The sequence below is a fragment of the Dolichospermum compactum NIES-806 genome, assembly GCF_002368115.1.
Lineage (GTDB): Bacteria > Cyanobacteriota > Cyanobacteriia > Cyanobacteriales > Nostocaceae > Dolichospermum > Dolichospermum compactum.
This window is the reverse complement of sequence record NZ_AP018316.1, coordinates 2901431-2959101: the sequence shown is the minus strand read 5'-3', so window position 1 is coordinate 2959101 and position 57671 is coordinate 2901431. Positions and strand designations below refer to the sequence as shown.

At 38.8% G+C, this 57671-nt stretch carries 54 protein-coding genes, 2 tRNA genes and 3 pseudogenes (2 of these 59 running past the window's edge); 26 read left to right on the top strand and 33 right to left on the bottom strand.

The genetic code is table 11. The features are described 5' to 3' along the window. Positions 1-44: the end of a signal peptidase I gene (gene lepB, locus CA730_RS14010; protein ID WP_096668151.1), read on the top strand. Its footprint begins 529 nt before the window's first position; 44 of the gene's 573 nt are visible here — the last part of the coding sequence; its start codon lies off the left edge, out of view; its stop codon occupies positions 42-44. A gap of 45 nt (positions 45-89) precedes the next feature. Here lepB (CA730_RS14010) and CA730_RS14005 read toward each other — a convergent pair whose 3' ends face one another. After that, entirely contained in the window at positions 90-623 is a 534-nt protein-coding gene (locus CA730_RS14005) for a ComEA family DNA-binding protein (RefSeq protein ID WP_096668149.1), read from the bottom strand. A 27-nt stretch (positions 624-650) separates the two neighbouring features. Continuing rightward, positions 651-1022, bottom strand: a complete 372-nt coding sequence (locus CA730_RS14000) for an NINE protein (RefSeq protein ID WP_096671532.1) — start codon at positions 1020-1022, stop codon at positions 651-653. Positions 1023-1681: 659 nt separating this feature from the next. Here CA730_RS14000 and CA730_RS13995 point away from each other — a divergent pair. Continuing rightward, complete coding sequence (locus tag CA730_RS13995; protein ID WP_096671530.1) at positions 1682-2005, top strand: DUF1825 family protein; 324 nt, start codon at positions 1682-1684, stop codon at positions 2003-2005. A gap of 82 nt (positions 2006-2087) precedes the next feature. On the opposite strand, the gene CA730_RS13990 is transcribed toward CA730_RS13995, so the two are convergent. Then, complete coding sequence (locus CA730_RS13990; protein ID WP_096668147.1) at positions 2088-4010, bottom strand: transglycosylase domain-containing protein; 1923 nt, start codon at positions 4008-4010, stop codon at positions 2088-2090. Positions 4011-4183: 173 nt separating this feature from the next. On the opposite strand from CA730_RS13990, the gene tyrS reads away from it, so the two are divergent. After that, positions 4184-5380: a tyrosine--tRNA ligase gene (gene tyrS, locus CA730_RS13985; protein ID WP_096668145.1), complete on the top strand. Its 1197-nt coding sequence runs from the start codon at positions 4184-4186 to the stop codon at positions 5378-5380. A 144-nt stretch (positions 5381-5524) separates the two neighbouring features. Here the strand turns inward: tyrS and CA730_RS26455 are convergent. After that, positions 5525-5749 (bottom strand): annotated as a pseudogene (locus tag CA730_RS26455) (GUN4 domain-containing protein); the annotation flags it as partial. A 991-nt stretch (positions 5750-6740) separates the two neighbouring features. Here CA730_RS26455 and pyrF point away from each other — a divergent pair. Further along, positions 6741-7454 (top strand): orotidine-5'-phosphate decarboxylase, encoded by a 714-nt coding sequence (pyrF, locus tag CA730_RS13975; RefSeq protein ID WP_096668141.1) that lies wholly within the window; start codon positions 6741-6743, stop codon positions 7452-7454. A gap of 189 nt (positions 7455-7643) precedes the next feature. Beyond that, on the top strand, positions 7644-8315 hold the full coding sequence (locus CA730_RS13970; protein WP_231939838.1) for a hypothetical protein: 672 nt from the start codon (positions 7644-7646) through the stop codon (positions 8313-8315). Between the two features lie 189 nt (positions 8316-8504). Here the strand turns inward: CA730_RS13970 and sir are convergent, their stop codons facing one another. After that, a complete protein-coding gene (gene sir, locus CA730_RS13965) occupies positions 8505-10418 on the bottom strand; it encodes a sulfite reductase, ferredoxin dependent (RefSeq protein ID WP_096668139.1) in 1914 nt (637 codons plus the stop codon). Between sir and CA730_RS13960 the strand changes: the two genes are divergently transcribed. After that, the gene (locus CA730_RS13960) at positions 10408-10626 is read left to right on the top strand and encodes a hypothetical protein (protein ID WP_096668137.1); all 219 of its coding nucleotides are present in this window, start codon (positions 10408-10410) and stop codon (positions 10624-10626) included. The two genes, sir and CA730_RS13960, sit on opposite strands and share 11 nt — an antisense overlap. On the opposite strand, the gene CA730_RS13955 is transcribed toward CA730_RS13960, so the two are convergent. From CA730_RS13955 to CA730_RS26580, 3 genes and pseudogenes are all read right to left on the bottom strand, one after another. After that, positions 10618-11649 (bottom strand): transposase, encoded by a 1032-nt coding sequence (locus CA730_RS13955; RefSeq protein ID WP_096668135.1) that lies wholly within the window; start codon positions 11647-11649, stop codon positions 10618-10620. The two genes, CA730_RS13960 and CA730_RS13955, sit on opposite strands and share 9 nt — an antisense overlap. 18 nt (positions 11650-11667) lie before the next feature. Then, complete coding sequence (locus CA730_RS13950) at positions 11668-12528, bottom strand: hypothetical protein (protein ID WP_096668133.1); 861 nt, start codon at positions 12526-12528, stop codon at positions 11668-11670. Between the two features lie 165 nt (positions 12529-12693). Further along, positions 12694-12828 (bottom strand): annotated as a pseudogene (locus CA730_RS26580) (Npun_F0813 family protein); the annotation flags it as partial. A 330-nt stretch (positions 12829-13158) separates the two neighbouring features. Here CA730_RS26580 and CA730_RS13945 point away from each other — a divergent pair. Continuing rightward, positions 13159-13232: transfer RNA gene (locus tag CA730_RS13945), tRNA-Arg, on the top strand. A gap of 350 nt (positions 13233-13582) precedes the next feature. On the opposite strand, the gene CA730_RS13940 is transcribed toward CA730_RS13945, so the two are convergent. Further along, entirely contained in the window at positions 13583-14605 is a 1023-nt protein-coding gene (locus CA730_RS13940) for a tRNA-dihydrouridine synthase family protein (RefSeq protein WP_096668131.1), read from the bottom strand. Positions 14606-14779: 174 nt separating this feature from the next. Continuing rightward, positions 14780-14917: pseudogene (locus CA730_RS25650) on the bottom strand (CRISPR-associated endoribonuclease Cas6); the annotation flags it as partial. Between the two features lie 388 nt (positions 14918-15305). On the opposite strand from CA730_RS25650, the gene tsaE reads away from it, so the two are divergent. Next, a complete protein-coding gene (tsaE, locus tag CA730_RS13935; protein ID WP_096668129.1) occupies positions 15306-15761 on the top strand; it encodes a tRNA (adenosine(37)-N6)-threonylcarbamoyltransferase complex ATPase subunit type 1 TsaE in 456 nt (151 codons plus the stop codon). Positions 15762-15870: 109 nt separating this feature from the next. Here tsaE and CA730_RS13930 read toward each other — a convergent pair whose 3' ends face one another. Further along, positions 15871-17190, bottom strand: coding sequence for a dihydroorotase (locus tag CA730_RS13930; protein ID WP_096668127.1), 1320 nt, complete (start codon positions 17188-17190; stop codon positions 15871-15873). Between the two features lie 341 nt (positions 17191-17531). Between CA730_RS13930 and lepB (CA730_RS13925) the strand changes: the two genes are divergently transcribed. From lepB (CA730_RS13925) to CA730_RS13910, 4 genes are all read left to right on the top strand, one after another. Beyond that, positions 17532-18188, top strand: coding sequence for a signal peptidase I (gene lepB, locus CA730_RS13925; protein WP_096668125.1), 657 nt, complete (start codon positions 17532-17534; stop codon positions 18186-18188). Positions 18189-18302: 114 nt separating this feature from the next. Then, complete coding sequence (locus CA730_RS13920) at positions 18303-19091, top strand: MOSC domain-containing protein (protein WP_096668123.1); 789 nt, start codon at positions 18303-18305, stop codon at positions 19089-19091. Positions 19092-19168: 77 nt separating this feature from the next. Further along, positions 19169-20323 (top strand): circadian clock protein LdpA, encoded by a 1155-nt coding sequence (ldpA, locus tag CA730_RS13915; protein WP_096668121.1) that lies wholly within the window; start codon positions 19169-19171, stop codon positions 20321-20323. Between the two features lie 45 nt (positions 20324-20368). Then, positions 20369-22120, top strand: a complete 1752-nt coding sequence (locus CA730_RS13910) for a R3H domain-containing nucleic acid-binding protein (RefSeq protein WP_096668119.1) — start codon at positions 20369-20371, stop codon at positions 22118-22120. A 556-nt stretch (positions 22121-22676) separates the two neighbouring features. On the opposite strand, the gene CA730_RS13905 is transcribed toward CA730_RS13910, so the two are convergent. From CA730_RS13905 to dxs, 3 genes are all read right to left on the bottom strand, one after another. Next, the gene (locus CA730_RS13905) at positions 22677-24542 is read right to left on the bottom strand and encodes a protein kinase domain-containing protein (protein ID WP_096668117.1); all 1866 of its coding nucleotides are present in this window, start codon (positions 24540-24542) and stop codon (positions 22677-22679) included. Positions 24543-24578: 36 nt separating this feature from the next. Further along, positions 24579-24704, bottom strand: coding sequence for a hypothetical protein (locus tag CA730_RS26070; protein WP_269076468.1), 126 nt, complete (start codon positions 24702-24704; stop codon positions 24579-24581). A gap of 232 nt (positions 24705-24936) precedes the next feature. Further along, the gene (gene dxs / locus CA730_RS13900; RefSeq protein ID WP_096668115.1) at positions 24937-26844 is read right to left on the bottom strand and encodes a 1-deoxy-D-xylulose-5-phosphate synthase; all 1908 of its coding nucleotides are present in this window, start codon (positions 26842-26844) and stop codon (positions 24937-24939) included. Between the two features lie 895 nt (positions 26845-27739). Here dxs and CA730_RS13895 point away from each other — a divergent pair. Next, positions 27740-28513 (top strand): Tic22 family protein, encoded by a 774-nt coding sequence (locus CA730_RS13895; RefSeq protein WP_096668113.1) that lies wholly within the window; start codon positions 27740-27742, stop codon positions 28511-28513. Positions 28514-28535: 22 nt separating this feature from the next. After that, entirely contained in the window at positions 28536-29441 is a 906-nt protein-coding gene (gene prmC, locus CA730_RS13890; protein ID WP_096668111.1) for a peptide chain release factor N(5)-glutamine methyltransferase, read from the top strand. 232 nt (positions 29442-29673) lie between these two features. Here prmC and CA730_RS13885 read toward each other — a convergent pair whose 3' ends face one another. From CA730_RS13885 to CA730_RS13865, 5 genes are all read right to left on the bottom strand, one after another. After that, positions 29674-30600 carry a carbohydrate ABC transporter permease gene (locus CA730_RS13885; RefSeq protein WP_096668109.1) on the bottom strand — a complete coding sequence of 309 codons (927 nt, stop codon included), beginning with the start codon at positions 30598-30600 and terminating at the stop codon, positions 29674-29676. An 84-nt stretch (positions 30601-30684) separates the two neighbouring features. After that, positions 30685-31194, bottom strand: a complete 510-nt coding sequence (locus tag CA730_RS13880) for a phosphate-starvation-inducible PsiE family protein (protein WP_096671528.1) — start codon at positions 31192-31194, stop codon at positions 30685-30687. 481 nt (positions 31195-31675) lie between these two features. Then, positions 31676-31747 (bottom strand) — tRNA-Asn (locus tag CA730_RS13875). A gap of 157 nt (positions 31748-31904) precedes the next feature. Then, complete coding sequence (locus CA730_RS13870) at positions 31905-32453, bottom strand: NYN domain-containing protein (RefSeq protein ID WP_096668107.1); 549 nt, start codon at positions 32451-32453, stop codon at positions 31905-31907. 357 nt (positions 32454-32810) lie between these two features. Then, complete coding sequence (locus tag CA730_RS13865) at positions 32811-35948, bottom strand: alpha-mannosidase (RefSeq protein ID WP_096668105.1); 3138 nt, start codon at positions 35946-35948, stop codon at positions 32811-32813. Between the two features lie 224 nt (positions 35949-36172). Here CA730_RS13865 and CA730_RS13860 point away from each other — a divergent pair, with 224 nt between their 5' ends. Together CA730_RS13860 and CA730_RS13855 are read left to right on the top strand one after the other, a co-directional pair. Beyond that, positions 36173-37465: a hypothetical protein gene (locus tag CA730_RS13860; protein WP_096668103.1), complete on the top strand. Its 1293-nt coding sequence runs from the start codon at positions 36173-36175 to the stop codon at positions 37463-37465. A gap of 15 nt (positions 37466-37480) precedes the next feature. Next, the gene (locus tag CA730_RS13855; protein ID WP_269076524.1) at positions 37481-37702 is read left to right on the top strand and encodes a response regulator; all 222 of its coding nucleotides are present in this window, start codon (positions 37481-37483) and stop codon (positions 37700-37702) included. Positions 37703-37785: 83 nt separating this feature from the next. Here the strand turns inward: CA730_RS13855 and xth are convergent, their stop codons facing one another. Beyond that, positions 37786-38568, bottom strand: coding sequence for an exodeoxyribonuclease III (xth, locus tag CA730_RS13850; RefSeq protein WP_096668099.1), 783 nt, complete (start codon positions 38566-38568; stop codon positions 37786-37788). A gap of 375 nt (positions 38569-38943) precedes the next feature. Between xth and CA730_RS13845 the strand changes: the two genes are divergently transcribed. The 3 genes from CA730_RS13845 (at position 38944) to CA730_RS24410 (ending at position 40533) form a co-directional block, all read left to right on the top strand. Further along, on the top strand, positions 38944-39141 hold the full coding sequence (locus tag CA730_RS13845; protein WP_096668097.1) for a hypothetical protein: 198 nt from the start codon (positions 38944-38946) through the stop codon (positions 39139-39141). Between the two features lie 173 nt (positions 39142-39314). Next, a complete protein-coding gene (locus tag CA730_RS13840; RefSeq protein ID WP_096668095.1) occupies positions 39315-40334 on the top strand; it encodes a zinc-dependent alcohol dehydrogenase in 1020 nt (339 codons plus the stop codon). A 37-nt stretch (positions 40335-40371) separates the two neighbouring features. After that, positions 40372-40533: a hypothetical protein gene (locus CA730_RS24410; RefSeq protein ID WP_157749976.1), complete on the top strand. Its 162-nt coding sequence runs from the start codon at positions 40372-40374 to the stop codon at positions 40531-40533. 145 nt (positions 40534-40678) lie between these two features. On the opposite strand, the gene CA730_RS13835 is transcribed toward CA730_RS24410, so the two are convergent. After that, positions 40679-41020, bottom strand: coding sequence for a Dethiobiotin synthetase (locus CA730_RS13835; RefSeq protein WP_096668093.1), 342 nt, complete (start codon positions 41018-41020; stop codon positions 40679-40681). Between the two features lie 163 nt (positions 41021-41183). Between CA730_RS13835 and CA730_RS13830 the strand changes: the two genes are divergently transcribed. Beyond that, entirely contained in the window at positions 41184-41381 is a 198-nt protein-coding gene (locus tag CA730_RS13830; RefSeq protein WP_096668091.1) for a hypothetical protein, read from the top strand. Positions 41382-41596: 215 nt separating this feature from the next. Here CA730_RS13830 and CA730_RS13825 read toward each other — a convergent pair whose 3' ends face one another. Together CA730_RS13825 and CA730_RS13820 are read right to left on the bottom strand one after the other, a co-directional pair. Beyond that, on the bottom strand, positions 41597-41947 hold the full coding sequence (locus tag CA730_RS13825; protein WP_096668089.1) for a type II toxin-antitoxin system PemK/MazF family toxin: 351 nt from the start codon (positions 41945-41947) through the stop codon (positions 41597-41599). Further along, positions 41944-42219 carry a ribbon-helix-helix domain-containing protein gene (locus CA730_RS13820; RefSeq protein ID WP_096668087.1) on the bottom strand — a complete coding sequence of 92 codons (276 nt, stop codon included), beginning with the start codon at positions 42217-42219 and terminating at the stop codon, positions 41944-41946. Before CA730_RS13820 ends, CA730_RS13825 begins: the two co-directional genes overlap by 4 nt. Positions 42220-42433: 214 nt before the next feature. On the opposite strand from CA730_RS13820, the gene ispG reads away from it, so the two are divergent. Beyond that, complete coding sequence (gene ispG, locus CA730_RS13815; RefSeq protein ID WP_096668085.1) at positions 42434-43660, top strand: (E)-4-hydroxy-3-methylbut-2-enyl-diphosphate synthase; 1227 nt, start codon at positions 42434-42436, stop codon at positions 43658-43660. A gap of 197 nt (positions 43661-43857) precedes the next feature. Here ispG and CA730_RS13810 read toward each other — a convergent pair whose 3' ends face one another. Both CA730_RS13810 and CA730_RS13805 read right to left on the bottom strand, forming a co-directional pair. Continuing rightward, positions 43858-44961 (bottom strand): aromatic ring-hydroxylating oxygenase subunit alpha, encoded by a 1104-nt coding sequence (locus tag CA730_RS13810; protein WP_096668083.1) that lies wholly within the window; start codon positions 44959-44961, stop codon positions 43858-43860. Positions 44962-45111: 150 nt separating this feature from the next. Then, the gene (locus CA730_RS13805) at positions 45112-47373 is read right to left on the bottom strand and encodes a heavy metal translocating P-type ATPase (protein WP_096668081.1); all 2262 of its coding nucleotides are present in this window, start codon (positions 47371-47373) and stop codon (positions 45112-45114) included. Positions 47374-47525: 152 nt separating this feature from the next. On the opposite strand from CA730_RS13805, the gene CA730_RS13800 reads away from it, so the two are divergent. Beyond that, the gene (locus tag CA730_RS13800; protein WP_096668079.1) at positions 47526-48446 is read left to right on the top strand and encodes a histone deacetylase family protein; all 921 of its coding nucleotides are present in this window, start codon (positions 47526-47528) and stop codon (positions 48444-48446) included. A 21-nt stretch (positions 48447-48467) separates the two neighbouring features. On the opposite strand, the gene CA730_RS13795 is transcribed toward CA730_RS13800, so the two are convergent. Further along, complete coding sequence (locus CA730_RS13795; protein ID WP_096668077.1) at positions 48468-49010, bottom strand: GNAT family N-acetyltransferase; 543 nt, start codon at positions 49008-49010, stop codon at positions 48468-48470. A 272-nt stretch (positions 49011-49282) separates the two neighbouring features. Between CA730_RS13795 and CA730_RS24905 the strand changes: the two genes are divergently transcribed. Continuing rightward, positions 49283-49420, top strand: a complete 138-nt coding sequence (locus CA730_RS24905) for a hypothetical protein (protein ID WP_027401062.1) — start codon at positions 49283-49285, stop codon at positions 49418-49420. Positions 49421-49540: 120 nt separating this feature from the next. Here CA730_RS24905 and CA730_RS13790 read toward each other — a convergent pair whose 3' ends face one another. The 4 genes from CA730_RS13790 to rpmI all read right to left on the bottom strand — a co-directional run bounded on the left by CA730_RS13790 (position 49541) and on the right by rpmI (position 51607). Beyond that, positions 49541-50065 carry a tetratricopeptide repeat protein gene (locus CA730_RS13790; protein ID WP_096668075.1) on the bottom strand — a complete coding sequence of 175 codons (525 nt, stop codon included), beginning with the start codon at positions 50063-50065 and terminating at the stop codon, positions 49541-49543. 74 nt (positions 50066-50139) lie between these two features. After that, entirely contained in the window at positions 50140-50922 is a 783-nt protein-coding gene (locus tag CA730_RS13785) for a transporter substrate-binding domain-containing protein (RefSeq protein WP_096668073.1), read from the bottom strand. Positions 50923-51032: 110 nt separating this feature from the next. Continuing rightward, positions 51033-51389, bottom strand: a complete 357-nt coding sequence (rplT, locus tag CA730_RS13780) for a 50S ribosomal protein L20 (RefSeq protein ID WP_015079973.1) — start codon at positions 51387-51389, stop codon at positions 51033-51035. 20 nt (positions 51390-51409) lie between these two features. Then, entirely contained in the window at positions 51410-51607 is a 198-nt protein-coding gene (gene rpmI, locus CA730_RS13775; RefSeq protein WP_028090710.1) for a 50S ribosomal protein L35, read from the bottom strand. Between the two features lie 548 nt (positions 51608-52155). Between rpmI and CA730_RS13770 the strand changes: the two genes are divergently transcribed. From CA730_RS13770 to CA730_RS13755, 3 genes are all read left to right on the top strand, one after another. Beyond that, positions 52156-52845, top strand: a complete 690-nt coding sequence (locus tag CA730_RS13770; protein WP_231939837.1) for a serine/threonine protein kinase — start codon at positions 52156-52158, stop codon at positions 52843-52845. Positions 52846-53011: 166 nt separating this feature from the next. Continuing rightward, positions 53012-54670, top strand: coding sequence for an IS1634 family transposase (locus CA730_RS13765; protein WP_096671324.1), 1659 nt, complete (start codon positions 53012-53014; stop codon positions 54668-54670). A gap of 342 nt (positions 54671-55012) precedes the next feature. Then, positions 55013-55216 carry a hypothetical protein gene (locus CA730_RS13755; protein ID WP_231939836.1) on the top strand — a complete coding sequence of 68 codons (204 nt, stop codon included), beginning with the start codon at positions 55013-55015 and terminating at the stop codon, positions 55214-55216. 3 nt (positions 55217-55219) lie between these two features. On the opposite strand, the gene CA730_RS13750 is transcribed toward CA730_RS13755, so the two are convergent. The 3 genes from CA730_RS13750 to CA730_RS13740 form a co-directional block, all read right to left on the bottom strand. Then, positions 55220-55915, bottom strand: coding sequence for a hypothetical protein (locus CA730_RS13750; RefSeq protein ID WP_231939835.1), 696 nt, complete (start codon positions 55913-55915; stop codon positions 55220-55222). Between the two features lie 270 nt (positions 55916-56185). Then, positions 56186-57484: an O-antigen ligase family protein gene (locus CA730_RS13745; protein WP_096668071.1), complete on the bottom strand. Its 1299-nt coding sequence runs from the start codon at positions 57482-57484 to the stop codon at positions 56186-56188. Next, positions 57466-57671, bottom strand: the final stretch of a protein-coding gene (locus CA730_RS13740; protein ID WP_096668069.1) for a YaaW family protein. The gene runs 637 nt beyond the window's last position; the window shows 206 of its 843 coding nt (coding positions 638-843); its start codon lies beyond the right edge, outside the window — the gene reads right to left on this strand; it ends in the stop codon at positions 57466-57468. Before CA730_RS13740 ends, CA730_RS13745 begins: the two co-directional genes overlap by 19 nt.

Here is a 57671-nt window from a genome sequence, read left to right as displayed (position 1 = left end):
CCACGTTCCGCTTTTGGCCTCTTGACCGCATCGGCTTAATTTAGTCCACTGATCACTGACCATTGACAAAGGGCGCAAGCCCTGCGCCCCTACGAAAAGCGTAAATAATACATCAACTGAGCGATCGCATCCCCAGATAATTCCAAACGTTGTTGAAAATCTGCTAAACTTCGGTAAGAACCAGCAGCCAGACGGTTTTTCACAACTGTCTGTGCTAGGGATAAATCTATAAAGGGAATTTTGGCAAGACTTTCTACCGAAGCAGTATTAGGATTAAGCGGTTGAGGTTTATCTAGAGAACTCTGATCATAATAATGAAAATTCAGCACAGGTTTTAAAGGTTCTAATCGTTGTACTGGCAAACCCAAAGCCGCCGCCACATCTTCAATACAGTAGAATACCACACCAGCGCGAGAAAGTTCCACAAGCGATCGCCCTTGGTGAATTGACAACCCAGGTAAACGTAGCCAATCATCCACAGTCGCCCGATTAGCATCAATACCCAAACCAAACTCAGCCGCCATTTGCACCTCTTCCCACGACTGTAAACGATAATAGGGATCATTCACCAACTTAGCGCGAAGCCTTTGCAATTTCAGATTTAAAGGTAGCCACTTATTCATTTTTAACCTAATCCTTTTACCAATCACCTAAATCTGATCCAACATCTGACGACGTTTTTGCTCAAACTCATACTCAGAAATTAACCCATCTTGACGGAGTGCTTCCAACTCACGCAAAGCATTAGCAACCGATTCCACTTGATTACCAACCGATGATGATACCCTAGTTGCCGACTCACCCAAATTAAAATATCGATCAAAAGTTTCTTCCTCTTGAGTTAAATACCAAACCCCCTCAATAGCACAAGCAACCTTGGGAATAGGTGTCCAAGACAACAAAACATATATAATTCCCCAAAGTGGCTGTCCCAAGTAAAATTTATGTGAACCCGAAATCGTTAATGTGCCGGAAAATGCTAGAATAACAGCAACAGTACGGCTTTTTCGTTTAGTGAATATCATTTTATCTATAGCCATTTTACTCAATTTCTAAACTAATGGGTCAAGTTAGATAGCACGCAAAGAAAGAAAGTAGATGTGTAAATTTTTTCCTCAAAACTAGGACTTACGCACTGTACAAATTCACGATGATGTGCATGAACGAAAATCCGTCGTTTCAGGCTTTTAGTGATTAACTTCTGCTTAATAGCGAACTGCTTGCAGCAGCGCTTCGCTATCGCTTAAAAATCATCAAAAAATCACGTTAAAATGCCCGAAACCCATACCCCATATTTAGTTGATCCTGTCAATGCGTAAGTCCTAAAGACATAGTTACATCATATTCATCTACTCAGTATTATTCACTGCATCAATCTTGCTAAGTAATACAGTATTTAAGCGCATTAAATATAGTCTACCTATCACACCAACAAGCTAAATCCCTACTGAGCAATGTCAAAAGCTTTGGGTATTGCTTCTTTATTAAGTAAGTTTTTATCACAGAAACTTTATTAAAATTCCACCTAACTCTATACTTGAAGTCAAGTAGTGAAATTCCGGTAAAAACCCCTAACTTAACCGAAGTAGTTTCCCCAGATGAATCTTCTACACTAGAATTAAGACATAGAGGCAAAATTCGGAGCTACTCAAGTAATAGCATTCAGTTAAAGAAAAGCAAAATGGGATTCTTCGACTCGGAAATAGTGCAGCACGAAGCCAAGGAATTGTTTGAAGACTATCAAGCACTGATTCAACTTGGCAACAGCTACGGCAAATTTGACCGCGAGGGCAAGAAGCTGTTTATTGAGCAAATGGAATCCATGATGGATAGATATCGCGTCTTCATGAAGCGTTTCGAGCTATCAGAGGATTTCATGGCGCAAATGACCATACAGCAACTAAAAACTCAACTAGGTCAGTTTGGCGTAACTCCACAACAAATGTTTGAGCAAATGAACGTGACCTTAGAAAGGATGAAAGCGGAATTGGAAAAAACAAAATGACAGGGAACAGGGAACAGGGAAGACAGTGGGAAGATTTTTTCTCCCACTGACAACTGACAGCTAACAACTAACAACTGACCAATTAATTTGACTTAGGACGTGGAAACTGAGAAGTAGACTTAAACTTTTCTACAGGTACATCCTTAAGCGCTTTTGTCATAAAGTCCCGCCATATAGGGGCTACCATGACCCCACCAGTTGCTCCACGTGCCAGTTGTTTGCTATCGTCTCTCCCTACCCACACAGCAGTAGTTAACTGCGGTACAGTACCGATAAACCAAATATCCTTTTCTGAGGATGTAGTTCCTGTCTTACCAGCAGCAGGACGACCTATTGCAGCATTTTTACCTGTACCTTCAGTCATTACTGAAGTCATAATATCAATAGTAGCTGCTGAAGCCCAAGGATCTAAAACTTGTTTTGGTTTGGGTGTATTATCGAGAATCACATTACCAGCACTATCGGTAATGCGAACAATTACTGTGGGTGGTGACTGCCAACCATAATTAGCCAATGTAGCATAAGCGCTAGTCATTTCTAAGGGAGTAACACCAATAGCTCCCAAAGGTAGAGAAGTAACTGGTTCCATTGGACTCATAATGCCCAAAGTCCGACAGGTTTCAATGACTTTATTCATCCCCACCGTTTTACCAAGTTTAATCACCGGAATGTTGCGAGACTGGGCAAGGGCTGTGCGAATTGACATCGCTCCAGCGAAACTACCATCGTAGTTTTTTGGGTAGTACCGACCATTACCATCTTGATAACTAACTGGAGCATCTATGACTGTGGTATCAGGTGTATATTTACCAGTAGCAAAGGCGGCATAATAAACAAAAGGTTTGAAAGCCGAACCTGGTTGGCGTTGGGCTTGGGTGGCTCGGTTAAATTCACTTCTTTTATAATCTACACCACCGACAAGGGCTTTCACAAAATGAGTACGAGGATCAATTGACACTAAAGCCATTTGATTCTTAGATAACCCTTGGGACTGAAGCTTTTCGTGCCATTCTTTGACGGTTTCTTCAGCCATTGTTTGGAATTTAGCATCAACAGTTGTTTGGACTCGCATTCCGCCTTTAAGCAAGGAATCACGACCAAATTTTTTCGCCAGCTCTTGAGCTACAGTATTGGTGATGTAAGGTGAGGCACTACCCTGAAAAGACCTGATCTTACCCAGTTTAATTGGTTGTTTCAGGGCATCATCATATTCTTTTTTGGTGATCCAATTTAACTCTACCATCCGCCCCAGAACTTCTTTTTGTTTCTGTTTGGCAAGTTTCATACTCGCAAAAGGGCTAAACTCTTCTGGTGCTTGAATTAAACCCGCCATCATAGCTGATTCACCCAAAGTTAAATATTCTGCTGATTTATTAAAATAACTGCGGGCTGCTGTTTGCACACCGTAATTGTTATGACCCCAATAAACTTGATTGAGGTACATTTCTAGAATTTCGTCTTTACTGAGGATTTGCTCTAAACGAATTGCTAGGACGGCCTCTGCCAATTTCCGCGTAAAAGCCCGTTTTTGAGATAAAAATAGGTTTTTAACTAATTGCATGGTGATAGTAGAGCCACCTTCTTTGACTCCACCTGCGACCATGTTAACGATGACAGCACGACCAACACCAGTGGGGTTAATCCCATGATGATCATAAAAGTGACCATCTTCACTAGCCAAAACTGCGCGTTTTAAATTGGGGGAAACTTTATTTAGTGGTACTACTTCTCGGTTAGCTTCTCCGTGAATACTGGTTAAAAGTTTGCCTTTTATATCGTATATGTAAGTTGTTTCCGAGGGGAAAAAGTTTTTTATTTGTCTAACATCTGGTAAATTACGGAAACTAATGGCTAAACCTACTAGTGTTCCCGCAACAATAGAGCTTGTTAGGAGTGTTATGGACAGCAAAGTACCGCCAGTTATCTGACCTACTCCCTTAAAGAACTCAAATCCAGATGAAGCCTGCTCTTGTGGTTGTTTGTTTGCAAAAGTCCTAGACGACACGGCGATCTCACTTCCTCACTTGTAAATTTAAATGTAATTCATTAAATGGAAAAAGGCAGTTAATTTTTTGCAATTATAGTAATCTGGCAGGAGAAAGGACAGATAATTGGTTTGTGAACATAACAAACTTAACTTTTAGCGTGGAAAGTATAGTTAATAGCGAATTTCTTAGTATGACGCAAAATTGCTCTTGGTTGCATCGTGGTGTGGCAGAAATTTTTCCGCAACCCCATGTTGGTGATAATGATACGGAAAGTTTGGAAAAGCGATTACTCAATTCTGACCGTCCTTTAAGAATTAAACTGGGTATTGACCCTACGGGAGCAGATATTCATTTTGGTCACAGCATACCTGTACGGAAGTTGCGGGCGTTTCAAGATGCTGGTCACACAGCAGTTCTGATTATTGGTGATTTTACGGCACGGATTGGTGATCCTACTGGTAAATCTGAGGTACGTCGTCAGCTTACGGAAGCACAAGTAGCACAAAATGCCCAAACTTATCTTGACCAAGTACGTCCTATTTTAGATTTTGATACTCCCGGTCGGTTAGAAGTACGTTATAACTCAGAATGGCTTTCTCGTCTAGATTTGGGAAAAACTTTGGAGTTACTTTCAACTATGACTGTAGGGCAGATGTTAGCCAAGGAGGGTTTTGCGGAACGTTATAAACAAGAGAGTCCCATTTTTCTCCATGAGTTCCTGTATCCACTGATGCAAGGTTATGATTCTGTGGCTGTGGAGGCTGATGTGGAATTGGGAGGAACTGATCAAAAATTTAACATCGCTGTGGGACGAGATATACAGCGCCATTTTGCTCTCAAGCCTCAATTTGGGGTATTGTTACCAATTTTGATTGGGACTGATGGTGTGCAAAAAATGTCTAAGTCTTTAAGTAATTATGTGGGTTTAGGAGAACATCCTTCCCAAAAGTATCAAAAACTTCAAGGTGTGCCAGATAATTTACTGCCACAGTATTTTGAATTGCTGACGGATTTACCTTTGGATAGTTTGCCAGAAAACCCACGTCACGCCCAAGAATTTTTAGCCTGGGAAATTGTCCGTCAGTATCACGGTGAACAGGTGGCTAATGAGGCGAAGGAAGCTGCGAAAAGCGGTGGTAAGGAAGGAGCATTACCTGAATTTTCTCTGGGCGCTATTCCCCAATTTCCTGTTAAATTAGCCTATATTCTCGGTGCTACTGGTTTATGTAAAAGTACAGCCGAAGGTAAACGGAAAATTCAGGAGGGTGGAGTGAGGATAAATGGTGATAAGATTGCTGATGCGGATTTAAGTTTTTCTACACCTGATGATTTATATGATCAGGTGTTACAGGTGGGTAAGAAGAATTTTGTGCGGTTGGTAAAGTAGCTATCAGCAATCAGCCGTCAGCTATCAGCAGTCAGCTATCAGCTTAAAATAAAACACTGACCACTGACGGCTGTTATAATATTGTCATCGTCTTATTTAAAATTTTTATGCTAATTTATTAGCATATTAGGTACTGAAGAACCATTAATATCTTGAGTAAAAAATATTTAATCGGTGGGTAATTTCATTAGTATTTCTTAAACCTAACCCGACTATTCGAGGTGTTGAGGGAAGATGTCCTCTATTTGCATCTACAGTAAAATTATAATCGTCGTATTTTATCAATTCATTCTTAGTAAGATTTTCTATCCAACCACATCTAGCTGTAAACTGTTGATGATTTTGAAGAATTTGTTTTTGGATACTAAAACCAAACTTACTTTTTAACTACACCCCCAAACAACCATCCGAGCATTTTTGAACATCCTTTTAGCACAAATTTTACTATTATATATATAACACTGAAATCACTAAGTATATAATAATTTTACAAAAAATATTATATGAGCATAATTTTAATATCTAGGACTTACGCACGCTCACTAACTTGCCATGATATGAATGAACGAAATTGCGTCGTTTTCGGCTTTGGGAATAACTTATTGAGTAGGGTGCGTCAGATAGAGGAAATCTGTTTTTTTGTCAAAATATCGTGTCTGACGCACCCTACAAGGGATAAAATTCACGTTACATATTTGGGGAATCTTATCAATGCGTAAATCCTAATATCTTTATTTCCATCTTTTTGTATCTGGAATAGAATGATATCTTTGCTGATTCCCATATCGTAAACTGTCTATTTTGTCAACCTACCTTGACTTTGCTTTACAAAACTACATCAATTTATTTTTAAAGTTCTCCAAAAAACTCTCTATCACTGACTAATATTTTCCCTATTGTCACTTTCCCTATTTCTCAAACAGCTATAAATAAAGGATTTCCAGATTCTACTTCCTACAATTTTAGAAAATTTACATACTAAGCCTAGATTATGAAATTTTACCAAATCGCTGAAACTATTGCAAGATCGTTGATAAATAGAAATAATTCTCAATTAAATATTAAGAAAATATAAATATTAATTTCTGTTAATTTTTCTCCAATATTAATATTTAAACTATTTTTTAAATATTAATAATTTCCACTTATGAATTAGGAACAAACGAGTTTAAAAGCTAAATTTTTGCTGTATTGTATTATATAGCATTTATATTTTATTAAAAACTTAAATATGTGATTGAGCAAATTTAATTGTATGAATACATAATCATTTTTCTAACCTAGTGAAAAGTAGCGATAATAAACATCAATATTGGAGTATAATAAGTTGAATAATATATTATAAGTAATAATAAAAATTATGAATGCTGATAAAATTATTGTTGCTTTAGATGTACCAGATTTAGAGAGTGCGATCGCTCTTGTTGATAAACTTCCTCAAGTCACTTTCTGGAAAGTTGGTTTGGAGTTGTTTACTAGCACTGGTCCCAAGATTCTGGAAATCCTTAAATCTCAAGAAAAGCGGATTTTCCTCGATTTGAAATTTCACGATATCCCCAATACTATCGCTGGTGCTTGTCGGGCTGCTGCTGGTTATGGAGTGGATTTATTGACAATTCACGCAACTTGTGGTAAAGATGCTCTAAAAGCAGCGGCGGAAGCAGTACAAATTGGGGCGGAAAAAGCGGGGACAAAACCACCGAAGTTAATCGCTATTACGTTGTTAACCAGTATTTCGGCGCGACAATTGGCGTTTGATTTGAAAATTCCTTTAGAATTGCCAGAATTTACTTTAGAAATGGCGTTGTTGGCTCAAAATTGTGGTTTAAATGGGGTAGTTTGTTCTCCCCAAGAGGTGCAACAATTAAGAACAAGTTGTGAAAAAGACTTTTTACTGGTTTGTCCAGGGGTGCGGCCGACATGGGCTGAAAAAGGAGATCAAAAGCGATCGCTCACTCCCTCCCAAGCTATCACAGCCGGTGCAGATTATCTAGTTATCGGTCGTCCCATTACGGCGGCGGCTGTTCCTGAATTAGCCTGGAATCAGATTGTAGAGGAGTTAAAAACAGTGTGATGAACGAAGGAGTCTGTAGGGGTTTAGACACGCCAGGGAATAAATTCCCTGTCTCATAAGTCAAGTGCGTTAAAACGGATTAATAAATTTTCCAAGTATTTAGTCATCAAAAGACAACTTTCGCTATTAGCAAGAAACTTGAGTTCTTTGCGGGATATAGGTTTTACTTTCATTTGACACTAATGAGCAATGCTAAACCCTCAAAAAAAGGTATATTTCTCCACTGCTTTGTGGTTTTCGTGGTTGATAATCTGTAGCTATTTTCACTACCCAGTAATTGCTAAAAATATTCCTTCTCAACCTGTAAATCCCGAAATTAGTAATTCCTGTTATGAGCAAAGTCTGGAAACTTTAACAACTCATATGATGCTAGATTTACCTAGCTATACTAACCGGGTGATTCAACGTTCTCGTCGTATGAAACGGAGTGTTGATACTTTTTCTTATATATTGGCTGCTGGTCAACCAGAGTTTAAATCTTTACCATTAAATCCAGGTATTGATAATGGAGACAAGTATAATGCGGAGGGTGTAAGACAGGTTTTTTTTACTACATTAGAACGGAAATATATTCATAAAAAAGCTGTAGAATTACAAGAATTCCATCGCCTATTTCTGACAAAAACTAATATTGGCTGGACTGTGGTAATGATGTTTTCCCAAACTAGTAGTTATCCAGTCAAACCACCGATTGCACCACCCAGGGATAGTAGTAATAGTGCGATCGCTCAAGGTGTTAAACTGTGGTTACGAGATTGTCAAACAATTGATATAGGAGTCGGAAAGAAGGAGTCAGGAGGAAGAAGAATAAAGAAAATTCCTCTCCCTGTTTCCTATTCCCTTCCCTTAGAGGATGTTTGAAAAGTTTTGAAGTATAAATTGACCCCTCTCCAAACCTCTCCCCGACGCGGAATGTGGGTTTGAAAACCCCATTCCCTGGTAGGGAAGGGGGGCAGGGGGTTAGGTTTTTGCAGATTATGGGTTTTATCTGATACTTTTCAAACAATCTCTTACCGATAAGTTTTCAACTCAACTAGAATTGCTATATTTTTACAGAGTTTGGAAATACTTCTCCAAAGCCTCATGTACCAAATCAGTCATCGGTCGTTCTTGTTTTTCCGCCGTTTCCTTGAGTTGAGCGTAAAAATCATCCCGCAGACTGACACGGTGACGGGATTTACCACTACTGGTAGGGTCTCCTGGGGTGTATTCAGCCACAAATTCCCGAATCGCATCAAAACCCAATCTGTCGCAAAAATCCCCAAAACTTTCTTTTGGTGTGCGGGACTTTTTAAAGAAGACAAAAATCGGTTCTAGAAAACTTTCAATATCATCATGGTGCAGTTTTTCTGCAAAAGGTTGTGCTAATCGGGTTTGATGTGGTGAACCACCCAACCAAACTTGATAGGATTCTGGCGCACTACCCACTAAACCCAATTCTGCCATATAAGGACGAGCGCAACCGTTAGGGCAACCAGTCATCCTTACCACAAAATGTTGATTTTGTAAACCTACTTTATCCAATAAAGCCCTGATTCTCTCTAAAATTCCAGGAATGGCTCGTTCTGATTCTGTGATGGCTAGACCGCAAGTAGGCAAGGCTGGACAAGCCATAGCATATCGTGTTAGTGATGCTATTTGATCAGGGTCAGCAACAACGCCGCAGTTATCCAGAATCTCTTGAATGGCTGCTTTATTTTCTGGTGCGATGTCGTAAAATAGTAGGTTTTGATTACCTGTGAGGCGAATTGGCAGGTTAAATTGCTCAACAATTGTCCGCAAAGCGGTTTTAAGTTTAAAATTGCCGTTATCTTTGACACGCCCATTATCAATGGAAATACCTAAAAAGAGTTTACTATCGCCTTGTTCATTCCAGCCCAAAAAGTCCTTATATTTAAACTGAATCAGGGGTTTAAATGGTTCAAGGGGTTTACCAAGGTATTCTTCTACCTTAGTACGGAATTTATCTACACCCCAATCATTAATTAAGTATTTTAATCTCGCGTGTCGTCTGTCGGTGCGATCGCCATAATCTCGTTGTGTCGCAACTATGGCTTTTACAAGATTATATACATCAGCCTTGGCTACATAGCCAATGGGGTCAGCGGTTCTGGCAAAGGTTTCTTCTTTATTATGAGTTCTCCCCAAACCACCACCAGCAAAAATATTAAATCCTGCTAATGCGCCTTTTTTATTGGTAATCACTACCAAAGTCAAATCTTGGGAATATAAATCAACAGAATTATCTCCCGGAACTGTGACGCAAATTTTAAATTTGCGGGGCATATAGTGAGTTCCATAGATAGGTTCTACGGAATCATGAAGAATAGTGCCATTACCATTGGTTTGTCGGGCTGCTTTGACATCTGGATGTTCTTCGGCGCTAACGGCTTTTTCCCCGTCTAACCAAATTTCGTAATAAGCGCCGGTTTGGGGAGAGAGTAAATCAGCGATATTTTGGGCATATTCCCAAGCATACTGATATTCTGAGCGATTTTTAAAGGGGGCAGGAGGTGCCATGACGTTGCGGTTAATATCACCACAAGCGCCCAAAGTTGAACCGAGATTTTCGACAATTGTAGCGATCGCCGCCTTCAGGTTCTTTTTTAGGATACCATGTAGTTGAAAGCCTTGGCGAGTAGTAGCTCTGAGGGTATGATTACCATATTCATCAGCCAATTTATCCAAAGCCAAATATAGGTCAGGGGGTACTAACCCGCCGGGATTTTTTGTCCGCAACATCATTTGATAATCTTTTTCCTGACCCTTAACCCGGTTATCACGGTTATCCTGTTGATAAGAACCGTGAAACTTAAGAATCTGAATTGCGTCTTCACTAAAATGGGTAGTGTCTTGGAGGATTTCCGTTGCTACAGGTTCACGTAAAAAATTACTATTTTCTTTGATACCTTCGACTTTAGAAGGCTTACGATTAGTTGCAGGAGAAGCAGCAGTGTTAACCATTACGGTAGATACGTTTCTGAATAAAGCGGTAGACAAAATTGAAATTAAGCAATTAATAGCACCTAGTTGGCTTAATAAACTACTTAAAATCGGTCGGAATTATGAATATTATTCTAATTTTAACATGGTCAGAGGACACCTGGATCAAGGAGGGGTCAGAGTAGTTAACTACTCCAACCAGCAGATGTCACCATTGCCTTTAAACTAAAGACAAAGAGTAAACCTGACCATCAATTAACAGTCGTGTAATCCCCTTAGCTTGTAAATGGCTACTAGCCTTATGGAGCATTTGACTATCGGGGACTTTAATCACGCGATCGCGCTTAGTAGAAAAGCGTTTAGCCACACGATGATTATCAAAAATCGGTAGAGTTTTCTGTTGATTTTCCAGACTCGGAATCAGACCCAAATCACCAAAGTCCTTGAGGGGACGGGTAATTAACTCCGCAGAACGATCAATTACCAAATAGCAAGTTTTCGGTAAATGGGCAACCGACAATGGTAAAACCTGAACCGATACTTCCCCATTTCCCCGTCTGGTAACTAGGGGTTTTGGGGCTTCATAGTCTTCGTCCTCAAAATCCTCCTCATCCTCATACAAATCATCATCTAAATCGTCATCCAAATCATCAGGTTCATCCAGCAAATCCTCATCCAATATCTCCGCAAACAAATTCGGCTGTGAATATGAAGATTCTAGCTCTATCTTGGGTTTGGGGATAATTGGCGTTTCTGTCGGCTTGTGTCTGACAATTTCTAGTTCTTTGACAACAGGAGTTTCCTTGACAACGGGAAGTTTGGGTTTTTCCACTGCGGAGGAGCGTGTTTTTACCCGTCTACTAACCGGAATAGGGTGAGCAAAATCAGAATCACCATCTCCTTCTGGTTCTGGTTCTGGTTCTGGTTCTGGTTCTGCTACTATTGTTGGCTGTTCTAGATCAGATAACCCCTCCACCGTATCAGCAGTGCTAGAAATTTCCACTGTCAATGGTGGTTGATTCAACAGCGGTAACTGCTCATAACTTACCTGCGCTCTGCCTTCAGGGGTTCTAGCAGCACGTTTTAAAGAAACGAGAAATTCATACTCCTCTTCTGGTAAGGTACTTTTAAGCAGTCGGCTAATTGTGGAATTACTAACACCATAGCGTTCTGCCAAAGTCGAGGTTGTTTCGGCAGTTTCTCGATATAGCTTGAGAATTTCTTGTTTGTCAGAATCTGTTAATTTTCTCACGGTAGACACCAAAATTTGTTAAGTTCGTTTGCGTCCACGGTCTCGGCATTTAAGACTCAATGATGCGTCGTATTCTAGGAGGACAGCACCCAGACCGAATAACACTCCACTAAACACCCAGAATACTTCTAGTATGTCTCCACTTTGATAATCCGGTCTTTGAGCGAATTTAAGCCACATATCTGCAATGTAGAGCGAAAATGCGGCTGCGGCAATCATTCGCCAAGACAAGGAGACTTTACCTACCCAAAAAGCCAGTAGCATAGTTGTGGCAATCATGAGTAACGCCACATCGCTAACTATGTAAAACAAATTCAGCAAAAAGGCAATTTGTTCAGTTGATGCTTTTTCCTTTTGAGAAATCAACCAAGCTAGAAAACTGCCTAATGCTCCAACTGCCGCCACAATTAGCCACTGTCGTGCTTCCAGGTTAATTCGGCGAGAAACCAAGGCTAAAGCCATACCAGTCCCTAAACATAAATATGTGAGGACAAAAAATATATCAGTAATAGATACATCTGGATCTTGTTTGAGGACGATTTCTGTATAGCCGAAAACGAGTCCACCTATAAAATAGGCAAACATTCCTAACCCGATTGAGAGCCAGACTTTTCCACTACTAACCATTTGGGTACTCCGCCAGTTCCTCCAGCATAAGAGACTTGCGCCCAAATAAGCCACAGCTTCAAAAATATTTGTGCTAATTACATACCACTGAGCGCGGACTTCCATTCCACGTTGCTCTGGGTCGGGGATTTTGGCACTAAACAACAAAAAGTATAACAATGCTAAAACAGCCCAGCTAAAACAAGCCAAAACGAGATTTTGAGTAGTTAATAGGGACTTGACAGGAGATGAATTGTCGTAAGATTTACTCATAGGGACTAACTAAGTAAATGCTCTGAATGTAATATTTTTTGCACATTGAATGAAATATAGCAGATTGCAGATCAATGATGTACCGAATCTAACTTCAAAGCCAGATAGTTAGGTTTACTCTTAACTCCTGCTGTAATTTGCGGCTTCTTACCTTGATGACAGACAGTCTTCATTGGACTTAAAAACCGTAATCAAGCGAAAAGTCTGCCCCTGATAATAGAGAATTGGCACTTGCCGATCTTCTTGGTTCGGGTGCTGAACCGTCGGAATTTCAACATCCTGCCGTTTGAGAATAAACATAGCACTAGTAAATAACTCCTCACATTGGCTTTGTTGATAAAGAATATGTAATGGTTTCTAGTATCATTACGATGAAGTATAATTACTTGACGAGTTGGGAAAGAGCATTTGCCGGGGACTGGATACTTAACTGGGGTAAGCTTCTATGTAAGTATACATATTCATGGGCAATTACTCCTTGACATCACAATATATCTGAATATCGTATCTATTTTGTTTCTTATTCTACCCCGACTGCTCAATCACTTGCAGTTTATTACTGAAATTAGGAAATTTTTAATTTCCTCTTGCTTATTTAGACGATTTTAGATATAATAGTAAAGGCTTCACGGGTACGTAGCTCAGTTGGATAGAGCATCCGCCTTCTAAGCGGACGGTCACAGGTTCGAGTCCTGTCGTACCCATTTATTAACGTGAATTCAATAGCTTAGCGTGACGACGTAGGAGTCATTGAACCTCACCCCAACCCCTCTCGGACGCGGAGAGGGGCATATTAGTTTGTTTTTAGCAGCATAAAATCAGAGTTTTAAGCCTCTCCAGTATTAAATCTTATCCCTTTTCCCTCTCCTCTTAGGAGAGAGTTAGGGAGAGGTGCAAAGGAGAGGTTTACCAGAGGGGTCAAATTATTTTCGTCAAACTCACGTATTTATTAAATACAGCAGAATTCAGAAGTCAGGAGTCAGGAGTAAAACTAGCTTGCTGTCTGTCTTTGAATTGAGAATGGTTGGTTTATTTACGCTGTGTTGTTCTAGATTTAGACAAGAATAGTTGAGGGTGTTAGGGCTAAAGTTTTCGTTAAATCTGTGAGGAGAAAGCGATCGCAGAGGTTAAATAATTCTATCTCTGTAGAGGTGTGTCGCATTAGCCGCAGGAAATGACCGTCAGTATCAACATTCAAAGCAATGTAGTTCAGAAACATTTTCAGGTAGCCGATCCGCGCTCGTTCTGGCATAGTGGAAGCTGTAGGGGTTTGCCATAAGCGATCGATGTAATGGCGTACCTCCGTTAACGGCACCAGTGTGATCTGTTCTCCCCGTAAGGCCTGACGAATTTGATGAAACAGCCAAGGATTTCCAATCGCCCAACGTCCCACCATCACCCCCGCAGCCCCCGTTTGCGAAAGCACTTCCAAGGCAGTTGTCGCCGACTTGATATTGCCATTAGCCAGCACTGGACAGTTAACCCGTCTCACCGCTTCCGCAATCAAATCATACTTAACTTCCCCGTGATACATATCTTTTACCGTGCGACCATGCAAACTCAATAAGTCAATATTATTATCAGCAATTATATTTAGGATTTTATAAAAGTTATCTGTATTTTCAAAACCTACGCGCATCTTCACCGTTAAAGGTCTATCATTGACCACAGAACGCAGTTCTCCCAAAATCCGCTTGACTTTTTCCGGTTCTCGCAGCAATCCACCCCCAACATTTTTACGATAGATTCTCGGCGCAGGACAGCCCATATTCAAGTCTACTCCAGCGATATTATAGTCGCAGAGTTCCTTTGCCGTTCTGGCTAAATCGGGAATACTTTCGCCAATCATTTGAGCAAAAACCGGGCGACCTGTATCATTTTCGGTAATTGCTGCCAGGATTTTCCGATTGAGTCGTGAGGTATCATTGACGCGAAAATACTCAGTAAAGAAGTAGTCAGGGCCACCGTAGTGGGCGATAACTTTCATAAACCAGAGATTGGTGACATCCTGCATGGGTGCAAGCGCAGTAAGTGGTAAGTCTTGCTGAAGCGATTGGGGAAGCGATACCTGATACATAGAGTTGCAAAGCGTTCAATGACTCTGAAGTTGTTTTAACAGTAATTGAGAATTAATTATAACAGAATCCTTACGGAGTCAGGTTTTGACCTAAATACTCTCAATTTTCGCCTGTCAACTAAAGATACAGCAGATTGCAGATTAATGAGGTACAGAATCTAAATTCAAAGCCGGACAGTAAGCCAACGCATAAAATAACTGAGTAAATTCGATATTAGTTAAAGCACTTTGACTCAACCCCAAGGAAATTGCCCCTGTAAAACCAGTGACAGAACCCCGTTTACCTGCCGCAACTTTGACTGAATGCAGCTGACTTGGGCATTTTTCTTTGATGTTGTACTATGTTAATGCTGAATATTTTACTCAAAATTTGCAGTAATGCAACTACCTTGTCCGCTGAGGGAAAGTTAACGCTTGGGGAGATAACCACCTCTGGCTTAGATACCGCAAGGGTTCTAAGTTAAGTGGACTCGTTGAACCAAGAATCTCACTGGCTAAAGCCAGTGAGAGTGTCAATCTATTTCCGTTCCCTTATTGAGAGAGCTATGAGGCGTATTCTGTCTGCATCTTAGAGGTTGTTTGAAAGTTTCATTCTCTCTCTTTCAGCAGTAAATACTCACACCCACGTAAAAAACCTACATCTGTCAGGGGCAGGGGGCAGGGTGAGAGAATTGTACCAATTACCAATTACCAATTACCAATGACTAAAATTTTCCTTCCTGATATGGAAGCAGCACAGCAATTAGGTATTACCTTGGGCAAAACTTTAACTGCTAAAAGTGTGATTTTACTAGAAGGCGATTTAGGCGCTGGTAAAACTACCTTAGTCCAAGGTATTGGGAAAGGGTTGGGGATAATGGATTCTATTGTTAGTCCTACTTTTACTCTGATTAATGAGTACACAGAAGGACGTATTCCCCTTTATCACTTAGATTTATACCGTCTAGAACCTCAAGAAGTTACAGGATTGAACCTAGAAAGTTACTGGGAAGGCATAGAAGTAATGCCAGGAATTGTGGCAATTGAGTGGGCTGAACGAATGCCATATCTACCAGATAGTTATTTAAAGGTATGTTTAAAATATGGTGAAAATGGCAGCCGTCAAGCCGAAATTATTGCTGTAAATTCTGAACTACAGCACTTCCCGGTGTTATGAGGTACACATCTAGCGGGCAAGATGCCCGCACCACAAGAGTTTCATGATTCAACTTTGTACCTCATTAGAGCGGAATCTGCTGTATCTACAACGGACAACTGACAACTAACTAGGAAAAAGTTAAAGCTTGTCCACGCACTTGTGTATTTAGCTGACCATGATCATAAACAATTTCACCGCCGACAATTGTTGTTACAGGCCAACCTGTTAAATTCCAACCTTCAAAAGAATTCCAACCGCACTTGCTGACAACTTCTTCCCGTTTAACTTCACGGTAATTTTTTAAATCTACCAAAACTAAATCCGCATCGTAACCAGGGGTAATTTCGCCTTTATTAGCAATACCATAGGCTACCGCAACAGCTTTAGACATCCATTGCACAACTTGGGCAACAGTACATTTTCCATCCATAGCAGCGGTTAACATTAAAGGTAAAGAAGTCTCTACACCGGGCATTCCTGAAGGAGTATTGGGGTAAGTTTGGGCTTTTTCCTCCAGAGTGTGGGGGGCGTGGTCAGTAGCAATAAAGTCAATGATACCATCACGTAGAGCTTGCCAGAGAACTTCATTATCATAGGCCGATCGCAAAGGTGGATTCATTTGCGCTAAACTACCAATAGTTGCATAAGCACTAGTATTCAACAGTAAATGTTGAGGTGTCACCTCTGCCGTCACCCAACTAGGTTTATCCTCACGCAGCAACTCCGCTTCCTCTGCTGTTGACATATGCAGAATATGTAAACGGCGTTGATATTTTTTGGAAAGCTTTAACGCCAATTGGGTAGCTAACAAAGCAGCTAGATTATCTTGAATTTGGGAATGAACAGCCATATCTGTAATCCCCGCAAACTCCTGTTTTCGTTGCTTAATTCTGGCTTGATCTTCTGCATGAACAGCAATTAAACGGCTTCCTTGGGCAAAAATCGCCTCTAGAGTCTCTTCCTGGCTCACCAACAAATCTCCGTGCATTGAACCCATAAAAATCTTAATTCCCGGAGTTGGCTGGGCAGAAAGTAAATCTGGTAAATTATCTGCCGTAGCCCCAATAAAAAAGCCATAATTAACCAAGCACTTCTGGGCTGCCCGTTGTAACTTGTCATCTAAAGCAGATTGGTTAATGGTTAAAGGTCTTGTATTCGGCATTTCTAGAAAGGAAGTAACTCCCCCCTTAGCGCAAGCACAACTGGCAGTAAACAAGTCTTCCTTGTATTCCAGTCCCGGTTCACGGAAATGCACCTGGGGGTCAATCACACCGGGCAACAAAGTTAATCCTTGTGCGTCAATCTCACGAGAGGGTGTGGCATTAGTAATTTCTTGCCCTATTTGGGTTATGTGCCTTCCTTCTATCAGCACATCCCCGATCATTGACTCATTATTGGGTAAAATAATTTCAGCGTGGCGAATTAGTAAACTTTGTGGAGTTGACATGGATTTAAGATTTTTCAGTATAAAGGAACTACAACAGATTTTAGGTAAATGAGGAACAAAATTTCAGGACAAATCTATATATCAAGAGACTTTCAAGCCTGTTCCCCATTCTCTCCTCCCTAGAGTATTTATGAATGATGGATAACAGTCAATTTTAGTTTTGTGTTAAAAAGGTTTCTTGTCAAGTAAGCTAAAAACCTGAATGTTTGTAGCTGATAAAAGAAAAACATTAGATTTTTTACTTTATTTACCTACCATATGCTCCATCTCGTTAAGATTAATAATATCAAGTCTCTCCCTCTGAGTTCAATACTAGTCTCATAACATACTTCAACAAGTTCATGCAAAATCAAGCGTCTGATAAAAACTCTAGCCAAGAACCGGATAACTCCTGGATAGTAGAGCTAGGTAAAACAATGATACTGAGTATCTTTTTGGCTATGGGAATTCGTACCTTTGTTGCTGAAGCCCGTTGGATTCCCACTGGCTCTATGGAACCAACTTTACATGGTGTTAAAGACCAATGGAAGGCAGACAAAATTATTGTTGATAAAGTAAAGTATAGCTTTGCTAAACCGGAACGGGGAGATATAGTCGTATTTTTACCTCCCCAAGAAATACAGAATAATCCAGAACGGGAAGCATTTATTAAAAGAGTAATTGGTTTACCCGGTGAAAAAGTAGAACTCAGAGAAGGTAAAGTATATATCAACAGCAAGCCTTTACGGGAAGATGTTTATCTATCCTCTAATGTGAAAACATTCGTTGAAGCTTGCAATAGCACTGGACTTCAGCCTCCTTTCTTAGCTCAACCAGAAGTTATCCCCCAAAATTCCTACCTCATGCTTGGTGATAATCGTCCTAACAGTTATGATGGGCGTTGTTGGGGCGTTGTTCCCCGTAGTAATATTATTGGTCGGGCTGTAGTTCGTTTTTGGCCTCTCGATAGAATGGGTGCAATTGATAAGTCTCCTGCTTATTCATCTCCACAACCATGAAGCAATGTCATATAGAAGAATTCAGGAGTCACCGAGTCAGGCTAACGCCACATTGCGCTATCAGGACTTCAGAATGAAAAAGGAAGTTTGACGTAAATTTTATATATAACTCAAGTGCAAACCCCTTATTTAGCAAAGATTTTGCTATATCCAATCAAGTCACTGGATGGCATAGAAGTACAAGAAGCAACTATTCTCTCTAGTGGCGCACTTCAATATGACCGGGAATTTGCTTTTGTTGACGCGCAAAATAGGTTTGTGAATGGGAAGCGTTATCCGCAAATCCTAATGTTGCGTTCAGAGTTTTCTCTAGAACAAAGGCTGATCAAGATTAAGTTTCCTGGTGAAAAATCCGCGCAAGCTTTTCATTTAGATGAAGAACGTCCAGCATTAACCGCAGTTATCAGCGATTTTTTGGGTTTTCCTGTGCAATTACAGCAAAATACAACAATGGGTTTTCCTGATGATACAGATTCACCGGGGGCAACGGTAATTAGTACGGCTACTTTAACAGAGGTTGCATCTTGGTTTTCTGGGATTAATGTTGCTGAAATGCGGCGGCGAATGCGTGCCAATATGGAAATTGATGGTGTCCCAGGATTTTGGGAAGATGGCTTATTTGCGGCTAGTGGGGAAACAGTAGCCTTTCAGGTGGGAGATGTCCGATTTTTAGGGATTAATCCTTGTCAACGTTGTGTCGTCCCCACGCGGGACACTTATACAGGGGAGGCTTATCCAAACTTCCAAAAAATCTTTGGGCAAAAACGCCAAGCAACTATGCCCACTTATGTAAATACAGCGCAATTTAATCATTTTTATAGATTAAGTGTAAATACCAGAGTTCCCGTGGCAGAAGTAGGGAAAATGATTACTTTGGGCAGTAGTATCGAAATATGCCAATAAAAAATTAGTAACAAAAAAATCTAAATTTTCCTGATCACAGGCTGCAATTTCCAGTGAAATAAACGCATAATGGAAATGTGACTGATTTATTAGCCCCTTTACAATCCCTAAAACAAGGTAATTGGTTCAAATTGATTTGCGGAGCCAGTTATCAACATCTTCCCGCGGTCAGAAATCTCACGTTAGCATACACTTTGGCGGGTGCTGACTGTATAGATGTGGCTGCCGACCCGGCAGTTATTGCCACTACTCAGGAAGCTTTACTGATAGCCCAAAACTTGGTAGAGGATGCCCAGCAGCGAGGCTTTGCCTTTACAGGTAATTTACCATTGTTAATGGTTAGTCTCAATGATGGCGAAGACCCTCATTTTCGGAAAGCTGAGTTTAATTCTCAAGACTGTCCGAGTGATTGTTCTAGACCATGTGAGAAAATTTGTCCAGCCCAGGCAATTTTATTTAACAATACCAAAGATGATTTTTCTGGAGTAATTTCTGAAAAATGTTATGGCTGTGGCCGTTGCCTACCTATCTGTCCTTATGGGATAATTTATACAAAATCTTATGTGTCAACGCCAGGAGCGATCGCACCATTGATTATGTCAACGGGAATAGAAGCCGTAGAAATTCATACTCAAGTGGGGCGGTTGGCAGAATTCCAACGGTTATGGGACGCAATGACACCCTGGGCAGATCAATTAAAATTGGTAGCCATCAGTTGCAATGATGGAGAAGGTTTAATTGATTACCTACAAGCAATTTACAATTTAATTATCCCCCGGCCACAGTTTTTAATTTGGCAAACTGATGGACGTTCTATGAGTGGTGATATTGGTGATGGTACTACTATAGCCACAATAAAATTAGGACAAAAAGTTTTGACAGCAAACCTACCGGGATATGTGCAGTTAGCAGGCGGCACTAATAGCTACACCGTCCCTAAATTAAAGGGAATGGGACTGCTTAATGATTTTAGATTGCCGATTTTAGATTTTGGATTAGAAGAACACAATCTAAAATCCAAAATCCAAAATCCAAAATCCAAAATAGCCGGGGTTGCCTATGGTAGTTACGCCCGTGTATTGCTGTCACCCATTCTTGACCAGTTGCAACAAAAGGAGGTGATTAACACTGATAATCAAGGTCATATTCGCCTAGAAGAAGACCCGAAATTACTGTGGGAGGCTGTAAGGCTTGCCAATACTCTCGTTTCCCAGATTAAGTCTGGGCGGTAACGCTTCAACCTTATCTCTAAAAACGTCAAGTCACCAATAGAAAGCATGACGATTACAGAAGATCTCCAAAAGTTGTTAAATATTTTGCCTCAAGACCTCCGAGAAAAACTAGAGAATCATCCGAAAGGAGATATTTTAGTTGAGGTAGTCTTGGATTTAGGCCGTCGTCCAGAAGCTCGGTTTCCCCATGCAGCAGAGTATCTGAGCGAAACACCGATCACTCAAGCACAGATAGATGATTGCATTCAACGAGTTGGAAATTTTGGGGGGGATAATCGGGCTGGAATTGAGCAAACTTTGCATCGGATCAGTGCTATCCGCAACCGTAGTGGTAAAATTATTGGCTTAACTTGTCGTGTCGGCAGGGCGGTATTCGGAACAATTACCATGATCCGCGATTTGGTGGAAACTGGTCAATCAATTCTCATGCTTGGTCGTCCTGGTGTTGGTAAAACTACAGCTTTAAGAGAAATTGCCCGTGTACTGGCGGATGATTTACATAAGCGAGTGGTGATTATTGACACATCTAACGAAATTGCTGGGGATGGTGATGTTGCTCACCCAGCCATTGGTCGGGCGAGACGGATGCAAGTTTCTAAGCCAGAATTACAGCATCAAGTCATGATTGAGGCTGTGGAAAACCATATGCCAGAAGTCATTGTTATTGATGAAATTGGCACGGAACTGGAAGCTTTAGCAGCCCGGACAATTGCTGAACGGGGGGTGCAATTGGTGGGAACTGCCCATGGTAATCAGATTGAAAACCTGATTAAAAATCCTACTCTGTCAGATTTGGTTGGGGGGATTCAGCCGGTGACGCTGGGAGATGATGAGGCTAGACGGCGTGGTTCGCAAAAGACCGTTTTGGAACGCAAAGCGCCGCCTACTTTTGAGATTGCTGTGGAAATGTTGGAACGGCAACGCTGGGTAGTTCATGAATCTGTGGCTGATACGGTTGATACTTTGTTACGTGGTCGTCAACCGACTCCACAGACGAGAACTGTTGATGATCATGGCAAGGTTGCTATTGCTAGACAGTTGGCTGTGGTCAATGGTGGCAATGGGAATGGTAATGGCAATGGTCACGTTACTAATGTGGAAGAATCTTTCCTCTCTGCTAAACCTAATGGTTGGCGTTCTTCTGGACAAATGGTGGCTTTACCACCTTTATCTCTGGATAGGGAAAGACCAACGGGACGCAGTGAATTTGATCGGTTGTTGGATGAATCTTTCAATTACTCTGAAGGTTTTGATTTTGTCAGCCGTAAACAAGCAGGTCCAAATGGGGAAGATTTACCATTACACATTTACCCCTATGGGGTGAGTCGTCACCAGTTGGAACAGGTGATTAATGTGCTAACTTTGCCTGTGGTCTTGATCAAAGACTTAGATAGTGCGGATGCTATTCTGGCTTTGCGATCGCACGTCAAGAATCACGCTAAGTTAAGACAAATGGCTAAGGCTCGTCATGTCCCTATTCATGTGATCAAGTCTAGTACAATTCCCCAAATTACTCGCAGTCTTCGCCGCTTACTGAATATTGATGATCCAGATATTGGCGACGACCGAGAATTACAACTGTTATTACACAACGGTGGTGATGATGAAATGGACGCTTTGGAGGAAGCCAGACTTGCTGTAGAGCAGATTGTCATCCCTAAAGGTCAGCCTGTGGAGTTATTACCCCGTTCTTCCCAAGTGCGAAAAATGCAGCATGAGTTGGTGGAACATTATCGCCTCAAATCCGATAGTTTTGGCGATGAACCTAATCGGCGGTTAAGAATTTACCCGGCGTAGATTGTTGATAAATTTCCCCTGAAAGGATTGTTTTTACATCTTTTCAGGGGATTTTTATTAGGATAATTCATGGAATAATAGGTCGTTTAGTCTTAGAATGAGCGATTCCTGGGTCGCGCTTTGCGATCGCACTTACTCAACCTTCTCTGTATACTCATCTAAAACCCACATTCCGCACTTCATTTTGTAATACACCAAGATTACTAATATAGGGCTAATAATAGTCAGATAGCGATTCCTACGGAGAGCTTCGCTATCGCATTACCACCAGGAAAAATCAATATTAATACTTAATAAAACTATCCTAATTTAGTAACATTTTTTGAAGCATAAGTATGTGACACTTTGAAGTGCGGAATGCCGGTTAGATGATTTAAAATTACAACTATCTAATTCTCAAGAAAAACAGAAAGAATTAGAATCCTGCCTAGAGAAAATAGTTCTCAGAGATTATGCTTATCAGCAAGACCTACAAATAGATTTACTCAAAGTGCGGATAGAATCCTTGGAAAACCGTTAAATTTAACAACAGTTAAATCCTGATATTGTTTCACAATTAACACTGTTTTGCATTTTCTGGATTCACAAAATCATGTAAATCAGCATCCCAAATACTAATATAGATAAAATCACAGTTTTGTCGAATTATTTGACCTTTCACACCACCTTTACTAAAGGTGAAATTATCTATTTGTCGTTGTTGAACTTGTTCCAGTCCTTGCTTGATTTCTGCTGTAGCTTCTCCATTCAATAAACCATTGAGAGTTGTCTGCATAACTTCAGGTTCTACAGACGATGCAAAAGCTGCCTCCGTTTGTTTTAGCTTTCCAGTTGTCTTGTCAAACAAGTAGCCTACATCAATTTTATCAGGGACAACTTTATAAGTAACTGCACGAGTATTAGGCCATAATCCCCTTAGATCTTTCTTTTTACCTAGCGTTTCTTCCACACTACTTCTTGATGTACCTGTAGGAAATGCTGGTACACTTTGCCTAATATTAGTAACTACTTGATCACGTCTTTTTTGGATTTTTTTAGCTGGTTTTTCTTTAAAATCTGGAGATGCTTCTGTGGTGGGAAGTACAGATGTTTGTTCCTGTTCATTTTTTATTTTATCTAGTGTTTCTTTAACATCTGAAGACGGTTCTGGTGTGGAAACTACAGATGTTTGTTCCTGTTCATTTTTTATTTCTGGTTGTGGAGTTGATTCTATTGAAGGAATCGGAGTATTTTCAGGAATTGACTTTGTAGGTTCAGATAATATTGAAGGAGTCGGAGATAAAGTTGCTTCAGAAATAGGAGTATTTATAGTTGTTGGTGTTGATATTGGGGTTGGGTTTGGTGTTTCTGTGATGTTGGAATTAGTGACAATAGAATTTGCAGTTTGTGGTCGGTTTATGCTAGAAATAGCGATCGCACCCATTAAACTTCCCACCAAAACGCCACCAATAATAAACGCTGGTTTTTGCCAAATTTGCGGATTATTGGAGGTTTTAATTACAGGATTTTGAGAGGGTGAAGATATAGGTTGAATTGGTGTAGCAGGAGTGATGCGAATTGTTGCTGCTGTTGGAGGAATATGATTCACCTGTGAAGGAATAGAAGTCTCAGATTTTAAAGCATATAGCATTTTATTCGCAGTCGTAAAGCGATCGCCCGCGCGGGGTTCAATCGCTTGAGTTAGTACCATAGCTAATTGAGAAGAAACACCCCCAGCGAATTGTTGCCAAATCACCTGTCCTGTGTGAGAATTAGTTTCTAATGCTTGAGGGTATTTACCCGTAAGTAAATAAATAGCCGTTAAACCCAAACTATAAATATCCGTAGCATAAACCGGACGACCAATAGCTTGTTCACTAGGCATAAAACCAGGAGTCCCAATCACTAGAGACTGAGTAGGATGTCCAGCAGCATTAATAGTAGTCCGAATAGTTTCCTTAACCGCACCAAAATCAATTAAAACTGGTTTATTATCTATCTCCCGCAAAATAATATTATCTGGCTTAATATCTCGATGAATAATCCCTTTACTGTGGACATAATCCAACACAGATAACAAACTTAAAAGAATTTCTCTAACAGTATTTTCCCGTAATTGTCCTTGAGATTGAATCAGATGAGTCAAAGTTTGACCATGAACCCATTCTTGCACCAGGTAAAATAGACCATTTTCCGAGAAATAAGCAAAAAGTTTAGGAATTTGATCATTAGCTTCCCCCAAATACTCCAAAGTCGCTGCTTCCCTCTCAAACCGTTGTTGAATTATTTGATAGATTTGGGGGTCATTGCTGATAGGTTTAAGTTGTTTAATCACACAACGACGACGAGAAGGCATATAGGTATCTTCAGCGAGAAAAGTTTCACCAAAACCCCCAGCACCTAAAATCTGAATAACCTGATAACGATTGTTTAGCAACGTCATAATTATGAAAATTTACCAATATATTTAATACCAACTTTATATCCCACATTCCGCACCCCCCGGTGTCACAATCGGTTTTTTCTGATTTTTATCCCCATTTAATGTTGTATTTTGTACCAAAACCAAGAAATATTGGTAGGCGATAGCGAAGCGCTGCTGCAAGCAGTTCGCTAAAACCAAATCTCCAAACGACCAATTTTCGTTGTGTGACAGTTTAGGGTGCGGAAGGTAGGTTATATGAAACTGCCCAGAAAAATAACTATCCGTATTTATCTGTGTCTATCTGCGTTCAATAATTCTGGAGATATTAAGAACCAGGATAAACAGGACAAAGAAACATCATTTAATCCTGACAATCCTTAAATCCTGACAATCCTGATTCAGACAATGAAAACTATTTCACACCAGCTAATTCCTTCTTAAAAAAAGCTTGTAAAACAGTTTCCGCAATTTGAGGACTACTCAAACCTAACGCTGCAAAAGATTGATCCGGCGTAGCATGATCTACCAAAATATCAGGAACACCAATCCGTTTTACAGGGACAACAATATCAGCATCAAGTAAAGCCTCAGCCACAGCAGAACCAAAGCCACCCATTAAACAACCTTCCTCCAAAGTCACAACCCGGCCAATTTGTTTAGCCAAAGGTAAAATCAACTCAGTATCCAAAGGCTTAACAAAACGAGCATTAATCACAGTTGCCTCTATGCCATGTTCGCTGAGAATTTCCGCAGCTTGCATTGCCGGGTAAACCATCGTACCATAGCCGAGAATTAACACATCATCCCCTTGACGGAGAATTTCTCCCTTACCGATTTCCAGAGATTCCCAACCTTCCTCCATTAAGGGGACACCGTGACCATTGCCACGAGGGAAACGCATAGCAATAGGTCCATCTGTGTAATTAATCCCAGTCACAACCATCCGTTGTAATTCCGCTTCATCCTTGGGGGCCATGACCACAATATTCGGAATACAGCGCAGATAAGCAATATCATACATACCTTGGTGAGTTGGACCATCAGCCCCAACAATCCCCGCCCGATCTAAACAGAAGAATACAGGTAGATTTTGAATGCAAACATCGTGAACAATTTGGTCAAAGGCACGTTGTAAGAAAGTGGAATAAATAGCCGCCACAGGACGCATACCTTCACAGGCCAAACCAGCAGCCAAGGTAATAGCGTGTTGTTCAGCAATACCTACATCAATATACTGATTAGGCAGTTTAGCTTGTAGTTTATCTAAACCTGTACCAGTAGCCATAGCGGCTGTGATACCGACAATTTTAGGATTTTGTGCCGCCAGTGTTACTAAAGTATGAGAAAACACCTTAGCGTAAGCAGGAGGTTTAGGTTTATTAGAAGGAATCGCCTTACCAGTAGCTAAATTAAAGGGAGTTTGAGCGTGGTAGCCGACTTGATCTTTTTCCGCTATTTCATAGCCTTTACCCTTAGTTGTGACTACGTGAACCAAAACTGGGCCAGTAATTTGATGTGCTTGTTGGAATGTAGTAATCAATTCCTCTAAATTATGGCCATCAACTGGCCCCATGTAGGTAAAGCCCAATTCCTCAAAAACAGCGCCAACTTTAGGAACTGCTAACCGCTTCATTCCTTCTTTGATGCGTTCCAGTTCTGGAGAAAGAGATTCACCCACAAAAGGCAGATGTTTTAACTGTTCCTCAATCCCATCTGAGAGAAACTGCACAGGGGGACTCAGACGCATTTTATTCAGATAACGAGGAATCGCCCCCACATTGGGAGAAATAGACATTTCATTGTCATTAAGAACCACCAGGAGATTAGTTTTCGGTAGGTGTCCAGCGTGGTTAATGGCCTCTAGCGCCATACCCCCAGTTAAAGCACCATCACCAATCACCGCAACGGCTTTAAATTTTTCCCCTTTTAAGTCCCGGGCTAAAGCCATCCCTAAAGCAGCGGAAATACTTGTAGAAGCGTGTCCTGCACCAAAATGATCAAATTTGTTCTCGCAGCGTTTGAGATAACCTGCAACGCCATCCTTTTGACGGAGAGTATCGAAATTACTGTAGCGTCCGGTAATTAATTTGTGGGGATAAGCTTGATGCCCTACATCCCATATCACTTTATCCCGATCTAAATCTAGGGTTTGGTAAAGTCCCAGAGTTAATTCTACAACTCCCAAGCCAGGTCCCAAATGCCCTCCAAAGGCTGCTACGGTTTGTAAGTGCTTCTCACGAATTTGACGGGCAATTTGTTGCAACTGCCGAATTGACAAACCATGCAACTGGTTAGGATGGGTAATTTCACTCAAGTGCATATTATCGGCTTTTCCTCTTTAGGTCTTCTTTTAGCATGATTTTATTTTCCCACTTCCGGTGGCTTCTAAAATCTGACTGTCGTTAATTGTTGTTGTTTAACTATAACTTTTGTACGTTTTTAAGATTCATGGACTTACGCACGCTCACTAACTTACCATCATCATGAATGAACGAAATTGCCTCGTTTTCGGTTTTGGGAATAACTTATTGAGTAGGGTGCGTCAGATAGAGGAAATCTGTTTTCTACCAAATTATCAGGTCTGACGCACCCTACAAGAGATTAAATTCACAATACATATTTAAGAAACTTTGTCAATGCGTCAGCCCTAGATTCATGGATAAATTTTTGCTTCATTCTTAGATGAGGATAGTATCAATGTTAAATTATGATTTTATTTACATAATTATACAGCAACTAGCATAAATTGTAACCTCCCAAATCCGTTAAACACCTTACTAACCGCTTTTTGGTGGTTTTTGGAACGTTAAATGTAATCAGATCGTCACTAAACGCAGGATGGAATAGCAAAACATCAGGATCTTCTTTCTTCCTAGAGAAGACATATAATAGGGTTTTCAAGCTTTTGGGTGGGATAATGGAAATGAATAGCCAAGCAAAAATAAAAATAAAATAACTTTAATGTGTATATTCAGTTTCTAGAGGTGATAATATCATCACCACCAAAAGGTTTGACAATTTCCTGTGGGTTGGGTTAAGCGACAGTGCAACCCAACGCATTTGTTGGGTTTCATGCTGATTGCTTTGCGAACGTTTACGTTCCACAAACAAACCTACAAATCAAGGCTTTTTCCAATTTGGACATGGTATTGATATAAATCTGACAATTTGTCTAATTGCTGGCATTAATGAAATTATTGAGGTGAGGAGTGATCATGAAATTATTGGTACGTTGGGGCTTGACATTGGGTTTGGCTGGTAGTGTGATGTTTGGGGGCATATTAGGAATCAACAATCTCCAAGCCCTAGCTTTACCACAGGAGCAAGTAGTAAAAACTTTACAAGAAGTACCCGTTTTTACGCTGACTAATCCCAAGGGAGAATTTGTAGTTATTTCTAGAAAGAATCAATCTAAAACTATCTCTCAAGTGGGCTTTTTTCTGAGTAAAAAAGATGCTCAATCTTTCCTGGAACAGCGACTAAAAAAAGAAAATCCTCAGTTAGCAAGCACTATCCAAATCACTCCTGTTTCTTTAGCAGAATACTATAAATTAGTCGTAGAAAATAAGAAGAATAAAGACTCTAATGTAGTTTTTACCTTAGTCCCTACTAAAAAACAAGTGGATCAGGCAATAACCATGCTGAATACTAGCGGTAAACCCGACAAAAAATTTGATGGTATTCCTTTGTTTGTGCCAAAATTTAAGCAAGAAAATAGCTATTTAACAATTCCCAAAGGACAAGAAGGAAAGGAGCGATTAATTCCTTTCTATTTTGATAAAGAACAAGCCGTAGCTCTTTTAGAAGCATTCAAAAAGGCTAAACCACAGGAAGCTGCTAATACAGAAATTCAGGTATTAGACCTGTATAGAGTGATTGACACACTCAGTAGTAGTAATGATCCCAGCACTAATAAAATTTTCTTGTTTCCTTCACGGGAATCAATAGAATTTATTCGTTCTATAGCTCCCGCTCAACCCAAGAAATAGAAAATTATTTTTACCTCCTGATATGTTAAAGCCAAATTATAAAGTTTCTGGATTAGAACTTTGGCTGTGGCGTAAAACCGCAATTCAAGCGGCTATAGCTGCGGAGATATCACCAATGGAGGTAGATTGGCTCTTATTAACAATAGCTAATTTAGACCGCTTGGCGCTGCGGTTGGAGTCTTTCAAAACATGGCAGGAAATCCCCGTACAATTTTCTTTAACTGACTTAGAGCAATTATGGAAAAGGCGATTAGATGACCGTTTACCGGTTCAGTATATTGCGGGAATGACAGCTTGGCGAAAGTTTCAACTCACGGTATCCAATGCGGTTTTAATTCCTAGACCAGAAACAGAAATATTGATTGATTTGGCTGTGGCTGCTGCTAATGATGAGGTAAAAACAGGACATTGGGCGGATTTGGGAACGGGTAGTGGGGCGATATCCATCGGTTTAGCTGAAGTCTTGACAGATGCGATGATTCATGCTGTAGATATTAGTCCTGCTGCTTTAGCCGTAGCTGAAACCAATGCTGAAAATTTGGGTTTTCGGGAACGGATTCAATTTTATCAGGGTTCTTGGTGGCAACCTCTAGAATCTCTCAAGGGTCAGTTTAGCGGTATGGTATCCAATCCACCCTATATCCCTAGTGATACGGTCTTAACTTTACAGCCGGAAGTGGTGAAACATGAACCTCATTTAGCTTTAGATGGTGGTAAGGATGGTTTAGACTATATTCGTCATTTAATTAATGTTTCCCCTGATTATTTGCGTCCTGGGGGGCTGTGGTTAATTGAAATGATGGCAGGACAGGCGGAAATGGTGCGGGAATTATTGGTAAGTAATGGGAATTATGGCAATATTTCTATTCATGCTGATTTAGCGGGAATTGAACGTTTTGCTGTGGCTTATAAAGAAAATATTGTCTGAATCAGGATTTCGGGATTTTCAGGATTGTTGTTGGAGATTTTTGGGAATGGGAAGGATTTTGATTTGAATAGTCAGCTTCATTCTCTCATTTTTGCTCCTGAATTTATTGTCAATACCTTATTAATTTCAATTTGTTGGCAATTTTTATATTACTGCCTATATTTATTACTAAATTGACTATTCTCTTTGTACAACTCGTAATAGATATTGATGCAAAATTCATCTTTAAATATTAAACACTAAAATCATTCCCATCTTGATTGATAACTAATCTTAAAATTGATAAACCTAAAATAATTAAAAATAGCACCAAACCAATGGTACAAGCATAGCTAATTTCTAAATTACCAAATGCTTGTTCATACAAATAATAAACAATAGTCTTAGAACTATTGAGTGGTCCGCCTTGAGTCATAATATAAACTTCTTCAAAAACTTTAGTTGCTGAAATCGCCGAAATTACAGCCACTAAAGCTAAATAGGGTTGCATTAATGGTAAGGTAATATCCCAATGTTTACGAACACTATCTGAACCATCAATAGCCGCAGCTTCATAAATATCAGCGGGAATGGCTTGTAATCCAGCTAAATAAATTACCATATAATAGCCTAAACCTTTCCAAATTGTTACAGCCATAATACTAGCTAAGGAAATGGGAACAATTCCCAATATCTTATCAGGACTTGTTAACCAGGGAATTCCGTCGGGAAAAATCCCTAAAGTTTTGAGAATTTGATTCAGCAATCCGTTTTCTGCATACAACCATTTCCAAGCTATCCCAGCTACTACCATAGAAATTACAACTGGGGTATAATATGCTGTTCTAAACCAATTCATTCCCCGCAGTCTTTGATTCACTAAAATTGCTAAAGCTAAGGGTAAAAATACTAAAATAGGAACAACACCAATTAGATAAACAAATGTATTTTGTAATGTTTGCCAAAAAACCGGATCTTTCGATAAACGTAGGAAATTTTTAAAGCCAATCCATTGAGGAGGATCTCCTATATTTTCATAGTTGGTAAAACTGAGATAAAATGCTTGAATTGCTGGCCAAAAAACAGTTAATATTAAGATAATTAAGGCAGGTAATAAAAACAAATATGGTGTAATTTTGTGTTTGATTAAAATCCATTGTTTTGATGTTAATTTAGACATATTATAGGACTCCCCCTAAAACTAATATTTAATTTGGGAATTGGTTAAATAATCCTCTTCCCTATTTTTCGACAAAATTACGTTTTACTCCTGACTCCTGACTCCTGACTCCTGAATTATGCTGTATGATTCTGGTTCTACTGTCTCATGTCTATTAATTTTCACCTGTTCTAATAAACGAGGCATCCAAGGTAAAGCTAGAAAAATTCCTGATAAAACTAATAGAAATACAGAAAGTCCAAAAAGTTGATCGCGGGAAATTTCTAATACACCACGTAAAATTACCTCCCGCAAAGCCGAAACAATCGTAATTTCTACGGCTGCACCTACGGATATACTGCGTTCTTGGAGGTAATCAACTAATAACCGAAACAGTTCTACTAATATCAAAATAAACAGAATATCAGATGTGACTTGCCGTAAATCTAATGGACGTAAAAACGATAAAAACATATCTCCTAATCGAATGAGCATCACACAAAATAAACTCATGCAAAGGGAGATCACAATAATATCCTGAAAAAGTTCTAAGTTACGAACAATTCTATCTCGTCTAAACCAATTATTGACTTCTATAATTATCCGCTGTGGCATGGTATTTCCTAAAAAAGATAAGTACATCTATTTTAGTAATTAACCATTAAACAGATTTTAATAAAGTAAACAGAGAACAAGACGTATTTAAGTAGGTAGGCAAAATTGATTATATAAAAGATTTGGATTTATGTAGGGGTAGCGCCCCTGACAGGTGTAGGTTTTTTACATTCTGGTGAGGGCAAGACTTGGGCGACAAGGTGACAAGGGAGGAAAACCCTACAGGATTATGTTTTTTGGCAACAATAACACACCGTTAAAAAATTATTGTGCGTATAAAATCTTTCTTGTCTACGTTCCCTCCAAGTCTTCCCAGTCTTGCCTTCACAGACAATATTAAAAACCTACCCTTGTGAGGGGTAGCGCCCCCGTGCCTACTCTTCTGTTTGGGTCAACCACAGGGGGTTTGCCCCTACCTAATTACAAAAAACAAGACATGAAACAAAAATTAATAAGTTTCACGCCTCGTCTTTTGTTTAAACTCCCCAGGCCGGATTCGAACCAGCGACCAATCGATTAACAGTCGATCGCTCTACCACTGAGCTACTGAGGAACGCTTTTCACTTTAGCTATAATAAACCTAAATCCAAATTAATGCAAGGGGTTTTGAAAAAAATTTTTAAACTTTTTTTGTTGCTGCTGAAATTTCTCACTCTTAACAACCCAAACCCTTTCCAGCAGCTACATTCGGAGATTTACGAATTCTGCAATTATAATCGCATTCGTAATTCCGTCAGCCGTTGTCTGGCTTGAGGATCAATTCCATTCACCAAGAATCTACTTTTAGGTTGTTTTTGCGACTGATACCTATGGCGCATTCGACAAACAGTAGTTTCTACTTCGCCACATAGTTGATGCGCTGATAACCACTCAGCACCATATCCCTGGACTGTTAACTGCTGCGCTCGATCTGATGTAGCGACAATCATGCGGGAAATTAAACATTGGGCTATTTGGTGACGGAGAGACGCACAGGTTTTTTCTATATATGTGTCTGCGGTCTGGCCAAAATCCGTATAATATACTGTTAAAAAATTTGTAATAGTTTCTCTGTTACTAGGAGAGTTTTGATATTGAGCATCAAATACTACCTGAGTTTCATAACCTTGGAAAGCACTATAATTAGTCATTGCTTCCACTAATTCACCCCGTGCAGCCTCAAGTCCGGCATGATCACGGGTTTTTATCAAGCAAGGCCAAGTGCCTATAATATTGTAACCGTCTACTAAGAGAACGGCCGGGACTATGGAACGAGACATGGTTTTTAATCACAATTATCTAGAGTTAACAAAAATCATTCATAAGACTTATAGTAAATGAAGCATTGCTTGTAACCCCATGTTACAAGAAATAAAAACTGCCTCTTTTAATCAAATTTAGACCCTAAGATAGAAGCTATGATTTTGAAAAAGCCTCTAAAAATCAGGTTTACTGAATTTGTTTTCTATAAAAAAAATATTTTTCTCTGTCTCTAAAATTTTATGTTTCCAGGATAGAAGGCTTTTTGAATAGCAGTTTGACCGCTTTTTCACTAATATTAATTTTTAATAATAATTAACCGCAGATAAACGCGAATGAACACAAATTTGATTATTTTAGACGGAGAGACCCCGCCCCTACTCCTGAATTTTGCTGGATGTGGCTTGAAATGTCACAATTTTCCAAGGGTAAATATTTTTATTTACTGGATTTATTGCGGAAAGTTTGATATTATTTTCTAATAAATCGGTTGGGTTTTCTAAATTTAAAATCTCGCTTTGCAAAGATAATTCTGCTGTTTGTCCATAACATTCATAAAAGCGAAGAATAAACTTTTCTGGATCATTTTCACTGGGTTTGAGTGCCATTAAGATGAAATTATCTGCTGATAAAGATAGAAAACTTTTGCTTTGACAAGCGTTTAATCTAGATTGATAGTTGATTGGGTTTACTAATATTTGAAAAGGAACATTCAACTCATAACTACGTTTGACAGTTTCTGCTTCTTCCCAACTGTTTAAATGAGGATACAAGCTATAGGTAAATTCGTGTATTCCTTTATCTGCTTGGGAGTCTGGCCAATGGGAACTTCTTAGTAAGGTGAGACGCAGTTGGTTAGGTTTAGCATCGTAACCATATTTACAATCATTGAGGAGACTAACTCCGTATTTCTCTGTATCTGTATCTGTGGTTAAATCTGCCCAATGTAATGCGGGTACTTCCCATTTTGCCTTTTCTGCGGGAGTTTGGGGATTTGTGGAACGACGAATAGCACCGCAGGGGATTTCATAAGTGGCAAATTCGGCTTGAAGATTGAGAGGGAAGGCTGTTTTTACTAATACCTGATTTTCTTGCCAATTTACAGTATTAGCTATTTTCAAAATTGGTGAACCAAGTTCTAAAATGTAATCTTGACAAAATTCCGATTTTCCGAGTTGACGGACTACTCGCAATCGTTGGTGAATTTCTCCATATTCTTGCCATTGAATTGATTTTAATTCGGTTGCAGGTAGGGGTTTTGTGTTATAATGTGGATCTATGTTCCAAGCATCCCAATATTGTCCACTGTCGCTAAAAGCTTGAAGTTGATTTCCTGCACCGGTTAAAATTTCTCGTTGTTGGGTTTTGTCAAAGACACTTTTTAAATCTCCGGTTTCGGGGTTAACTTCAATTTGCAAATATTCGTTTTCTAAAATCCAATTTTTCGGGAATGTTTTGGGTTGGGGGGTAGATGGAGACAGCCAGAAAATGCTGTAACCTATAGATGGTATGGTTGCGAAAAATAATAAGGTTGAGTTTTCGCTGTTTTGGGAGAGGATTTTTTTTCCTTGAATATCAGCAACTTTCCAGGTTGGGTAATCTGTGGTGATGATTTTTGATAAGTCAATGGTGACAACTTGGGAACGTTCCCAGTTGAGAGGGTTAAAAATTATGACGGGGATGCTCTCAGGGTTGGGAAGTTGTGGTATGTTGACTGTGGAGGCGATCACTGTTAATGAGTTTTCTAGTATTTTCGTTCCTGATTTTTCTACTGCTTCCCATTCTGGTAAAGCGTCTGCGTAAACTTGGGTAATGGAAGTACCGGGGAGAATGTCATGAAACTGGTTAAATGAAACTTTTTTCCACGCGGTTTCTATTTCTGTTTTCGGAAATTCTGCAGCGCAAAGTATATTTGCTAAAGTTGCGAATAATTCAGCACTATATAATAGATGTTCAGATTTGCGATTCCAGCGTTTTTGGTCTGCGTGGGTAGTATAACATCCTCGGTGAAATTCTAAATAAAGTTCGTCTTCCCAAACTGGTAAGTTTTGAGTTGATGATTTTATTTGCTGAACATATTTTTCGGAAGTTGTAAATTCTAACTTGGGGAAAATTGGGGAATGTTTCCACCGTCGTGCAGTTTCCAGCATATCACGGGTTGGTCCACCACCATGATCACCGACTCCGGGAAGCCAAAGGGAATTTTGTAACCCTGTTTGAGTTTTCCAGTCACAAGCGTATTTGGTCATTTTAACTGGTTCGATGGTTTCGCCGATAGGTGCAGACATGAAACTTAATGTTTGACTGCCATCAGGCGATCGCCACCAAAATAAGTCATAATCAAATTTAGTTGTATCATTCCAGCGGAGTTTCTGAGTTACAAAGCACTCAATTCCCGCATTTGCAAAAAATTGGGGTAGCGTCGCACAAAAACCAAAGGTGTCGGGAACCCAAACTACAGAAGATACTTTTCCGAACTTCTGGAGAAAATACCTTTGTCCATATAATAACTGACGCACTATAGACTCACCCGCAATTAAATTCAAATCCGGTTCTACCCAAAAACCACCCAAAACTTCCCATTTTCCGGCTGTAACTTGATCTTGAATTTTTCGAAACAAGTCGGGACGATTTTCTTCTATCCAAGCATACAACGCCGGTGTGGTATGACAGAAAATTAATTCGGGAAAATCCTGTTGCAGTTGTAAAGCTGACTCAAAAGTATTTTGTACTGCTTTCCAAGTTTCTTCCACAGGCCATAACCATGCTAAATCTAAATGTGCATGACCTAATAAATTGATTTTATATTTTTGGGCGTTGATAAACTCAGCTAAACTCAAATAAGTTTGTCGTAAATTGACAAGATATGTTTTCCAGTCTTGATTTTCTGCGTCTTTGCGATTTGTAACTTTCTCAACTTCTGTCGCTAAAGTTGGTAACTTTTCTGGTGCGGAGTTTTGTAAAAGAATTTCCGTAACTGCTAATTCATCAGCAATAAAACCAGCATCAGGATTATTGTAGTCTGTTGACTCGTAAATTGCCAGCGATCGCATCAACGCCCCGTCGCAATGTCCCGGACTCACTAACCGCAAAGCTATGGTAAACTCATCACCAGGACTGACACTTGGACTCAACAACACTCGCGGGGAAGAATCGAACAAATCTCCAGTCAATACTAGCTTACTATTAACATATACTTCTGCCGCATCCGCCCACCATACCAACGCCAACCGCAAAGACAAACTCGTTAACGGAAAATTGTGTAAATGTTCAGGAACAGAAAATTTTTGTCCTAACCATAATACCCGTTTTCCCCCCGTCCAAGAAACATGAGTTTTTTCATTTAGTTCCACAGGTTGCCAATCAGTTAAACTAAATGGGATAAAATCAGTAATCACCCCGTCAGCTTCCTGATATCGCCAGTTTGACTGGATATCAACTTGACAACAAGAACGCAGAATTTCAATTGCTGTGGATATAGATTTGGTATTTAATGAGGATACAGGAAGATTCATATTTCCAATAAAATAATATAGAGCAGGAGTCAGAAATCAGAAATGAAGCTGCTTTGATTTTTAGTTTGTCTCTCATGCAATTCCCAATTACTATAAATGTCAATAATTGCTATTGGTGAAAATTCATAGGTCTGTGGGAATCTCTTAACAATTCAAAATTAAAAATAGTGATTTAAAGCCTTTAATTGACGATAACCTCACCTTACAAATTATACATAAGTACCATGTCTTCCGATTCCTCCCATCGCTATCAAAGCAAACTCTTCAACTTTGTCTACCAGTATTCTCGACGGTTGACACAAACACTGGAAACCACTTTCAAGAATTTGCAATTTGCTACTGGTTCGGGTGTAGGTTCTCTACTTTATCCACTTTACCAATTATGGCAACAAAATGGCACAGTCAAAAAATTACAGTCAGCAACTCCTCCTACCAGTGATGCACCAATCCAAATTATATTAGATGTTGTCAAAAATCTGCCTCCAGGAGAGACTTATATACCAACTTCCTCACAAACAAATCCTCTCACATTTTTAGGATCTTTGTCGAAGAAAATTTTTCCCCAGCCAAATTCTCCAACTCCAGAAAGTACCCTGCAACAGCATATACCAACAGTACAGGGAATTGCTATAGAATTGCAAACCCGTAATTTAGTCTTAGTGAGTGCGGATAATCGCATTTTCGATGTTTTCACACCCCAGCAAAACATCAAATTAGCAGATAGAATTAATAGCGAAATTAGTGAATATCGGTATTCTTTACAACTAATTGCTCACCAACAACAAGAATTATTGCCCAAAATTGATGATCTTTTTAATAAGTTAACTGATGAAGATTCTATCATAGCCCAAAAATCTCTCCTCAATCCTCTTAAACTTTTTAGTTTTCTAGATAAATTAGTTGCTAATTTAGAAGATACTGCTTTAGTCCCTGTCCAAAAGCGCAGTCAGGAAATTGTTAATAATTTCCAAAATCAGGTTCAGGGATTAGCCGTTAATAATGATGAATTAAAACCTCATAAACCACAAATTTCTGATTTAATAGCAGCGGCGATAAATTACTTTTTTGGAGGAAGAAATATTTATCAAATTGACTCAAATTCTTCTACGGAAAAACCTGATTTTAAAAAAGTTTTATCCTCAAACAATCAGTTAAATTTTGATAATTCTTCAGGAGATAATTGGTTATCATGGAATGATTTATTTGGTGAAACAAATACCAACATCCAGGAATCCGTACAGCAACCTCAAGCAAAAAGAGAATTCCCTGATATTCACCGCCAAATAAGTCAACAAGCAAGCGAACCCAAAAATGAGGAATTTCCCGAAATAGACAGTAAAACCAGTCAAGGATTTAATTTTAAGCCTGACTGGATTGATATTTCTGCAACTTCATTAGGCTATGAAAAACACCCCTTAGAACAAATTCTTGAATGGTTAGATCAGGTTATATTATGGATAGAACAGATATTAACAAATATGCTGTATTTTTTCCGGGGTTTATTATTGGGTAGATAATTACAGCATTTATTAATCTTAGATAATAGGATGCCTGAACTAACAGGAACTCAAGTATATCAACAATTACAGGAACAAAAGATTGATTTAACTACTATTTTAGTAACCGCTTATGGAGATATAGAGGAATTAGCCAGTTCTTTGGGTATAGTACATTTTCTCAGAAAGCCAATTGATATTTCAGAACTAATTCTAGTTATTGAATCAGCCTCTGAAACAGGGGGTAATAAGCAATAGGAAACCTATATTAGGAGTAGGAGTCAGGAGTCAGAAAGAAATTTTCTCCCTGCTTCTCTATTCCCCTGCTCCTGAATCCTGACCTAAAATTCCACAATCACTGGTGTATGATCACTTGGTTGAACTAACTTTCGCGGTTCAATATCAATAACACAACTTTGAGCGCGTTCATACAAGATTGGTGTGAGATAATGGTGATCTATTCGCCAACCTAAATTACGCTTAAAAGCAGACGTGCGATAATCCCACCAACTATAATTTTCTCCTTCGCTGTTGAATTTACGAAAAGCATCTGCAAAACCTACATTCAGAACATCTCGTAAAGCTTGACGTTCTAATTCCGATGCCATGATGTGATTATCTATCTTTACTTTATCATTAATATCTATATCTTCTAGGGCAATATTAAAATCACCACACAGAGAAATAGCTGGGTTGGATAATATTAATGTCTGTAAATATTCTTTGAGTATTTTTAACCAGCCTAACTTATATTCATACTTTTCGCTACCGATAGATGAACCATTGGGAACGTAAAGATTCACAATTCTGACTCCCTCAAGTAGACCTGTAATCACCCGTTTTTGTTCATCCCATGCTGATGGTAATTCCGGTAAAATAGGACTAAAACCCATAATTACATCTGTCAAAGGTTGACGACTAATCAAAGCCACGCCATTATAGGATTTTTGTCCAGAAATATACGGATAATAGCCTAAATTTTCAAACGCGATACTGGGAAAGTCCTGATCTATGACTTTAGTTTCTTGTAAACACAAAACATCAACAGGATTTTCTCTTAACCAATTGATAACCTGTTCTAAACGTGTTCTAACAGAATTCACATTCCAAGTAGCAATTTTCATTAGTTAATTATCAAAACGACTGTAAAATAACGGTAAAGTAATTGTCTCATAAAAATTAGATATTTATGATCCCTAAGATAGATGAACACGGTCTATACTAGTTTATAGTTTAATAATGTTCTCATGGGTTTTTATTGTTTTGATAAAAAAATCAATTTGTAGAAATACTCTAAAAGAGGTTAAATTTAGCATTTATTGATAGTTTTTGCACCAGTAATTTCTCTAAATTGGAGAATTGCGAATGGGGAATAAAAGACTACAAAAAATGAACGCTATCAAATCAAGCATAAATCTAGAATTTTGAATTGTTTAAGGGTAATGCCTAGATCAATTCTAACGTTACTCGTGTTTAATTTTTTTCAAGGAGGACAGTGTATGAGTATCATAGTTAACACCTGCCCATGCTGTGGTGGTTCGATTCTGCGTCATGTTCGCCATCATGAAGTTTATTGGTTTTGTCTCTCCTGTAGACAAGAAGTACCAGTTTTAAGTATCAACGGTGTATCTAGTCCACTATCTAAGCTAGAAACCCGTAATCAAGAAGTTTCACCCCAAACGGCTTTAAGTTCTTGAATTTTTCAATATGGGGAATAGAGAACTAATCAGCGGAAATTTAGGTAAAATCAGGGATTGCTAATTTTAAATACAAAATATACGCCGCTACCATTAAATATGCTAGAAAACCGTGTTTAATTGATTTTGATAGGGTGGTTTAAGCCATACTTCTTTTTTATGGGTGGAAAGCTTTGTTAGCAGCATTACTCTACGGACAAGAGGATTTACGCCTAGAACAAGTTCCTGACCCCACTCCTCAAGCCGGTGAGGTGGTGATTCAGGTGGAAGCAGCCACGACTTGTGGGACAGATTTGAAGGTATGGCGACGTGGTGGCCATGCCAAAATGTTGACACCGCCGACACTGTTTGGTCATGAAGGTGCGGGGCGGATTGTGGCTGTTGGTACTGGGGTGACGAATTGGCGGGTAGGCGATCGCGTGGTGGCAAATAATTCTGCACCCTGCATGAAATGTTTCTTTTGTCAACGCAAAGAATATTCTTTATGCCCCCATCTAACTTGGAATAATGGGACATTTGCGGAATATCTGAAAATTCCTGCTCCTATAGTTAGGCATAATTTGTTACTAGTTCCTGATCATTTGCCCCTAGTATTAGCGGCGATGACTGAACCTTTAGCTTGTGTGTTGCATGGTATCAGCCGTTCTGGAGCCAAACCCGATGACAAAGTAGTGATTTTGGGTGATGGGGCGATTGGTTTGATGTTTGTGGCAGTATTAGCAGAATATACTGAGGTGATATTGTGGGGTGGGAATAATCAACGGTTAGAAATTGGTGAAAAACTGGGTGCAGCCAAGACTTTTAATTATCATCAAGTGACGGATACTGCCCACACAGTGAAGGAATTAACCGCTGGTTGGGGTGCAGATATCGTGATAGAGGCTACTGGTGTGCCGAGTGTCTGGGAAACGGCGATCGCTTGCGGTCGTCCTGGTGCAACTATCAATTTATTTGGTGGTTGTCCAAGAGATAGCACAATTACTGTCAATACCGAACAATTGCACTATAGTGAACTTACTCTCAAAGGCGTATTTCACAATACACCAGAATATGTGAAAGCTGCCTTATCACTCATCGCTAGTGGTACAATTCCTTTTGACTTGCTCATTGGTGAACACCGACCTTTGCAGGATCTAGAACAGGTATTTATGGATATGAAGGCGCGGAAAGTCATTAAGGTAGCAATGGTTTGACACTGAAAATTCCGACGCACCCTACTTTATCTCAACAATGCTCAAACAATCCTTAAAGGGAGAATTACGGATAGGCGATCGCTATGGGTATTGGGTAGAAATTGCCCAACCCAAGGAAGGTAAAGCCATCATCGGTAAAATAACGGTGTTACTCAAAGCCGATATAGATAAATTAGAAACAGAATTAAGAACGCGCTAATTTAGCAGGAGTCAGGAGTCAGGAGTCAGGAGTCAGGAGTCAGGATGAAGAAGAATGAAAAAGAAAGGAGGAGAAAAGAGAATAAAGCAGGAGTTTTATTATTAATTGAGTTCACAATCATCTTGGTGGTTGCTAGATTTCGCAATCATAAAGTTTGCCATGTTCCAGAAAAAATACTTTCAGCCCCCAAAGAAATCCGGACTAAATCCTCATTAAGCAGGGGAGGCCACTCTACACCTGCTTTTCGTCCCGCAGCAAAAAATCTTTGCGCCTTTACAGCCAACTGATATAAAGCAAAAGCCAGTTCTCTGTCTAGGTTTGGTGCTGTTTTTAAAGCCTCAAATACCACCTTTAAAGCTAACAGGGTGGAAGTAACTTGACCAGGAACAGGAGGTTTACCTTGTTGTAAACGACTCAACAGAGTATCTGGATTATCTAGACTGCTGGTTTGGTCTATGAGTAGTTTCCGTGCTATTTCGTAGTTCATACTTCTAACTAGTTTCCATACTGTGCCAAAGTTGCACTTTACAAATATATTAGAAGCATCTAGCCCAGGAAGGTTGCAATTTTTCCCTAGATTAGTTTATTATCCTGATTTGGGTGTTTAATTTGGGAAAAAACTCAGTATCAATTCCTATTGCGTAAACTCTATGATTATCACCTTAATAGTAGCTTGGGTGGTTTTTATCATTCTCTGGAAATTAATTAAAACCACCATTAAAACAGCTATAATCTCCGCCGCTATCGTTATGTTATTATACTTTGGCTTCGGTATTACTCCCCAGGATATTTGGCATCAAATCAGCCAATTTGCTCAAACTTCCTCTCCCACAACAGGGAATAAGTAACCATCTAAAAATTAAAAACAATTATTAGAGAATTCAAGAGTCAGGAGTCAGGAGGAAGAATTAGAAGGAGGTAAGAATAGTCTCAAATCTGAGAAAGTGATAGGTAAATGAATGGTTTCAACGCTTATTCCTTGCACCTGATTCACTTTTTTTAACCCGGAAACTCCTCATATATCTAGGTTTTCGATTTATTCATCAAACCCTATTTAATCAAGTTATTCACATCCTGGCAAATCTAACGCAATTAACAACGCTTGCTCTAGATGTGCCATCACCACCTCAGAAAGAATTCCTCTTAAACGCAAAAAGCGGGTTTTAGATAATACCCGCACTTGATCTGCCATAGCGATCGAGTCTTTCTTTAGTCCACCATCTGGTGATAAAATCAAAACTTGAGTAGGGTAGACTCGCTTTCCGTCTTGATAGGTGGTACAAGGTACTGCTAAAACTACAGGGCTAGATAGATTAATCACATCACGACTAACAATAATCACCGGACGAGTTCCTCCCTGTTCCGAGCCTTCAGTCATTTCTAGACGTGCATCATACACCTCGCCCCTTCTCATCTTGGAGATTCCCCTAACTGCAACGCCTCCCACTGCGCCGTAGCAAATTCTACCTCTAGTTTTAATACCTCTGCCTGATAATCTGGATCATTAGCCATTTCCGCCAATGCGGCATCAATTTCAGACCGTTTCTGTAAGGCTAATTCTCTTCGTAAAGCTTGAGCGACAAAATCATTCCGACTCTTAGCCTTTCCTTGTAAAACCGCCTTGTCTGTAGCTTCTAGGAGTTCTCTAGGAATGGTTAGCGTCGTGCGAACGGTTTCTGTTTTCATAGAGCGTTCATTTTTTGATGACTGAAGTGATGTCTTATATCATATCGTTTTACGCATCATCCAAAATTAAAAATTTAGTTGTTGATGAAATCCTGGACTTTTGCCACCTACTTTTCCACTTTATCACCTAAAATAACCTCAATTGTGGCAATCTGAGAAGTATAACCCCTGGCAATCTGATATTTTAGCTACAGAAAATCTACCTGTTTAGATTATGCAAACTCTGCCGACTTTGGAAATTACTAACACTGAATCTAGTCAACCCGCTTTTGATACCACTATCAAACGCCGTAAAACTCGCCCTGTAAAAGTGGGAGATGTCACCATTGGGGGTGGATACCCGGTGGTGGTACAGTCTATGATTAATGAAGATACTCTGGATATTGATGGTTCTGTCGCGGGTATTCGTCGTCTTCATGAAATAGGCTGCGAAATTGTTCGTGTCACTGTTCCTAGTCTCGGACACGCTAAAGCACTGGCGGAAATTAAACAACAATTAATCAAAACTTATCGGGATGTGCCAATTGTTGCTGATGTCCATCACAATGGTATGAAAATCGCCTTGGAAGTCGCCAAACATATTGAAAAAGTGCGAATTAATCCAGGTTTATATGTATTTGAAAAACCTAATACCAGTCGCACCGAATACACAAAAGCTGAATTTGACGAAATTGGCGAAAAGATCCGCGAAACCTTAGCGCCGCTGGTAATTTCCTTGCGTGATCAAGGTAAAGCTATGCGAATCGGTGTAAATCATGGTTCTTTGGCGGAAAGAATGCTATTTACCTATGGTGACACTCCCGAAGGTATGGTGGAATCTGCCATAGAATTTATTCGCATTTGTGAATCTTTGGATTTTCATAATGTGGTAATTTCTATGAAAGCCTCACGAGTGCCTGTTATGGTTGCTGCGTATCGTCTCATGGCTAAACGTATGGATGATTTGGGTATGGATTATCCTTTGCATCTGGGTGTGACGGAAGCAGGTGATGGTGAATATGGCAGAATTAAATCTACAGCGGGTATTGCCACATTATTAGCTGATGGTATTGGTGATACAATCCGCGTGTCTTTAACAGAAGCACCAGAAAAGGAAATTCCTGTTTGTTACAGCATTCTGCAAGCTTTAGGTTTGCGGAAAACAATGGTTGAGTATGTCGCTTGTCCTTCATGTGGACGGACTTTATTTAATTTGGAGGAAGTGCTGCACGTAGTTAGAGAAGCTACCAAGCATTTAACAGGTTTAGATATTGCTGTAATGGGTTGTATTGTGAATGGACCGGGAGAAATGGCTGATGCTGATTATGGTTATGTGGGCAAAACTCCCGGTTATATTTCTTTATATCGTGGTCGGGAAGAAATTAAAAAAGTCCCAGAATCACAAGGTGTGGAGGAATTAATTAATCTGATTAAAGCTGATGGACGTTGGGTAGAACCGTAATTTTTAAGACTTTTACAAGAAAGGGAATAGGGAATAGGGAATAGGGAATGGATAAGAAACTAACGGTGAAACATGAAAATTAGTATGTATTTATACGATTTTGGAAATGCTTAGTCGTTATACTCGGATCTAGGTTCTACCTGGGAATTGATGAAGTGGCAAGTCCACTTCATTTTTATTGTCAAAATCTCGATTTTTTAGTCGTTAACTAATTCATCACGCCATTTTTCGCGTTTTTCTCTCTCTTCCCGCACTTCTTCTTCTCGTTCCCGCGATCGCACTAATAACCAACTTTCCCATGTTAGGGGTTTTTGTCGTTCTAAATGGTTAATAAATTGGATGATTGATAAATCTGCTTTCAGGGGAGTTTTTAAATCAAACTGGATGGTTTGTAAAATTCTATCATTGGTTTTGAGTAGGCGATCGCTAATTGTTTTCCCTACCCATAACATCAATTTATTAATTAACTTTCCTAACATCCCTTTCCGTTTTTTGGACATTAATAGGGTTTGACCTTCAGTTTTTCCCCCTGGTAATATCCGAGTTGTAAATATTATATGTAGCTGGGTAGACTCATTAGTAAAGGAAACAATACTTGTTGTTCCATACCAATAACAAACACTGTAATTAAGAGAATTTTTAAACAACCGCCGGTAAAGACTTAGCCAGAATGACTTACCATTAATATTTGTAATAGTGCTAAAAATAATCGCATTTTGATTGAGTTCTTGTTTCTCCAAAACCATTTTTAATGGTAATTTATTAACTAGATTGATTTGTTGAGTATCAATAGTTTGAAGAAGTAAGATATGAGGATGACAATCAATACTAAATTGCGAACCGAGAGAAAAATCAAAGTCTTGGTTTTCCCAATCTAAGACAAAAGGTAAAGATTGTTGTGGAGTTTCCCCAGTCCAAACCCAAATCATCCCATATTGTTCGGCTACTGGCCAAGTTTTGGCTTTCAGAGATACAGGTTCATCTAAATTAGGAATATCAACACAAATACCTTCTGCATCAAATTTCCACCGATGTAAAACACAGCGTAATTCATTACCCTCTATTTTACCTTCAGCTAAACTTGTACCCATGTGAGGACAATAAGCATCTAGGATAACTGCACGTCTATCTTTACCACGATATACGACTAAATCCTTACCAAAAATTGTCACAGCTTTGACATCACCTACCAGTAAAGATTGAGAAAGTAATACCCAATACCAACCTTCAACAAAACTGGCTGATTGATTGAATATCTTAGGTTTACGAACTGAGTTGAGATTATCTATATTGGTGTTCATTTTTAGGGTTTCACTTGCAGTGAAGCAGTTGATCTATTCCTATCATGAACAACTCAGAAAAACAGTTATATTCAGTACCGTCTTAACTATGATTTGTGTGATTAGTTTGATTGATATGATTAATTAATTGCTAAAGATTACTTTTGCTTTTCACCTAACTCCTGGTTGAAAGTTACGCAATCTTAAAGCATTACTGACTACAGAAACTGAAGAAAATGCCATTGCTGCACCGGCAATAATTGGGTTAAGTAACCAACCAAAGAAGGGATAGAGAATACCCGCAGCAATGGGAATACCAATGATATTATAAATAAAAGCAAAGAAGAGATTTTGGCGGATGTTGTTGATAGTAGCGCGACTGAGTTGAATGGCTGTCACTATGGCTTGTAGATCTCCAGAAATTAAAGTAATATCACTAGCAGCGATCGCCACATCTGTTCCTGTCCCAATGGCAATTCCCACATCTGCTTGTGCTAATGCCGGTGCATCATTAATTCCATCTCCTACCATAGCCACAATTTGAGATTTATTCCCTACTTTCCTTTGCTGTAATAATTTAATCATCGCGGCTTTTTGGTCGGGACGCACTTGGGCAAAAACTTGAGTGATACCAACTTGATTAGCAATTGTTTGGGCAGTTTGTTGATTATCACCTGTTAACATTACAACTTCTAAACCTAATTTTTGCAAAGCTTTAACTGCTGTTAATGATGAAGGTTTAAGGGCATCAGCAATAGCCATAATTGCTTCCAAATTACCATTTACTGCTAACCAAATTACAGTTTTTCCTTCACTTTCCCAAGTTGTTTGATGTGGTTCTAAAATATCTGTATCAATTCCTAATTCTGTAAGCCAGCGTTGTGTGCCAAATTGTACTAATTGCTCATATACAATTCCTTGAACACCACTACCAACAATAGCTGAAAAATTCTTGACATCAGCTAAACTCACAGCTTGATTGATCGTATATTTCACCACTGCTTCCCCTAAAGGATGTTCAGAATTTTGTTCTACACTGGCAGCTAATTTTAATAACTGAAGTTCATTCCCATCTGCTGTACCTTTAATAGTCACAAAATCTGTAACTGTAGGTTTACCTTGAGTTAAGGTCCCAGTTTTATCAAGAACAATCGTATTTATTTTATGTGCTAATTCTAAACTTTCAGCACTTTTAATTAAAATCCCATTTTCTGCACCTTTTCCAGTTCCTACCATCACAGAAGTAGGAGTAGCTAAACCCAAAGCACAGGGACAAGCAATAATTAAAACTCCCACCATTGTCATCATTGCTAAAGTAAAATTACCTGTGATATTAAACCAGATGATAAAAGTAATAACTGCGATCACAATTACCGTCGGCACAAACCACCCAGTCACCTGATCTGCTAACCTTTGAATTGGTGCTTTTGAACCTTGTGCTTCTTGGACTAACTTGACAATTTGCGCCAAAAAAGTATCCTTACCTACTCGTGTTGCCTGAAACTTAAAACTACCAGTTTTATTAATTGTTGCCCCAATTACCTCATCTCCTGGTTGTTTTTTCACCGCTACACTTTCACCCGTTACCATTGCCTCATCTACGGTAGAATTACCATCAACCACCTTCCCATCTACGGGAATTTTCTCCCCAGGACGAACTAAAATTAGATCATTAACTATTACTTCATCAATGGGAACATCCATTTCTAAACCATCTCGCATGACTCTAGCTGTTTTGGGTTGCATTCCCATCAATTTGTGAATAGCTTCTGAAGTTTTTCCCCTAGCACGATGTTCTAAAAATCGTCCTAACAAAATCAAAGTTACAACCATCGCTGCAACTTCATAATAAACATGAATTTCTAAGCCTTGGGAAATAAATAAATCAGGAAAAAGCGTCACAAATAAAGAATAGAAATAAGCCGTACCCGTTCCCAAAGCAATCAAAGTATCCATTGTCGCATTGCGGCGTTTTAAAGACTTCCAAGCATTGCGGAAAAAAGATCCCCCACACCAAAACTCAACAGGTGTTGTCAATGCTAATTGCAACCAAGGATGATGAAGAAATTTAGGGACAAAAGGTAAATGTAATCCCGTCATCATCGGTAAAGAACCAAAGAACAGAATAATACTAATTACAACCCCAGTTCTTAACTTGAGAATAAGTTCCTGTTCTGCTGCTAATTTACTCGCTGTTGCTGCCGTATCTTCACCTTCTACATCTAACTGAAAAGATGAATAACCAGCATCTGCGATCGCAGCTTGGATTTTTGCTAAATTTGTTTTTTTAGGTTCATAATTAATAGTTACCTGTTCTGCACCAAAATTAACATGACAATCAATCACTCCAGCAACAGCTAAAATTGCCTGTTCAACATTATTAGCGCAGGACGCGCAACTCATACCTTTCAGTTTAAGACTCAGAGTATTCATATCACCTCTTATAATTATCCTTCAGATCCCCGACTTCTTTGAGAAGTCGGGGATCTATATGTCTATACTTTACCTATTGGTGTAATATATCATTGTAATAAGTTTCTTGACTTCCAACCAACTTACATTTCAGATTTTGGATATAGAAATATATGTTACAAGTTATTTATTCTGAAGAATTCTTAGATCACAAAACGGGAATCTATCACCCAGAAAAACCAGCCAGATTGACAGCGATAGTTGATGCTTTAAAAACTGCGAGTTTTGCAGAGAAAATTACCTGGAAACTACCTACACCAGTTCTATTAAAACCATCTTTAATGTCTTGGATAGAAAACGTTCATCCTACAACCTATATTAACAAAGTTAAAAATATCGCTGCCTCCGGTGGAGGTTATTTAGACGGAGATACTCCCATTTCTCCCCGCAGTTATGATGTGGCGTTATTGGCGGTTAGTGCTTGGTTAGATGGAGTTGATATAGTTCTTAATACAGCAGATAAATCTTTTGTATTAGCGCGTCCACCCGGACATCATGCAGTAATTGACACAGGCATGGGATTTTGTTTATTTTCTAACGCCGCTATATCAGCTTTTTATGCTTTACAACAACCTGAAATCAAGCGCGTTGCTATCTTAGATTGGGACGTACACCACGGAAATGGCACAGAAGCAATAGTAGAAACTCACTCAGAAATTGCTTATGTTTCTCTTCACCAATATCCAGCTTATCCTGGTACAGGGAAAACTTCTCAGCAAGGTTCACATCATAATGTGTTAAATCTACCTGTCCCTCCTGGTAGTGATATTACTATCTATCAACCCTTGTGGGAAAGGAAAATTCTCCCGTTTTTAACTGATTTTCAGCCAGATTTATTGATTGTGAGTGCTGGTTATGATGCTAATGCTAATGATCCTTTAGCTGGTGTGAATTTGCAACCAGAAGATTTTGGTTTATTTACAGAATACTGTTTAGGTATAACCCAAAAAATTATGTTTGGATTAGAAGGTGGTTATGATTTGCCAAGTCTTGCAGAATCAGTAATTGCTACTATTCAACCTTGCATAGGTTAGTCTACTGGGATGATTTGTTAATTAGCAAAATTCAACATTTTGTTTTTTGCTAATTCTATATTCCACTAGATTCAAGACTTTGCCACTTACGGTAATTACATCATATTCTTTACCAATTTTACCGCCGATTTTTTCTGCAACTCTACGGCTGGAGGTATTTTCTTTATCTAAAGCATATCGAAGATACTCATAATTTAAGTTTTCTTCCGCCCATAAATTTAAAGCTACAATTGTTTCTGTGGCGTAACCATGTTTATATGCAGATTTTTTCAACCAAATTCCATATCGTGGATATTTACTATTAATTTTATGTATGCCACTACATCCTAAAAACTCTTGAGAATCTTTCTTTAAAATCACAATTACTAACTCTTCTCCTTTTGCTATCTTTAGTAAAGATTGATTAATAAAATTTTCAGTATTCTGAAGTTTTTTCGATGGTTCTGAATATAAATAAGTTGTTACTTCCTCTGTAAATTCTCTGAAAATATCCGCCTTATAGTCCATTGATATGGGCTTTAATAATAGGCGTTGTGTAGATATCTCGAACAACATAAGTTCCATAGTTAGCACCAAAAACCAAGTAACTATTAAAACGATGAAAACTACATTAATACTGATTTAAAAATAGATACAATTTTTACTTGCAGTATTTTTCAGTGTTGTACTTAACCGAATGTAGTTGACATTTATTAAATAATTAGTCATAAAACTTTGTCATCGTGTCATGAAAGAGCTAAAGTTTTGTTAAGATATGATTACAGGAATTAAGCCACCTGGCTGTGAAGAAGAATTAGATAGTAGTAGTAGCTGTATACAGTTCAGAAGGTGAACAAATGACCACCTATATTTTTTTTGACCAAGCCCTCAAGATGCTTACCATTGCCTTTTTAGCAGCACCAATCATGCTAATCGCCGCTTCGAGTATAGGTTTAGCCGTGATTGAAACCATTGAAAAAACAGGAGATAGTTAAAACCACGTTTCAAGGTAGGGACAGGGTTTAAACAGTCTTACCGTATAGCCGAAATTTTATCTACAACCTGTCTCTACTATCAATGAACCCCACCCTGATAAAACCCTGAAGGATTTGAGCTTATATAGCAACTAAGCGACGTAAGGATTCAGCCCGACGTTTAGCAACGGCGTTATTGGGTGCTAATTTGAGTGTTGCTTCATACATTTCTAAAGCTTGAGCATTCAATTTTTTCTTTTCGTAAGCGTGTCCGAGATTGTTTAGAGCCGATACATAGTCTGGGTTCAATTTTATGGCTTCTTTGTACTGACGAATTGCTAAGTCGTATTGCTCTTGAGCAAAGTAAACATATCCTAATCCGTTGTAAATAGGAGCAATAGATTCTTCTCCCTCTTCTTCGGCTGCTTTGAGAGATTTTTGAAATAGGGGTATGGCTTGACTAAATACTTTTTTTTCTGAATAGATACTAGCTAATTCATAATATTCTTGAGCCGTGCCTTTTTCTTTGGTTAATTTGTTTTTTAACTTATTCAAGGAGCTTTCAAGTTTTCGAGTTTTGAATACTTGACGAAAAACACTCACTCCGGCAAATGCAAGTAAACCAACAAAAAGTGACAGATAAATGATGACTAAATTGCTATCCATTTTCTACAAATACAAATTATTAAAATACTCTATCTAATTATGAGTTATTAGGTTGTATGTTGCTCACTAAATTATTACAATCCCCAGTATTCTATGCGTTCTTTTAGCCAACCTGTAACTGTGTAACGAGCGATCGCTTCATTCACGTTACGTCTTAATTCATCGTATTGCAATCCTTTTGGCATCACTACAGATAGCGGTTCTGCTGATAATTTAGTTGGCAGTATGCGATATTGGGGATGTGCTTGCACCCAACCACTAAGAATACTAATATCTGCTGCAAAACCATCTACCTGATTACTTTCTATTTTTTCCCACCCTTGAGCATAAGAATTTACACTAACTAATTCGGCAGATAGTGTGAAATATTTTAAGTATCCAATTGTACTGGAGTGGTTGAGAACAGCTATTTTCCGTTTGCTTACATCTTTTAATGCTTGAATAGCTGTATTTTTTGTAACTATTCCTGCGCCGTCGTAATAGTAAGGAACACTGAAGCTAACGATGCGAGAACGTGATTCTGTGGCTGTGACTCCAGCGATCGCTAAATCAACTTGCTGATTAAATACTAATGGTAAGCGATCGCTATTAGCTACAGGTTGCAATTTCACAGCATCGGCTTTACCCAACAAATCACTGGCTAACCGTTTAGCTAAATCAATTTCTAACCCTTGTAAATTGCCTTTATTATCCCTAAAACCTAAAGGGCGGAGATTATCCTTAACTGCCATATTTAAATAGCCTCGTTGCTGAATTTCCGCCATTGTCGCGGCAGATGCAGTTAAGTTCCCACTTATAAAATACAGACAAAAAATTAAAAAGATGGTAGCGGATAATACCAGATGTAACTTATTCATAATCGCTCTGCGTTTTACTCCAATTAAAAATGCCAAAAAGTTTATTGATTTTTAATTTTCAATTTTCCGAAGTGCCATCTGTTACATCCGTTATTCATCCGTTGCCACCTTTATCCGTTAACCGAGTTAGCCAGTTCCGCAATTTTAGCGAAGCTTGCAGGATCAAGAATTGCCAATTGTGCCAACATTTTGCGGTTTAGTTCCACATTGGCCTTTTTCAAATTACCAATTAAGCGGCTGTAGCTTAAACCATGTTGTCTAGAAGCTGCATTAATCCGCGCTATCCACAGACGGCGAAAATCACGCTTCTTCTTTTTGCGATCGCGGTAAGCACTGCGAAGCGCCTTCATTACTTGTTGGTTAGCGGTTCTAAACAAAGTTGAGTGAGAACCACGAAAACCTTTAGCTAATTTGAGAATTTTATTGCGGCGTTTACGAGCTACATTACCGCGTTTTACCCGAGTCATATCTTATTACCTGTGATCTTTTACAAATATGGAAGCATTAAACGCACGTTCTCTTCGTCCCGTTCATGAACAACTGCCATTTTTGACATATTGCTCTTTTTACTAGAGGATTTATGCTCTAATAAATGGTTTTTGAAAGGTTTACGGCGGACAATTTTACCGCTACCGGTGGCGCGGAATCTCTTCGCCGCAGCCTTGCGAGTCTTTAGTTTAGGCATGGGATGGCTTTAATTCAACACAATCTACTATTATATATGAGAAAAGGCAAATTGTATGCCCCCTTGGCAAGATCGGCAAGGATTCCCAGGACATAGCCATTATATTCATTCAAAAGATTTTACTTCAAGACTTGACAAGGCGAAAATTTTAGTTTACACTAATGTTAGGAGTAGAAATCTGTCCGCGCATATATATTAAACTTTTGGATTGTCTGAATCAGGATTTACAGGATTTTAGGACTTACAGGATGTTGGTTTGCGGTGGAGATTTTTGATTTTCACTTTTTCCATGATTCTTCATGTCAAGACTTGACAAGATGGAAAATTTGGTTTACTCTAATGTTAGGAGTGGAAATCTGTCCGCGCATATATAGTAAATTTTTCCACTATCAACATCATTATTTTCATTCATCTTCAAAAAATCCAGTACATTATTGTCATCCTGGACATCCTGATTCAGACAATTAAACGCAGATGAACGCAGATAAACGCGGATGTTATACTAATTATTAATTTCTCTCCCATCCTTAAATCCTGATTCTGACAATATGCAATCTTGGACACCTAACACCCCACTACAGAACGGGCAGTATATCATTAAAAGAGCGATCGGTGGCGGTGGCTTTGGTGAAACCTATTTAGCAGAAGATACAGAAGAAAACAGGTTAGTCGTAATTAAAACCCTTAACCGCGAACAACGAGAAAAACCCGACTTTGCGGAAATACAAAAGAAGTTTAGAAAAGAAGCCTTAGATTTATCAAAATGCTATCATCCCCATATTGTCCAAGTTTACGACAATTTTCCTGAAGATGGACTTTGGGCTATTGTGATGGAACACATTGACGGGGATGATTTAGCAGCTTATGTGGAAAACTACACGGCTGAAAATGGTTACTTGTCAGAAACCGAAGCTTTGCGCTACATTGACCAAATCGGACAAGCTTTAGAATGTGTTCATGAACGGAAACTTTTACACAGAGATGTAAAACCCAATAATATTTTGTTGCGACGGGAAAGCAAGGAAGCAGTATTAATTGATTTTGGGTTAGCGCGGGAATTTCAACCAGGAAAAATCAGAAGCATGACAGCGATGATAACCCAAGGTTATGCACCTATAGAACAATATGAACGGCGTGGAGATTTTGGTTATTATACAGATGTTTATGCTTTAGCTGCGACATTATATCCCACATTCCGCACCCCAAACTGTCACAGATCAAAAAAGCCCTTAAAGTAGTACATAATAACTAAAGTCAATTCAAAAATTAAGATACTTAATGAAAATTAGTAGCATTAAAAGGGACATGGTGTGAAAAAGTGAAACTTGGTAACAAAAGAAAAAAATGAATTGATAACCAAATAAGAAATAATTGATAACAACAGAAGTATTAGAGGAAACTGTTGTGAAATTAAAACCTCAAGAAATAGAAATTCAGAACATAGACCATCTAGGGATAGTAGCAGGAATCATAGATTCAATCGGAATAGTAGAAATAATAAATGAATTAATAGGAGTCGAAAAAGACGAAAAAGTAAATGCAAGTCAAGTAGTAAAAGCCATGATAATAAACGGGTTAGGATTTGTCTCCAAACCGTTATATATGTTTCCTAAATATTTTGAAACAATCGCTTGTGAACATCTAATAGGAACAGGAGTAAAACCAGAATATCTCAACGACGATAAACTGGGGAGAGTCATGGATAAACTGTTTATAAAAGGCTTAGATACAATCTTTTTTATCATCGCAGTAAAAGCAGCCCAAAAATTTGGAGTATCACTATCAACATCACATCTAGACTCATCATCAATGCACGTGCATGGGCAATATAATACCAGCTTACCAGAAGTAATATTTGAAAGTCAAAAGGTAGAAAATAGTCCAGAATTAAAAGAATTAGAAGTAAAATCACCCAAAGAAATAACCATCACCTACGGTTATTCCCGTGACCACAGACCAGACTTAAAACAGTTCATTATAGAAATGATATGTTCAGGGGATGGAGACATCCCAATATTTTTAAAACTAGCATCGGGAAACCAAGCTGACTCATCATGTTTTGGTCAAATAGCAGTTGAGTATCAGCAACAATTAGAAGTTAACAGTCTCATCGTAGCAGACTGCGCCTTATATACAGAATCAAACCTGAAAATGATGTCAGATTTACGCTGGTTATGTCGAGTACCATTAAGTATCAAAGCAGCAAAATCATTAATCTCAACAATACCAGAATCAGAATTTATTGATAGTACAATACCAGGATATAAATTAGCATCAAAAACCGAAAATTATGCAGGGATAGAACAAAGATGGTTAGTAGTGCAAAGTCAAGAAAGAAGAGAATCAGACCTGCGTAAGCTCAGACAAAAAATTACCAAAGCAGAATCAAAAGCTGTGAAAGATTTGAAAAAGTTATCACAAGAGAGATTTGCTTGTGAGGCTGATGCTATCAAGGCATTATCAAAATTATCAAAACAATTCAAATATCATCAAATTAACGAAATTTTGGTTACTCAAATCAAATTTAAGACAAAAGATTCTTCAGAAGAAATATCTTACCAAATATCAGCTACAGTTTCCGAAAATGAAAGTAAAATTAATACAGAATTGCTGAGTGCAGGACGTTTTATTATTGCTACGAATGTTTTAGATTCAAATGAACTTAGCAATGATTCCATGCTGAGTGAATATAAAGCTCAACAGTCTTGTGAGCGGGGGTTCGGTTTTCTTAAAGACCCATTATTTTTTGCAGACAGTATTTTTCTCAAAAGTCCTGAGAGAATAGAGTCTCTGGGAATGATTATGGGTTTATGTCTACTGGTTTATACTTTGGCTCAACGGCACATTAGAAATGCTCTTTTGGAGTCTAAATCAACAATTAAAAATCAATTAGGCAAAGCAACTAATCGTCCTACTTTACGCTGGATTTTTCAATGCTTTCAGTGTATTAATTTGGTTACACTCAATCAGGAGAAATATATTTCTAATTGGAATAAGGACAGAGATTTTATCTTGAGTCTTCTACCAAATGATTGTTTACGTTACTATCAATTAGTCACCTAATTATTATCTCTATCAATTTAATTTCTCTTGTAAAGATGAGCTAATCTCTTTGATGTATGGCTCCATTTTACTATATCTATAATTTCGTTTTTTACTTTAATTGATTAGTCTAACTTATAATTGTTTCTTGAATATCTTCTTTTATTTATCTGTTGATCTCTCCAGGTGGTGTGCATTCTTATTGCTTCTTATTGAGAATAGGTTTTGATGATATTTTTGGTGATTTGCTGTTTCTCAAATGCCTTTTTTCACTTTATATGTTTCTTTTGATGCTCCTTTTGATTTCCATCTCCGTAATTTACCTCTGTAACAGTTTGGGGTGCGGAATGTGGGTTATATAATATGTTAACGGGATATTTCCCTCGTGATTTTGTTGGTGATTATTGGAATTGTGTGCTAAGAAATGATGCTGTCCCTATTAGTGAACGTGATAGTAGTATTCCTGAAAAGTTAGCAGAAGTGATAGATTTGGCTTTAATAGAAAAGCCAAAAATTCATTTTCAAACTGCGGCTGAGTTTAAAGCAGCGTTGTTAAAATGTGTTTGATGCTTAAGTTTTAGTAATTTGAGGATCTAGAACAATGCGTTTACCAGTTATATCTACATGATAAGTCCAGAATTGATTCTTAACTTTAACAATTACCTCCCAACCCTTAATAGGATCAAATATTTGAGTGCAGACTTCACCAAAATTAAATACACAGGAATTGCTGAAAGTTTTCTGGGTTGACTGGGTAATTTTCAGAGAACTTATCGGTAAACCAGAACCTTTAGAAGCATCACTCAAAACGCCATTAGCAATTTTTTTCGGTAATTGATTATTGCTAATTTTCGGATCTAAAAGAATTTGAGAACCAGATTTATTAACATGATAAATCCAAGATTGTTCCTTCACTTGTAAAATGACAATCCAACCAGGAATAGGATTATATTCCTTTGTACAAACTTCTCCAAATTGGAAAATACACGGATTACTAAAACTAGTAGATGTAACTTGAGTTATTTTCAAGTTAGAAATTTTCAACCCAGAAACTCTAGCAGCATTCCTTAGCACTGTTTGAGAAATAGATTGAGGTAAACTATTTTGGCTTAACTGTGACTGTTGGGGATTCTTAGCATTTGCAGATGTACTATTTTCAGTTACACTACAAGCAAACAAGCTAGTAATCATGAAAATAAAGACAAAGACTTGGGGGAAACAGCGATTACGGGACATTTGCAAAAATACCTTGGTAATTAAGTTCATGAGATCAGGACTTACGCAACTGGCACATTGGTAGGGTGCGTCAAATATCAACAATCTGTTTATTTGCAGGATTTATGCAGTCTGACGCACCCTACAACAGATTTTTGGTGTGACACTTGCGTAAGTCCTAGAGATGTCAATTAACAGTTGAATAATTATCCTAATTTTACTTTAGCTGTTTATAGTAAAATAGATACAGGCATTACAAATGATATTTGAAAAATTCTCAGTACTGAAGGGGAAAGAATAGAGGGCGCAGGGTCTGCGTCCCTAGGTTTTTTGGGATGATTCATATTGATACATAACTCCAGATAATGCCGCTACGAAAACCCAAGAGAGAGTATTTAACCGGATATCAAAAGTGGTGATATCAACAGTATTAAATAGTATCCATCCGATCAAGGTGATCAGATAACTAAAGAAGATTAGGCGATTTTCTCGTTCGATAGATTTAGATTTCCAGAGAATTTGAGTAGCAGCAATTAATATCCAAATTAGTAAGCCACAAAATAGCGACGTAGTAATTAACCCAGTTTCCGCAGACAGCATTAAAAATAAGTTATGAGGATGGTTAACATCAATTTGCATTTGGGTTTTATAAAGTCTTCCGAAACTGCGTAAACCTGAACCAGTTAAAGGATGTTGTTGAGTGAGATTCCAGGCAAATTCCCATTGAGTTTTTCGCATTAATCCCACTGGTCTATCAGGGAACATATCATCATTTAATCGCGCCCAAATACTGTAGGGAACAAAAAGGCGGCAAAATTGGGCAATAGGTAAAGGTGCAAAAGCTGCCAATAAACAAAAACTGGTAATGGTGAAAACAGACCCAACAATTAATCGCCAACCTTTATATAAAGCATAAGCTAAACAGGCAAAAATAGTGATTCCCCAACCATTACGAGAATTGGTTAAAATTAAGGCGATAAAGTTAGTAAATACTGTAATTGTCAAGAATATAATTAGGCGATTTTTTTGTTTGAGTTTGTGGTAGTTTTCTAGCCATAAACCTAAACCCAAAATAAAAATAGTTACTAAATAAGCAGCGAAAATATTAGGGTGCATGAAATTAGCGGTCATGCGTCCTGATAATGATTTTTCTGGTGCAACTATCCAATCAAAAACAATCCATAAAAACTGAAATTGGAAATTCCAACCGAGAAATAATTGCCCAAAACCGATGATTAAAACAGGTATAGATCCAAATACCATGATCCAAGCAATTTGTCGTAATTGGGCAGGTGTTTGGATGAGAGGAGTGAGTCCGGTAAAAAAGAAGAAGAAGGGGATGAAGTTGAATAAACCCAAAACAGCATCGAGTTTGCCAGAGGCGAATCCGGTGGTAATCAGGAGTAAGATACTCAAAATAGCAAATCCCTTGTGAATTGGGCGATCGCTAATGATATGGTATTGTTTACGCCAGGTTAGTAATGATGCCACAACGATAGAGATACCACCCAAAAATGGACTCAGGGGGAAAGATATTAGTCCAAATTGTAGCCAATTCCAAGGGGTTTGTAAGCGGGGATTTGGATGATAAAAAGTTTTATTTAAGCGATTTCCCAACATTCTGTACGGGTAAGACGAATTTGCGCGAGGGTGAAGACAGTAGGAATAATTCTGCCATAGTTTGTGGCGATCGCTCTCCAACCCAAATCAGCAAAAAACCAAGCCCACATCACAGGACCTACCAAAGCAAACGCACTACGAACCGCACTATAACGGGCTGCACTCATGGTCATACCTCGGCGGGACA

Coding starts and splice junctions, on each gene's coding strand:
- CA730_RS14005 (WP_096668149.1), bottom strand. CDS start 623: ATGAATAAGTGGCTACCTTTAAATCTGAAATTGCAAAGGCTTCGCGCT.
- CA730_RS13995 (WP_096671530.1), top strand. CDS start 1,682: ATGGGATTCTTCGACTCGGAAATAGTGCAGCACGAAGCCAAGGAATTG.
- tyrS (WP_096668145.1), top strand. CDS start 4,184: ATGACGCAAAATTGCTCTTGGTTGCATCGTGGTGTGGCAGAAATTTTT.
- pyrF (WP_096668141.1), top strand. CDS start 6,741: ATGAATGCTGATAAAATTATTGTTGCTTTAGATGTACCAGATTTAGAG.
- CA730_RS13970 (WP_231939838.1), top strand. CDS start 7,644: ATGCTAAACCCTCAAAAAAAGGTATATTTCTCCACTGCTTTGTGGTTT.
- sir (WP_096668139.1), bottom strand. CDS start 10,418: ATGGTTAACACTGCTGCTTCTCCTGCAACTAATCGTAAGCCTTCTAAA.
- CA730_RS13950 (WP_096668133.1), bottom strand. CDS start 12,528: ATGAGTAAATCTTACGACAATTCATCTCCTGTCAAGTCCCTATTAACT.
- CA730_RS13940 (WP_096668131.1), bottom strand. CDS start 14,605: ATGTATCAGGTATCGCTTCCCCAATCGCTTCAGCAAGACTTACCACTT.
- tsaE (WP_096668129.1), top strand. CDS start 15,306: ATGACTAAAATTTTCCTTCCTGATATGGAAGCAGCACAGCAATTAGGT.
- CA730_RS13930 (WP_096668127.1), bottom strand. CDS start 17,190: ATGTCAACTCCACAAAGTTTACTAATTCGCCACGCTGAAATTATTTTA.
- lepB (WP_096668125.1), top strand. CDS start 17,532: ATGCAAAATCAAGCGTCTGATAAAAACTCTAGCCAAGAACCGGATAAC.
- CA730_RS13910 (WP_096668119.1), top strand. CDS start 20,369: ATGACGATTACAGAAGATCTCCAAAAGTTGTTAAATATTTTGCCTCAA.
- CA730_RS13905 (WP_096668117.1), bottom strand. CDS start 24,542: ATGACGTTGCTAAACAATCGTTATCAGGTTATTCAGATTTTAGGTGCT.
- dxs (WP_096668115.1), bottom strand. CDS start 26,844: ATGCACTTGAGTGAAATTACCCATCCTAACCAGTTGCATGGTTTGTCA.
- CA730_RS13895 (WP_096668113.1), top strand. CDS start 27,740: ATGAAATTATTGGTACGTTGGGGCTTGACATTGGGTTTGGCTGGTAGT.
- prmC (WP_096668111.1), top strand. CDS start 28,536: ATGTTAAAGCCAAATTATAAAGTTTCTGGATTAGAACTTTGGCTGTGG.
- CA730_RS13885 (WP_096668109.1), bottom strand. CDS start 30,600: ATGTCTAAATTAACATCAAAACAATGGATTTTAATCAAACACAAAATT.
- CA730_RS13880 (WP_096671528.1), bottom strand. CDS start 31,194: ATGCCACAGCGGATAATTATAGAAGTCAATAATTGGTTTAGACGAGAT.
- CA730_RS13870 (WP_096668107.1), bottom strand. CDS start 32,453: ATGTCTCGTTCCATAGTCCCGGCCGTTCTCTTAGTAGACGGTTACAAT.
- CA730_RS13865 (WP_096668105.1), bottom strand. CDS start 35,948: ATGAATCTTCCTGTATCCTCATTAAATACCAAATCTATATCCACAGCA.
- CA730_RS13860 (WP_096668103.1), top strand. CDS start 36,173: ATGTCTTCCGATTCCTCCCATCGCTATCAAAGCAAACTCTTCAACTTT.
- xth (WP_096668099.1), bottom strand. CDS start 38,568: ATGAAAATTGCTACTTGGAATGTGAATTCTGTTAGAACACGTTTAGAA.
- CA730_RS13845 (WP_096668097.1), top strand. CDS start 38,944: ATGAGTATCATAGTTAACACCTGCCCATGCTGTGGTGGTTCGATTCTG.
- CA730_RS24410 (WP_157749976.1), top strand. CDS start 40,372: ATGCTCAAACAATCCTTAAAGGGAGAATTACGGATAGGCGATCGCTAT.
- CA730_RS13835 (WP_096668093.1), bottom strand. CDS start 41,020: ATGAACTACGAAATAGCACGGAAACTACTCATAGACCAAACCAGCAGT.
- CA730_RS13830 (WP_096668091.1), top strand. CDS start 41,184: ATGATTATCACCTTAATAGTAGCTTGGGTGGTTTTTATCATTCTCTGG.
- CA730_RS13825 (WP_096668089.1), bottom strand. CDS start 41,947: ATGAGAAGGGGCGAGGTGTATGATGCACGTCTAGAAATGACTGAAGGC.
- CA730_RS13820 (WP_096668087.1), bottom strand. CDS start 42,219: ATGAAAACAGAAACCGTTCGCACGACGCTAACCATTCCTAGAGAACTC.
- ispG (WP_096668085.1), top strand. CDS start 42,434: ATGCAAACTCTGCCGACTTTGGAAATTACTAACACTGAATCTAGTCAA.
- CA730_RS13810 (WP_096668083.1), bottom strand. CDS start 44,961: ATGAACACCAATATAGATAATCTCAACTCAGTTCGTAAACCTAAGATA.
- CA730_RS13805 (WP_096668081.1), bottom strand. CDS start 47,373: ATGAATACTCTGAGTCTTAAACTGAAAGGTATGAGTTGCGCGTCCTGC.
- CA730_RS13800 (WP_096668079.1), top strand. CDS start 47,526: ATGTTACAAGTTATTTATTCTGAAGAATTCTTAGATCACAAAACGGGA.
- CA730_RS13795 (WP_096668077.1), bottom strand. CDS start 49,010: ATGGAACTTATGTTGTTCGAGATATCTACACAACGCCTATTATTAAAG.
- CA730_RS24905 (WP_027401062.1), top strand. CDS start 49,283: ATGACCACCTATATTTTTTTTGACCAAGCCCTCAAGATGCTTACCATT.
- CA730_RS13790 (WP_096668075.1), bottom strand. CDS start 50,065: ATGGATAGCAATTTAGTCATCATTTATCTGTCACTTTTTGTTGGTTTA.
- CA730_RS13785 (WP_096668073.1), bottom strand. CDS start 50,922: ATGAATAAGTTACATCTGGTATTATCCGCTACCATCTTTTTAATTTTT.
- rplT (WP_015079973.1), bottom strand. CDS start 51,389: ATGACTCGGGTAAAACGCGGTAATGTAGCTCGTAAACGCCGCAATAAA.
- rpmI (WP_028090710.1), bottom strand. CDS start 51,607: ATGCCTAAACTAAAGACTCGCAAGGCTGCGGCGAAGAGATTCCGCGCC.
- CA730_RS13770 (WP_231939837.1), top strand. CDS start 52,156: ATGCAATCTTGGACACCTAACACCCCACTACAGAACGGGCAGTATATC.
- CA730_RS13755 (WP_231939836.1), top strand. CDS start 55,013: ATGTTAACGGGATATTTCCCTCGTGATTTTGTTGGTGATTATTGGAAT.
- CA730_RS13750 (WP_231939835.1), bottom strand. CDS start 55,915: ATGAACTTAATTACCAAGGTATTTTTGCAAATGTCCCGTAATCGCTGT.
- CA730_RS13745 (WP_096668071.1), bottom strand. CDS start 57,484: ATGTTGGGAAATCGCTTAAATAAAACTTTTTATCATCCAAATCCCCGC.